Source organism: Nonomuraea sp. 3N208 (assembly GCF_052245935.1).
Taxonomy (GTDB): Bacteria; Actinomycetota; Actinomycetes; order Streptosporangiales; family Streptosporangiaceae; genus Nonomuraea.
The window spans coordinates 223,973-270,350 of the sequence record NZ_JBQQBR010000011.1; the positions used below are offsets into that span (position 1 = coordinate 223,973).

40 protein-coding genes (1 of these 40 only partly in view) are annotated in these 46,378 nt (G+C 70.9%); 22 read left to right on the forward strand and 18 right to left on the reverse strand.

The features are described from left to right. A protein-coding gene (locus ACTWPT_RS19065; RefSeq protein WP_443178753.1) for an LCP family protein crosses the window boundary here: on the forward strand, positions 1 to 1,409 show its 3' portion. The gene continues 145 nt to the left of window position 1, outside the view; 1,409 of the gene's 1,554 nt are visible here — the last part of the coding sequence; its start codon lies beyond the left edge, outside the window; the stop codon is at positions 1,407 to 1,409. Positions 1,410 to 1,421: 12 nt separating this feature from the next. Here the strand turns inward: ACTWPT_RS19065 and ACTWPT_RS19070 are convergent, their stop codons facing one another. Then, a complete protein-coding gene (locus tag ACTWPT_RS19070) occupies positions 1,422 to 2,615 on the reverse strand; it encodes a cytochrome P450 family protein (protein ID WP_443178754.1) in 1,194 nt (397 codons plus the stop codon). A 14-nt stretch (positions 2,616 to 2,629) separates the two neighbouring features. After that, positions 2,630 to 4,666, reverse strand: coding sequence for a spermidine synthase (locus ACTWPT_RS19075; RefSeq protein ID WP_443178755.1), 2,037 nt, complete (start codon positions 4,664 to 4,666; stop codon positions 2,630 to 2,632). Between the two features lie 184 nt (positions 4,667 to 4,850). Here ACTWPT_RS19075 and ACTWPT_RS19080 point away from each other — a divergent pair, with 184 nt between their 5' ends. Next, positions 4,851 to 6,209 (forward strand): S8 family peptidase, encoded by a 1,359-nt coding sequence (locus ACTWPT_RS19080; RefSeq protein WP_443178756.1) that lies wholly within the window; start codon positions 4,851 to 4,853, stop codon positions 6,207 to 6,209. Positions 6,210 to 6,459: 250 nt separating this feature from the next. Here the strand turns inward: ACTWPT_RS19080 and ACTWPT_RS19085 are convergent, their stop codons facing one another. After that, positions 6,460 to 7,185: an ABC transporter permease gene (locus ACTWPT_RS19085; protein WP_443178757.1), complete on the reverse strand. Its 726-nt coding sequence runs from the start codon at positions 7,183 to 7,185 to the stop codon at positions 6,460 to 6,462. Then, positions 7,185 to 7,925, reverse strand: a complete 741-nt coding sequence (locus ACTWPT_RS19090) for an ABC transporter ATP-binding protein (protein WP_443178758.1) — start codon at positions 7,923 to 7,925, stop codon at positions 7,185 to 7,187. Before ACTWPT_RS19090 ends, ACTWPT_RS19085 begins: the two co-directional genes overlap by 1 nt. Before the next feature lie 66 nt (positions 7,926 to 7,991). Here ACTWPT_RS19090 and ACTWPT_RS19095 point away from each other — a divergent pair, with 66 nt between their 5' ends. Further along, entirely contained in the window at positions 7,992 to 8,708 is a 717-nt protein-coding gene (locus ACTWPT_RS19095) for a TetR/AcrR family transcriptional regulator (protein ID WP_443178759.1), read from the forward strand. On the opposite strand, the gene ACTWPT_RS19100 is transcribed toward ACTWPT_RS19095, so the two are convergent. Next, the gene (locus ACTWPT_RS19100; RefSeq protein WP_443178760.1) at positions 8,625 to 8,942 is read right to left on the reverse strand and encodes a DUF4190 domain-containing protein; all 318 of its coding nucleotides are present in this window, start codon (positions 8,940 to 8,942) and stop codon (positions 8,625 to 8,627) included. The genes ACTWPT_RS19095 and ACTWPT_RS19100 overlap by 84 nt on opposite strands. Before the next feature lie 121 nt (positions 8,943 to 9,063). Between ACTWPT_RS19100 and ACTWPT_RS19105 the strand changes: the two genes are divergently transcribed. Further along, positions 9,064 to 9,852 carry an ion transporter gene (locus ACTWPT_RS19105; RefSeq protein ID WP_443178761.1) on the forward strand — a complete coding sequence of 263 codons (789 nt, stop codon included), beginning with the start codon at positions 9,064 to 9,066 and terminating at the stop codon, positions 9,850 to 9,852. 63 nt (positions 9,853 to 9,915) lie between these two features. Here ACTWPT_RS19105 and rpsD read toward each other — a convergent pair whose 3' ends face one another. Next, positions 9,916 to 10,530, reverse strand: coding sequence for a 30S ribosomal protein S4 (rpsD, locus tag ACTWPT_RS19110; RefSeq protein ID WP_443178793.1), 615 nt, complete (start codon positions 10,528 to 10,530; stop codon positions 9,916 to 9,918). 68 nt (positions 10,531 to 10,598) lie between these two features. On the opposite strand from rpsD, the gene ACTWPT_RS19115 reads away from it, so the two are divergent. The 4 genes from ACTWPT_RS19115 (at position 10,599) to ACTWPT_RS19130 (ending at position 15,658) form a co-directional block, all read left to right on the forward strand. Then, complete coding sequence (locus ACTWPT_RS19115) at positions 10,599 to 11,300, forward strand: DUF2470 domain-containing protein (protein ID WP_443178762.1); 702 nt, start codon at positions 10,599 to 10,601, stop codon at positions 11,298 to 11,300. A 78-nt stretch (positions 11,301 to 11,378) separates the two neighbouring features. After that, the gene (locus tag ACTWPT_RS19120; RefSeq protein ID WP_443178763.1) at positions 11,379 to 11,879 is read left to right on the forward strand and encodes a hypothetical protein; all 501 of its coding nucleotides are present in this window, start codon (positions 11,379 to 11,381) and stop codon (positions 11,877 to 11,879) included. Further along, entirely contained in the window at positions 11,876 to 14,032 is a 2,157-nt protein-coding gene (locus tag ACTWPT_RS19125) for a bifunctional polysaccharide deacetylase/glycosyltransferase family 2 protein (RefSeq protein WP_443178764.1), read from the forward strand. Before ACTWPT_RS19120 ends, ACTWPT_RS19125 begins: the two co-directional genes overlap by 4 nt. Positions 14,033 to 14,254: 222 nt before the next feature. Beyond that, on the forward strand, positions 14,255 to 15,658 hold the full coding sequence (locus ACTWPT_RS19130) for an MFS transporter (RefSeq protein ID WP_443178765.1): 1,404 nt from the start codon (positions 14,255 to 14,257) through the stop codon (positions 15,656 to 15,658). Between the two features lie 29 nt (positions 15,659 to 15,687). On the opposite strand, the gene ACTWPT_RS19135 is transcribed toward ACTWPT_RS19130, so the two are convergent. Further along, positions 15,688 to 16,341 carry a TetR/AcrR family transcriptional regulator gene (locus ACTWPT_RS19135; RefSeq protein WP_443178766.1) on the reverse strand — a complete coding sequence of 218 codons (654 nt, stop codon included), beginning with the start codon at positions 16,339 to 16,341 and terminating at the stop codon, positions 15,688 to 15,690. A gap of 77 nt (positions 16,342 to 16,418) precedes the next feature. On the opposite strand from ACTWPT_RS19135, the gene ACTWPT_RS19140 reads away from it, so the two are divergent. After that, entirely contained in the window at positions 16,419 to 17,993 is a 1,575-nt protein-coding gene (locus tag ACTWPT_RS19140) for an ABC-F family ATP-binding cassette domain-containing protein (RefSeq protein WP_443178767.1), read from the forward strand. On the opposite strand, the gene ACTWPT_RS19145 is transcribed toward ACTWPT_RS19140, so the two are convergent. Then, positions 17,990 to 19,186 (reverse strand): ROK family protein, encoded by a 1,197-nt coding sequence (locus tag ACTWPT_RS19145; RefSeq protein ID WP_443178768.1) that lies wholly within the window; start codon positions 19,184 to 19,186, stop codon positions 17,990 to 17,992. The genes ACTWPT_RS19140 and ACTWPT_RS19145 overlap by 4 nt on opposite strands. 127 nt (positions 19,187 to 19,313) lie before the next feature. On the opposite strand from ACTWPT_RS19145, the gene zwf reads away from it, so the two are divergent. The 4 genes from zwf to eda all read left to right on the forward strand — a co-directional run bounded on the left by zwf (position 19,314) and on the right by eda (position 24,590). After that, entirely contained in the window at positions 19,314 to 20,843 is a 1,530-nt protein-coding gene (gene zwf / locus ACTWPT_RS19150; RefSeq protein ID WP_443178769.1) for a glucose-6-phosphate dehydrogenase, read from the forward strand. Then, entirely contained in the window at positions 20,840 to 22,783 is a 1,944-nt protein-coding gene (edd, locus tag ACTWPT_RS19155; protein ID WP_443178770.1) for a phosphogluconate dehydratase, read from the forward strand. Before zwf ends, edd begins: the two co-directional genes overlap by 4 nt. Positions 22,784 to 22,939: 156 nt before the next feature. Then, the gene (glk, locus tag ACTWPT_RS19160; RefSeq protein WP_443178771.1) at positions 22,940 to 23,905 is read left to right on the forward strand and encodes a glucokinase; all 966 of its coding nucleotides are present in this window, start codon (positions 22,940 to 22,942) and stop codon (positions 23,903 to 23,905) included. 73 nt (positions 23,906 to 23,978) lie between these two features. Beyond that, positions 23,979 to 24,590, forward strand: coding sequence for a bifunctional 4-hydroxy-2-oxoglutarate aldolase/2-dehydro-3-deoxy-phosphogluconate aldolase (gene eda, locus ACTWPT_RS19165; RefSeq protein WP_443178772.1), 612 nt, complete (start codon positions 23,979 to 23,981; stop codon positions 24,588 to 24,590). Positions 24,591 to 24,642: 52 nt separating this feature from the next. Here eda and ACTWPT_RS19170 read toward each other — a convergent pair whose 3' ends face one another. Next, positions 24,643 to 25,014, reverse strand: coding sequence for a LysR substrate-binding domain-containing protein (locus ACTWPT_RS19170; protein WP_443178773.1), 372 nt, complete (start codon positions 25,012 to 25,014; stop codon positions 24,643 to 24,645). Here ACTWPT_RS19170 and ACTWPT_RS19175 point away from each other — a divergent pair. From ACTWPT_RS19175 to ACTWPT_RS19195, 5 genes are all read left to right on the forward strand, one after another. Continuing rightward, complete coding sequence (locus ACTWPT_RS19175; protein ID WP_443178774.1) at positions 24,998 to 26,176, forward strand: molybdopterin cofactor-binding domain-containing protein; 1,179 nt, start codon at positions 24,998 to 25,000, stop codon at positions 26,174 to 26,176. The genes ACTWPT_RS19170 and ACTWPT_RS19175 overlap by 17 nt on opposite strands. Continuing rightward, positions 26,173 to 26,913 (forward strand): XdhC family protein, encoded by a 741-nt coding sequence (locus ACTWPT_RS19180; RefSeq protein ID WP_443178775.1) that lies wholly within the window; start codon positions 26,173 to 26,175, stop codon positions 26,911 to 26,913. Before ACTWPT_RS19175 ends, ACTWPT_RS19180 begins: the two co-directional genes overlap by 4 nt. Positions 26,914 to 27,010: 97 nt before the next feature. Then, positions 27,011 to 27,802, forward strand: a complete 792-nt coding sequence (locus ACTWPT_RS19185) for an IclR family transcriptional regulator (protein ID WP_443178776.1) — start codon at positions 27,011 to 27,013, stop codon at positions 27,800 to 27,802. A 195-nt stretch (positions 27,803 to 27,997) separates the two neighbouring features. Further along, positions 27,998 to 29,134 (forward strand): cytochrome P450, encoded by a 1,137-nt coding sequence (locus tag ACTWPT_RS19190; protein WP_443178777.1) that lies wholly within the window; start codon positions 27,998 to 28,000, stop codon positions 29,132 to 29,134. Positions 29,135 to 29,266: 132 nt separating this feature from the next. Continuing rightward, a complete protein-coding gene (locus tag ACTWPT_RS19195) occupies positions 29,267 to 31,306 on the forward strand; it encodes a protein kinase domain-containing protein (RefSeq protein WP_443178778.1) in 2,040 nt (679 codons plus the stop codon). Here ACTWPT_RS19195 and ACTWPT_RS19200 read toward each other — a convergent pair. From ACTWPT_RS19200 to ACTWPT_RS19215, 4 genes are all read right to left on the reverse strand, one after another. Then, positions 31,303 to 32,580 (reverse strand): amidohydrolase, encoded by a 1,278-nt coding sequence (locus ACTWPT_RS19200; RefSeq protein WP_443178779.1) that lies wholly within the window; start codon positions 32,578 to 32,580, stop codon positions 31,303 to 31,305. The genes ACTWPT_RS19195 and ACTWPT_RS19200 overlap by 4 nt on opposite strands. A gap of 73 nt (positions 32,581 to 32,653) precedes the next feature. Next, entirely contained in the window at positions 32,654 to 33,559 is a 906-nt protein-coding gene (locus ACTWPT_RS19205) for a D-isomer specific 2-hydroxyacid dehydrogenase family protein (RefSeq protein WP_443178780.1), read from the reverse strand. Then, a complete protein-coding gene (locus ACTWPT_RS19210; protein ID WP_443178781.1) occupies positions 33,556 to 34,182 on the reverse strand; it encodes a bifunctional 4-hydroxy-2-oxoglutarate aldolase/2-dehydro-3-deoxy-phosphogluconate aldolase in 627 nt (208 codons plus the stop codon). The genes ACTWPT_RS19205 and ACTWPT_RS19210 overlap by 4 nt, the downstream gene beginning before the upstream one ends. A gap of 67 nt (positions 34,183 to 34,249) precedes the next feature. Beyond that, entirely contained in the window at positions 34,250 to 35,164 is a 915-nt protein-coding gene (locus ACTWPT_RS19215; RefSeq protein ID WP_443178782.1) for a sugar kinase, read from the reverse strand. A gap of 154 nt (positions 35,165 to 35,318) precedes the next feature. Here ACTWPT_RS19215 and ACTWPT_RS19220 point away from each other — a divergent pair, with 154 nt between their 5' ends. After that, a complete protein-coding gene (locus ACTWPT_RS19220) occupies positions 35,319 to 36,569 on the forward strand; it encodes an MFS transporter (protein ID WP_443178783.1) in 1,251 nt (416 codons plus the stop codon). Here the strand turns inward: ACTWPT_RS19220 and ACTWPT_RS19225 are convergent. The 3 genes from ACTWPT_RS19225 to ACTWPT_RS19235 form a co-directional block, all read right to left on the reverse strand. Continuing rightward, complete coding sequence (locus ACTWPT_RS19225) at positions 36,529 to 37,401, reverse strand: carbohydrate kinase family protein (protein ID WP_443178784.1); 873 nt, start codon at positions 37,399 to 37,401, stop codon at positions 36,529 to 36,531. The genes ACTWPT_RS19220 and ACTWPT_RS19225 overlap by 41 nt on opposite strands. 108 nt (positions 37,402 to 37,509) lie before the next feature. After that, positions 37,510 to 38,535 carry a LacI family DNA-binding transcriptional regulator gene (locus tag ACTWPT_RS19230; protein ID WP_443178785.1) on the reverse strand — a complete coding sequence of 342 codons (1,026 nt, stop codon included), beginning with the start codon at positions 38,533 to 38,535 and terminating at the stop codon, positions 37,510 to 37,512. A gap of 5 nt (positions 38,536 to 38,540) precedes the next feature. Beyond that, the gene (locus ACTWPT_RS19235; RefSeq protein WP_443178794.1) at positions 38,541 to 40,010 is read right to left on the reverse strand and encodes a glycoside hydrolase family 13 protein; all 1,470 of its coding nucleotides are present in this window, start codon (positions 40,008 to 40,010) and stop codon (positions 38,541 to 38,543) included. Between the two features lie 228 nt (positions 40,011 to 40,238). Between ACTWPT_RS19235 and ACTWPT_RS19240 the strand changes: the two genes are divergently transcribed. Continuing rightward, entirely contained in the window at positions 40,239 to 41,522 is a 1,284-nt protein-coding gene (locus ACTWPT_RS19240; RefSeq protein WP_443178786.1) for an ABC transporter ATP-binding protein, read from the forward strand. Between the two features lie 500 nt (positions 41,523 to 42,022). Then, positions 42,023 to 42,895, forward strand: a complete 873-nt coding sequence (locus tag ACTWPT_RS19245) for an aldo/keto reductase family oxidoreductase (RefSeq protein ID WP_443178787.1) — start codon at positions 42,023 to 42,025, stop codon at positions 42,893 to 42,895. A gap of 352 nt (positions 42,896 to 43,247) precedes the next feature. Here ACTWPT_RS19245 and ACTWPT_RS19250 read toward each other — a convergent pair whose 3' ends face one another. Next, on the reverse strand, positions 43,248 to 43,631 hold the full coding sequence (locus ACTWPT_RS19250; protein WP_443178788.1) for a winged helix-turn-helix transcriptional regulator: 384 nt from the start codon (positions 43,629 to 43,631) through the stop codon (positions 43,248 to 43,250). A 93-nt stretch (positions 43,632 to 43,724) separates the two neighbouring features. On the opposite strand from ACTWPT_RS19250, the gene ACTWPT_RS19255 reads away from it, so the two are divergent. Next, positions 43,725 to 44,585, forward strand: a complete 861-nt coding sequence (locus ACTWPT_RS19255; RefSeq protein WP_443178789.1) for an enoyl-CoA hydratase/isomerase family protein — start codon at positions 43,725 to 43,727, stop codon at positions 44,583 to 44,585. A 337-nt stretch (positions 44,586 to 44,922) separates the two neighbouring features. Here the strand turns inward: ACTWPT_RS19255 and ACTWPT_RS19260 are convergent, their stop codons facing one another. Next, positions 44,923 to 45,645: an HAAS signaling domain-containing protein gene (locus tag ACTWPT_RS19260; protein WP_443178790.1), complete on the reverse strand. Its 723-nt coding sequence runs from the start codon at positions 45,643 to 45,645 to the stop codon at positions 44,923 to 44,925. Positions 45,646 to 46,378 lie beyond the last annotated feature (733 nt).

Consider the following 46,378-nt stretch of genomic DNA (forward strand, 5'->3'; position numbering starts at 1 on the left):
CCGCCCTCGTGCCCGGCGCCGCACATCTGCGCGCCGGGCATCGCCGTACCGGGATGATCCTCGTCAGTGTGTACGCGGTGATTGTGCTCGGGGTCCTGGCCTACGCCCTGACCCGGGAGAACCTCCTGGAGAGCCTCACCACCTTCGCCGACTCCGGGACGATGGTCACGGTGATCGTCGTCGCCTCGGCGCTCGGGCTCGCCTGGTTCGCGCTCATGATCGTCTCCTACGTGGTGCTCGGCCCGAACCGGCTGAACCAGCAGGGCCAGGTGGTGACCGGAATCGTGGTGGGCCTGTTGTGCGTGACGGTCATGTCGCCCTTCGCCCTGGTCGCCCAGACCGTGGGGACCGCCCGGGGCGCGATCAAGGCGGTCTTCCCCTCCGGGCCTGACTCCGACGGTTCGCCGATCGCCCAGAATCCCGAGGACCCGTGGGGCGGCCGGACCCGGGTGAACTTCCTGCTCGTCGGCGGCGACGCGGCCGGCAACCGCACCGGCGTACGGACCGACAGCATGACCGTGGCCAGCGTGGACGTCAAGACCGGCAACACGGTCCTGTTCAGCCTGCCGCGCAACCTCCAGCACGTGCGCTTCCCGTCGACCTCGCCGCTGGCCCGGCAGTTCCCCAACGGCTTCATGGCCGAGCTGCCGAACGGCGGCCTGCTCAACGAGGTCTGGCAGTACGCCAACGACCACCCGGACATCATGGGCGGCAAGAACAAGGGCCCGCGGGCGCTGATGGACGCCGTCGGCCACACCCTGGGCCTGAAGATCGACTACTACGCCCTGATCAACATGTACGGCTTCGCGGCGCTGGTCGACGCCATCGGCGGCCTGAAGATCCGCGTCGAGCAGGACGTCAAGTGGGGCGGCCTGTACGGCACCGCGGGCACGATCAAGGCAGGCTACCGGAAGCTGACCGGCGAGCAGGCCCTCTGGTACGGCCGCTCCCGCGTGAACAGCGATGACTTCTCCCGCATGGGCCGCCAGCGCTGCGTCATCGGCGCCTTCGCCCAGCAGGCCACACCCACCGTCATTCTGACGAACTTCGGCAAGATCGCCGGTGCGGCCAAGCGCATGGCCCAGACGAACATCCCCGAGCCGCTCGTACAGCCGCTGGTGCAGGTGGCCGTCAAGGTCAAGGACGCCAAGATCACGAGCCTGCAGTTCGTGCCGCCGGAGTTCTGGCCGGGCAGCGCGGACTGGGCGAAGATCCGCCTGGCCGCGAAGAAGGCGATCAATGACTCGATGCGCCCGCGCAAGCAGGCTCAGACGGCCGGCGTCAGCGCTTCGCCCAGCGTCACGGGAGCGTCCCCGACGAGGACCAGCGCGGCCTCGCCCACGCAGACCCCGACCCGCAACAGCCAGAAGGCCGGCGCCAAGTCCCTCGACGAGCTCTGCGGCCTCTGACGACGGCAGTCGTCACACCACGACGGGAAGGCTCTGCGGCCCCCTGACGGTGAGGCTGGACCGCCAGGGCACCCGCTCGGGCGGCACGGCCAGGGCCAGCCCGGGCAGGCGGCGCACGATCCCGTTCAGGGCGGCCCGGCCCGTGAGCCGGGCGAGCATGGCGCCGAGGCAGTAGTGCGGCCCATGGCCGAAGCTCAGGTGTCCGGCGGCGTCCTCCCGGGTGATGTCGAGCCGGTCCGGCTCGGGGAAGCGCCCGGGATCCCGGTTGGCCGCCGCCGACGCCACGAGGATCGGCCGGCCCGCGGGCACGCGTACGCCGCCCAGTTCCATCGGCTCACGGGCGAACCGCCAGGTGGCCACCTCGACCGCGCTGTCGTACCGCAGGAGCTCCTCCACGGCCGCGTCGACCAGCTCCGGCCGCTCGCGCAGCAGCCGTAGCTGAGCCGGGTGCCGCAGCAGCGTCCAGACGCCCAAGCCGATGAGCCCGACCGTGGTCTCGAAGCCGGCCACCAGCAGCAGGAAGATCATCGCCAGCAGCTCGGTCTCGCTCAGCCGCTCCCCGTCATCCGCGGCGGCCGTGATCGCGCTGATGACGTCGTTCCCCGGGTCCCGGCGCTTGGCGTCGGCCAGCTCCCCCACGTACGCCCCGAGCCGCCTCAGCGCCTCCGGTCTGGCCTCGCTGTCGCCCTCGCCGGAGGAGACGACGGCCGTGGTCCACTGCTGGAAGTCCGTACGGTCGGCCGCCGGCACGCCGAGCACGTCGCAGATGGTGGCGAGCTGCAGCGGCGCGGCGAAGTCACCGATCAGGTCACCGCCGGACGTGCGGGCGAGACCGTCGATGAGCGTGTCCACCCGCCGCTCGATCCGCGGCCGCAGGACCTCCAGCCGCCCCGGCGTGAAGTACCGGGAGACCAGGCGCCGCAGCCGGGTGTGCTCGGGCGGGTCCGTGGTGAGCAGGTGGGTGCCGAGTCCCGACCGGTCCTCAAGTGGCCGCCCGCGCCCCGCCTCCTGCCAGTCGGGCGGCGCGAGGCGCGGATCCTTGCTGAGCCGCGGGTCGGCGAGTGCGGCGCGAGCGTCCTCGTAGCGGGTCACGAGCCACCCGTACAGGCCGCTGCGCAGGTTCACGCGGTGCGGCACGCCCCGCTCGCGCAGCCGGGCGTAGGCGGGATAGGGGTCGGCGAGCAGCCCTCGGTCCCCGGGCAGCATTTCCTCCAGCATGCTTAGGCCAGCGCGCGTTTGCGGGGCAGCAGGGCCAGCGCGCCGATGTAGAGAATCGCGGCGACGATGAGCAGCCCCTTGTAGCCGATCACCAGGGCCGCGTACTCGAGGCAGCCGCCCACCATCGCCCCCAGCAGGTTCGCGCCGAAGGAGGTGGTCGCGTCGGCCGTGTCGGCGAAGCGTTTGGCGAAGACGACGTTCGCGGCGAAGATCGGCAGGAACGCCACCGTCACGGCCGCCACCGCGCGCAGGGGCAACGGCAGGGACAGCAGCCACGCGTTCGGGACCAGCCAGGCCAGCAGGAGCCCGGCGAGCAGGATCCCGTACATGACCGGGAGCGGCGGGGTGCGGAAGCGTCGGGTCACCTCGACGGCGGCGAGCACGGCGACCAGCACGCCGGCGAAGACGATGGCGTTGACCACCCACGTGGTGCCGAACAGCAGCGCGAAGCCGGTCACGCTCTTGGTCTCCAGCAGCATGAAGGCCACGCCGAGCAGGAACAGGTCGGCGTACGGCCGCATCCGCTGGTACGGACCCGCCACGACGCGGACGGCGAGGAGGCTGACGATGAGGATCAGGGTGAGCGTGATGACGTAGATCGGCGGGATCGTGGCGTCGTGCAGGTAGAGGAAGGGCCGGTCGTCGTCGGCCGGCTGCGGGGTGCCCGGCGCGGCGCCGGGCCACGCGGAGGCGCAGCGCTGGTCGGCCGCGGTCAGACCGGCGGTGATCACGGCCTGCTGGCCCGCGGTGCTGACGACGTCGACGCAGGGCTTGTGGCTGAAGGCCTGCTGCATGGTCGAGGCCAGGCGGTCGACGAGCCAGCTCTCGCGGTAGTAGTTGTACATCGAGAACGTGCCGCCGGGATTGAGGTGCTCGCGGGCGGCCCGCATGGCCTCCTCGGTGAACAGGTAGCTCTCCAGCCGCAGCGCGCTCGCTCCGGAGACGAGGGTGAGCGAGTCGGGAAGGGCGAAGAGGATCAGGTCGTACTTGTGGGCGGTCTGCTCCAGGAAGGCACGGCCGTCGGTGATGTGGGTGGTGACGCGAGGGTCGTCGTAGGGGCGGTCGGGGTGCAGCGAGCCGCCGAGCTCGCGCAGCTTGGGGTCGATCTCCACGGCGTCGACGTGGCTCGCGCCCTTGGACAGCGCGATCGCCACGTCGGTGCCGCTGCCCGCGCCGACGATGAGGACGTCCTTCGGAGGCTTGGTCGTCCGCTCGTACGGCAGCCCGTACTGGCGCTCCAAGCGCAGGCGAGCGGCGGCGGTCACGGCCCGCTGGTGCGGGATGCCGTTGACGGCGATGTCGATGACGCCGACTCCGGCCTCCTCGAACTTCCTATGCGTGACCTTGTAGTACGGCGACCAGATCGCCCCGGCCGTCAGGGTCTCGGCGAGCAGCACGCCCACCACGACCAGGGAGGGCACGGTCACCAGCCCCACGTAGAGCGCGCGCGGCCGCGGGACCAGCAGCAGGCCGTAGCAGATCGCGGCGATCAGCCCCCAGAAGACCGGCGGCGCGCTCAGGAACGACAGCGCCGTGAACGCCGCGATGCCGGTCAGGCTGCCGATCAGGTCGTAGCGGTAGGCCTCCAGGCGCGGCAGCTCCGGAAAGCAGCGGCCGACGAGCTCGGCCGGCCCCATGAGGATCAGGGCGGCGGCGCAGAAGATGACCGGCAGGATCAGCCACGCGGGCGGTCCGCTGGTGGACAGGCTCGTCCAGTACAGGACGCCCTCGGTGTCCCTGTCGACGGTCACCGGGAAGGTCAGCACGACGACGGCCAGGACGGCGAGCACGATCGGCGAATAGTACGGCTGCCGCTGCGAACGCCCCACGCGCAGGAACCCGAGCCCGATGCCGAGGAACGAGCCGAGCAGCACGAAGTTGGTGAAGTAGCTGAGGTGGACGATGTTGGACCCGGTCCACCGGATCAGCGCCAGCTCGAGGAAGAGCATGAAGGCGCTGGCGAGGACGAGCCTCGGCCGCACCGCCAGCCAGTGAGCCTTCTCGTGGTCATCGACGGGCTTCTGCGCCTGGAGCGTCATGTCGCCCCACCGTAGTGAACGGACCGAAAACAAGGAAGTCTGACGGCCGAGAACAAATGTCGTCCAATTCGCGCCGTTTGAGATGTTCTCGCAGGTCAAACCCCTCGAATGCGCTGGACGCGCACCCCCTGATGGAGGAATGTTGGGAGGTTCCTTCCCTCCAGAACATGTTCGGTGGTGACACATGCGTGTCCTGATCCAGCTCCGTCCCTCCCCCGATCTGGTCGCGGCCGTGGCCGACCCCGGTCAGACGGCCACCACGGCCGACGTGGCCGACGGCCTGCCCGGGGTCGAGCTCGACACGGCCTTCGTCCCCGTGGCCGTGCCGCGGCCCGTTCCCGCGGCCGGCGGCGATCCACTCTCGCTCAACCAGCCGCTCGACTTCTCGCTGGCCGCCGAGGACGCGTCCGTGCTGGTACGCGGCACGATCTCGGACGACGAGCTGGCCTCCAGGGTCACGCTGCTGCCCACGCTCAGACCCGATGTGGTGGGGATCTTCTCCGACCCGGTCATCGAGTCCTCCCCCACCTGCGGGGGCAACCCGCCGGTCGGCGGCTGGCACGACGTCGAGCGGCTGCTGAACGTGGCCGGGCTGCAGGCCGAAGGGCTCGACGGCTCGGGAGTGGCACTGGCCGTGCTCGACACCGGCGTCAACGCCGCCCACACGGCCAGGCAGCTCGGCAGGGCCGTCACCCTCGACGCGCCCCGGTGCTGGAGCCCATCGGGCGTGACCGGTAAACCGGGCGAATTCGAGGTGGATCACGGGACGATGTGCGCGTTCGACGCCCTCATCGCCGCCCCGCAAGCCTCGCTGATCGATATCCCCTTGCTGCTGTCCACCCGGCCGGGCGGCTCGGCCCTCGATGGGCTGCTGTCCGACGCGGTGTCGGCGTTCGCGCACCTGCGTACGGTGCTGGACGCCCAGCCGGCCGCGTCGCGGGCGCTGGTCGTGAGCAACTCGTGGGGGTCGTTCTCGCCCGAGTGGGACTTCCCCGTCGGTCATCCCGGCAACTACTCCGACAGTGCCGCCCATCCGTTCAACCTCATGGTGGCCGCCCTGGACCGGGCGGGGGCCGACGTGCTGTTCGCGGCGGGCAACTGCGGGCAGGAGTGCCCGGACGGCCGGTGCGCCTACCCCAACCGGCCCATCGTGGGCGCCAACTCCCACCCGAAGGCCCTGTCGATCGGCGGCATCGACGTCAACGGCGACCGGGTGGGCTACTCCTCGCAAGGGCCAGGGCGGTTGACCGCCCGCAAGCCCGACGTGTGCGGGTACACGCATTTCCTCGGGTCGGCGGCCTTCGGGAAGGGCGAGCCGGACTCGGGGACGTCGGCGGCGACGCCGGTGGTCGCGGGGCTCGTGGCTGCGGTGCGTACCCGGTGGCCGGCGGCCAAGTTGTCGCCGGCCCAGCTGCGGGCGTTGCTGCGGCGCAGCGCTGAGGACCGGAGCGCGGTGGGGTTCGACTACGACTACGGGTACGGGACCGTGGATCCGGGCGGGATCATGGCGGCGCTCCGGCGACGGGCCAAGAGCACGGCCTGAGCCCCCCACCGCACCTCCCCCGGCACCCCGCCGTACTTCGGCTCGGGTCCCTTTAGGGGATAGGGGACTCCGGCCGGGGTCCCTTCCGGGGATGCGCTCCGGGGAGGTGGCCGAGGAACGCCGGTCGCCGGCGGGCCGCCGAGCCCTAGCAGTGGAGAGCCCTAGGGGTGGAGAGCGGGTTGCCCGGGTCGCGCGTGTGCGCCGGCCCGGGCACACGCCTGCGCGGCCCGGGCACGCCGCTACGACCGGATCAGGCGTTCTCGCGGTTGAACACGCGGGTGCCGATCGTGAGGCTGATCACCGCGAGGACCGCGGTCACCGCGACGCCGACGCCCACAGTGCCGGTCAGGTAGTGCCCGTGGAACAGGTCGCGCAGCGCGTCCAGCACGTACCGGAAGGGGCTGATGTGGGAGATGGCGTCGAGCCAGCCCGGCGCCATCGACATCGGCAGGAACGAGCCGGACAGCAGGATCAGCGGGATCACCGCCGTGGACATCACCGGCGCGAACAACATCTCGTTCATGGTCAGCGCCAGCGCGTACGACAGCGCGGCCAGGCTGATCCCGAGCACGACAATCAGGACGAACCCGGCCACCAGCCCCAGCGCCGGGACACGCAGTCCGAAGGCGAAGGCGACCGCCAGGAGCAGCAGCGTCTGGATGATCAGCGTGACGGCGTTGTTGAGCACCCGCCCGAGCAGCAGCGCCAGGTGGCTGGCAGGGGTGACGCGCATGCGCTCCAGCGCGCCCGTGCGCTTCTCCATGACCACGCCTATGCCGGCCAGCGCCATGCTCATCAGCCCGAGCTGGATGATCAGGCCGGGCACCAGCGTCTCCCACGTGCCGAACGTGGTGAAGATGGGCCCGAACAACACGAGGAACACCATCGGCTGGATCACCCCGAAGATGATCCCGACCTTCTGCTGGAGCGTGACCCGCATGCCGTGGCGGAACAACACCCAGGTGTCGCGGAGCATCAGGCGCCCACCTCCTCGCGCAGCGACCGGCCGGTGATGTCGAGGAACACCTCGTCGAGCGTGCGACCGCCGGCCTTCAGCTCTGCCGGGGTGCCCTCGGCCACGATCCGGCCGTGGTCGATGATCAGCAGCCGGTCGCAGAGCGCGTCGGCCTCGTCGAGGTAGTGGGTGGTGAGGAAGACCGTCATGCCGTGCTCCGCACGCAGCGAGCGGATGTGGTCCCACAGGTTGGCCCGGCTCTGCGGGTCGAGCCCGGTCGTGGGCTCGTCGAGGAAGAGCAGGACGGGATCGTGCAGCAGGGCGAACGCGATGTCGAAGCGGCGTCGCTGACCGCCCGACAGCGTGGCGGCGGCCCTGGACTCCAGGCCTGTGAGCTCCAGCCTGGCCAGGACCTCCCGTGTCCTGGCGGTGGCCTCCTCGCGGCTCAGGCCGTACAGCATGCCCTGGAGTTCGAGCTCGCCCTTCAGCGGCGACATGGGCAGGATGCCGCTGCCCTGGGCCACGTACCCGATGCGCTTGCGCACCTGCCTCTGGTCGTCGAGCAGGTCGTGGCCGGCCACCGTGGCGCTGCCCGAGGTGGGCTTGAGCAGGGTGGTCAGCATGCGCATGGTCGTGGTCTTGCCCGCGCCGTTGGGACCGAGGAAGCCGACGATCTCGCCGGGCTCCACTGTGATGTCCACGCCTTTGACGGCCTCCACGCCGCCGTCGAAGGTCTTCGTCAGATCCGAAGTCACAATCATTTCATCGCCTCCAAAATTTAGGTAACCATAATTTTGGTGTGACTGCAAAACAGGTAGCATGGAGGCATGCAAGAGGGGCTGCGGGAGCGGAAGAAGCGCGAGACCAGGCAGCGCATCGCGGACATCGCGATGGGGCTGTTCATGGCGCGGGGGTTCGACAACGTGACCGTGGCCGAGGTGGCGCAGGCCGCCGACGTGTCGGTCAACACGGTCTTCAACTACTTCAGCACCAAGGAGGACCTGTTCGCCGACCGGCAGCAGATGGCCGTCGACCTACCGCTCCAGGTGATGCGGGAGCGCGAGCCAGGAGAGAGCGTGGTGCGGGCGTTCCGGCGGGACTACCTCGACGCGATCGACAATCGCCACTGGCGCCATGGGCTCAACCTGGGCAGCGACGTGTTCGCCAGGATCGTGGGCGCGAGTCCGGCCCTCGTCGCCCGGATGCGCCAGATCCATGAGGAGCGCGAGGAGGGCCTGGCGCGGCTGCTGGCCGACGAGCTGGACGCCGCGCCGGACGACCTCACACCGCGGCTGGTGGCGGCGCACGTCCTCAACACCGCGCGGATCCTGACCGGCTCCACGGTCGCCAGGATGCTCGCCGGCGAGGAGTGGGAGAGCATCGAGCCCGATCTCAGGGCGCAGGCGGAGGAGGCGTTCGACCTGCTGGAGTCAGGACTCGAGGGCTACGGCCATGGGCCGCTAGTAGCTGCTGCTGGAGAAGCCGCCGGAGATCAGCGCGATGCCGAAGGCGAAGATCAGGAACCCGAAGGTGACGATCATTAGGATGCTGCTGATGATGCCGCAGATGCGTCCTGCCTGGATGTGGCCGCGGTTTTCGTAGGGGTAGCCGCTCTCGTCGATCTCCCGCAGCGCCTTGGTGCCCATCGACCAAGCGAACGGCCCGAGGAAGCTGCACACCACCAGGCTCAGGATGCCGAGCACCAGGATGGTGGTCCCGTTGGGATGCGTGTGAGGCTGCGGGCCGTAGTAGGAGGGTCCTTGGTTCGGATAGGACATGATCGCTCGGGGCCCCCTTGTTTTGCGGCAGTCAGGTGGGTTTTATACCACAGACCCCACCTTGATCATGTTGCGTCATCATGGTACGGCACCTGACCAATCCCCCTAGGAGCCTGCCCCCGTGCGTGAACGCACCCAAGCCATCCTCACCCACCAGCGTTTCCAGCGGTTCATCGTCAGTGTCATCCTGATCAACGCGGCGACGCTGGGTCTGGAGACCTTCCCGGCCGTCGTGGAGCGGCACGGCGCCCTGCTCACCGTGGTCGATCATGTCGCGCTCTACATCTTCGCCGCCGAGCTGCTGGCCAAGCTCTACGTCGAGCGCCTGTCGTTCGTCCGCGATCCGTGGAACATCTTCGACTTCGTGATCGTGGCCAGCGCTTTCGCGCCCTCGTCGGGCGGCCTGTCGGTGCTGCGGGCCCTGCGCATCCTGCGCGCCCTGCGACTGCTGTCGGTGGTGCCGAGCCTGCGCCGGGTGGTGTCGGCGCTGCTGCGGGCCATGCCAGGAATGAGCTCGATCGTCGTGCTGCTGGCTTTGGTGCTGTACGTGGCCGCGGTCATGGCCACCAAGCTCTACGGGCAGACCGATCCCGAGCGTTTCGGCAGCCTGCCGACGTCGCTGTTCACGCTCTTCCAGACGATGACGGGCGACGACTGGGGCAACATCGCCAGGGAAGTGATGGTCCAGCACCCGTCGGCGTGGATCTTCTTCACCGTCTTCATCCTGGTCTGCACGTTCGTGGTGCTGAACCTGTTCATGGCGGTCGTGGTCAACGCCATGGACGAGGAGAACACCGAGGAACTGGCCGCGATCGAGGACACCACGGCGCACACCGAGCGGATCCTGGAGGAGCTGGCCGAGCTGCGCAAGGAGGTCGCCGAGCTACGCCGGCAGGGGTCACTCGGCTGAGCCACCACACCATGCTCGGCGCGGGTCGCCACGCCGAGCATGGTGGAGGCGGCGAAGTCATGGCTAACGGGAATAGAACTCCACCACGAGCTGCTCGTCGACGGGGACCACGATCTGCTCGCGCTCAGGCCGGTGCGTCAGCGTGAAGCGCAGGTCGGCGTGGTCGACGGAGAGGTAGGCGGCGGTGCGCTCGTCGGCGTAGATGCCCTCGGCGGCGGCCACGAACGGCTGCATCTTGCGGGAGCGCTCCCTGACCGTGACGACCTGGCCGGGCTTGACCAGGTAGCTGGGGATGTCCACCTTGCGACCGTCCACGGCGATGTGCCCGTGGTTGATGTACTGCCTGGCGGCGTAGATGGACGGCGCCAGGCCGGCGCGCAGCACGAGCGAGGCGAGGCGACTCTCCAGGATGGTCACCAGTTCGGCGCCCGACGCGCCCGACTTGCGCACGGCGAGGTCCCAGTAGCGGCGCAGCTGCCGCTCCGACACGTCGTAGTACCAGCGCAGCTTCTGCTTCTCCATCAGCCGCAGCCCGTAGTCGCCGGTGCTGCGGCGGTTGGTCTTGCGGCCGTGCTCGCCCGGCGGGTAGGGGCGCTGCTCGAAGTAGCGGACGGCTTTCCTGGTCAGCGGGACGCCCGCGCGACGCGACAGTCGCACCTTGGGACCGGTGTAGCGCACGTTCACCTCAATGTGATTAGGTATTCCTTACTTAGGTAAGGCTAACCTACCAGTTATTTGGAGTCGTCATGCTGCCGATCCCCGAGCGGGTCCGGACCCTCGCCGCGACCGCGAGCGTCGCCAAGCTCTCCGTCGACGGCGCCCCCTCCCCCACTCGCGGCGGCGTGGACGAGCGCGGCCGTCCCGTGCTGCTGGTACTGCCCGGCGAGGCGCTGCACGGCGTCCGCGAGGACGCGGTGGCGGCGGTGAACCTCACGGCGATGCGGCAGCTGGGCGATGCCACCCACCCGCGCGGGCTGCTCGAGGTACAGGGCTGGGCGGAGGCCGTGCCGGAGCGCGAGGCTCGGGCCGCGGCGGTGGCGGTGGCCGCGCACAGTGCGGACGAGAGCCTGTTCGAGGCGCTGGAGCGGTTCGGGGAGCGGGACGCGCCCCGGCTGCTGCGCCTGGACGTGGGCCAGGTGGTCTATCTGACCGGGCAGGAGTCGGGGCTGCTGGACGCCGACGACTACCTGGGCGCGGCGCCCGACCCGCTGACCGACACGGCCGAGCGGGTGCTCGCCCACGTCAACGCCTCGCACCGGCCCCAGCTGACCACCGGTGTCTCGCGGCAACTCGGGGAGCAGCCCGGCGAGGTGTGGCTGTGGGAGCTGGACCGGTTCGGCGCGACGGTACGGGTGGACGAGGCGCTGGTGCGCTTCCAGTGGCCGACACCGGCGAACACCACCCTCTGCCTGGAAACGGCCCTGCGCGGCCTCCTGTGCTCCTGTTAATCACGGTTCGATGTGGATTAAACGGACATCTCTTTACATAGGCCATAGGAGTGCTTGCGCGTCTCTAGCATTTCCTGCGTGAGTGAAGCGCATGGACCATCCGGCACGGCCGTCTTCGTCGATCAGAGCGGCCGGCGCAGGCGGGTGCTGGTGATCGCCGGAGTGCTGCTCGGCACGCTGATGCTGGCCATGGCCGCCGTGCTGATCGGTGGCGCGTTCAGCACGACCAGGCTGGACGCCGTCGACTGGCCGGAGGGCGGGAACGGCGCGCCAGAGAAGTCCGTGCCAGCCGCGACCACGTCGAGCCCGACACCCTCGCAGACGCCCCGGCTCATCAGGTCGGTCACGCCCACGGCACAGGCCTCGCCGACGCCCCAGCGCACGTCGACGCCGACGCCCACGCGGACCAGGACCGGGATCGTGCGGCCGAGCGCGAGCTCGTCCGCCACGCCGACCTCCGAGGCGACGACGTCCGCCCCGGCCACCGCCGACCCGACGGCGACCGAGACCGAGCGCACCCCACCCGGCCAGACGCGGCAGCCCCCGGGCCTGGACAAGACGCAGGGCCCCAAGAGGTGAGCCAGCCGGACACCCACGTGTGGCCGGTCGAGCCCGTCTCGCCGGTCACGCACCGCGCCAGGCAGGCCGACCCGCGCGGTCACTGGTTCCTCGTGGTGGTCGCCATGCTGCTGATGACCTTCGCGCTCGTCCTGCACGGGTACGCCACAAACGACGTGGGCGAGACGCACGCCGCGCCCGCCGGCCCCGCTTCCTCGCCCGACCTCGACCGAGTACATCGCGGCGGCCCTGTGGTGAACACGACCGGCCAGGGCCCGAGCAGTCTGCGCATGCCCGCGCGGACGGTCGCGCTCACGTTCGACGACGGGCCGGATCCCTTGTGGACTCCCCGGCTGCTCGACGTGCTCAAACGGCACGGCGCGAAGGCGACGTTCTTCGCGGTGGGCGCCCGCGTCGCCGAGAACCCCGACCTGGCAAGGCGCATCATCGACGAGGGCCACGAGCTGGGCAACCACACCTACGCGCACGCGGACCTGACCGGCGTCCCGGCGTGGCGGCTGAGCATGGAGGTGTCGCTCACGCAGAAGGTCATCGCGGGCGCGACCGGGGTGCACACGAGGCTGGTGCGGCCGCCGTACTCCTCCACGCCGGACTCCGTCACCTCCGCCCAGTGGCACGCGCTGCGCGCGCTCGGCGCCGACGGCTACGTCGTGGCGCTCACCGACCTGGACACCAAGGACTGGAGCCGGCCGGGCACGGGACAGATCGTCCGGGCCGGCACGCCCACGCGGGGACGCGGCGCGATCGTCATGCTGCACGACTCCGGCGGCGACCGGAGCCAGACGGTGGAGGCCGTGGATCAGCTGCTCAGCCGGCTGAGGTGGCAGGGCTACCGGGCTGTCACATTGACCGAAGGGCTGGGGCTGGGCTCGGCGTACGTGCCGGCGGGCACCCTGGACCAGGTCATCGGCACAGGGCTGAGCGTGGCCCAGCGGGCGTCCACGGCGTTCGCCGGGTCCCTGACGTGGATCCTGACCGCCGCGGGCGTGCTCACGCTGGCCAGGCTGCTGTTCTTCCTGGTCCTGGCCTGGGCGCACGTGCGGCGGGTACGCGGAGGCAGGCGGCGGGTAGGGCGGGCCCCTCCGTGGCCGTCGCCGCCGCCGGTCAGCGTGATCGTCCCGGCCTACAACGAGGCGGCCGGGATCGAGGCGGCGGTGTTGTCGCTGGTCACTACCGGTTACCGGGGCGAGGTCGAGGTCATCGTGGTGGACGACGGCTCCACCGACGACACTGCGGCCAGGGCCGCCGCGCTCGGCCTGCCGGGCGTGCGCGTGATCAGGCAGCAGAACGGCGGCAAGCCCTCGGCGCTGAACACCGGCATCGCGTACGCCGCCCACGACCTTGTGATCATGGTGGACGGCGACACCGTGTTCCAGCCGGACACGATCGGCCACCTGATTGCGCCGCTGAGTGACCCGAACGTGGGCGCGGTCAGCGGCAACACCAAGGTCGGCAACCGGCGCGGCCTGCTCGGGCGCTGGCAGCACATCGAGTACGTGATCGGCTTCAACCTGGACCGGCGGGCGTTCGACCTGCTGGGCTGCATGCCGACCGTGCCGGGCGCGATCGGCGCCTTCCGGCGGGCCGCGCTGCAGTCCGTCGGCGGGCTCAGCGTGGACACGCTGGCCGAGGACACCGACCTGACGATGGCCATCTGCCGCAGGGGATGGCGCGTGGTCTACGAGGAGAAGGCGCTGGCCTGGACGGAGGCGCCGACCTCACTCCGGCAGCTGTGGCGGCAGCGGTACCGCTGGTGCTACGGAACGCTCCAGGCCATGTGGAAGCACCGGCGGGCGATGGCCGAGCGGGGGACGTTCGGTCGGCGTGGACTGGGTTACCTGGCGCTGTTCCAGGTGGTGCTGCCGCTGCTCGCGCCGGTGGTGGATGTGATGGCCCTCTACAGCGTGCTCATGGGCGATCCGCTGCCGGTGGTGGCGGTCTGGGCCGGGTTCGTGGTGGTCCAGGCGCTCACGGGGTGGTACGCGCTGCGGCTCGACAAGGAGCGGGCGCGGGTGTTGTGGGCGTTGCCCCTGCAGCAGTTCGTGTATCGGCAGCTGATGTACCTGGTGGTCATCCAGTCCCTCGCCACCGCCCTACTGGGCACCCGCCTCCCCTGGCAGACCATCCGCCGCGAGGGGATTTTCTCCTCCTAAATCCCAAGATCCTCCTCTTTTACGGTCGCCCAGCGGCACCGCACGCGCCGTCGTCCCTTCCGTCTGTCATGGCCGGTCGTGAAGGCTCACGGGTTGCTCGCCGTGACGGAGCGGCAACTTGGCCTGGTTCCGTGGGGAAGAGCTTGCCGATTTCTATGGAATGAAGCATTCCGTTCTGTTAGTATTGGAACAGAACAAGCCGTTCCGATCCAGGAGGCAGAGATGACCGCCCTCGACATCCGACCGGTGCAGGCGCCCGTCGAGCCGACGCCCTACCGGTGGCGTTGGCCCGCGCTCGCGGTGATCCTCGCCGGCTCGGTGATGGAGCTGCTCGACGCCACCGTCACCAACATCGCGGGCCCCACGATGCGCGCCGAGCTCGGCGGCGGCGCCTCGCTCATCCAGTGGCTCGGGGCGGCCTACACGCTGGCCATGACGGCGGGGCTGCTGACCGGCGGGCGGCTGGGCGACATCGTCGGCCGCAAGCGCATGTTCCTCATCGGGGTCGCCGGGTTCACGATCGGTTCGCTGCTGTGCGCGCTCGCCTTCTCGCCCGAGACCATCATCGCGGCCAGGATCGTGCAGGGGTTGTTCGGGGCGGCGATGATCCCTCAGGGCATGGGGCTGATGAAGGAGATGTTCCCGCCCAAGGAGCTGGCGGCGGCGATGGGGCTGTTCGGGCCGGTCATGGGGTTGTCCGCGGTGGGCGGGCCGATCCTGGCGGGCGTGCTGACGAGCGTCGACTGGCGGCTCATCTTCGTGATCAACCTGCCGATCGGCTTGGTCGCCGCGCTGGCCGCCCTGCGGTTCCTGCCCGGCTCGCGACCCGCCGGGGGCGTGCGGCTGGACCTGGTGGGGGCGCTGCTGGCCTCGGCGGGCACCGTGCTGATCGTGTTCCCCCTGGTGCAGGGTGGCGAGCACGGGTGGCCGGCGTGGTCGTTCGCCATGATGGCCGCCTCGGGCGCGGTGTTCGGGCTCTTCGCCGCCTACGAGCGGCGCAAGGCCGCACGCGGCGGCGACCCGCTGGTGGCGCCGAGCCTGTTCCGCAAGCGGGCGTTCGTGTCCGGCATGGCGACCGGCACCATCTACTTCGCCGCGTTCGCCGGGGTCTTCCTCGTGATCGGGCTCTACACGCAGCTCGGCTTGGGGTACTCCCCGCTCAAGGCGGCAATGACCGGTGTCCCCTCGTCGCTAGGCATGATCGCGGGCATGGGCGTGGCGCAGGCGACCGCGCGGCACGGCCGCAAGGTGCTGCTGGCCGGCGCGCTGGTCATGGCGCTCGGCGTGGCCGGCGTGATCGCCATCGCCTCGCCAGGCGTCTCCCCCTGGCAACTGGCCCCGATGCTCGCGGTGACCGGCCTGGGGAGCGGGCTCATCATGACGCCGTACTTCGGCATCGTGATGGCCGCGGTGGAGCCCGGCGAGACCGGCTCGGCGTCCGGCACGCTGACGGCGTTGCAGCAGGTCGGCGGCGCGCTGGGGCTGGCCCTGCTGGGCACGGTGTACTTCGGCACGGGCAGCGTGCAGGTCACGATGGGGGTGGCGGCCGGGATGATCGCCGCGACCTTCGCCGTCGGGCTGCTGCTGCCGAAGAAGGGCAGTGAGGACGCGGCCCTCACCCACTGAGGACCCCATCCCGGCGCGGCCCCCGTCTCTTAGGGGGCCGCGCCGTCCTTGTGTGCCGCCCTTGCCTGTTCCATGCCGGCGAGGAGGTAGCCGAGGCCCTCGTCGAAGGTGGCGTCCCATTCGTGGTCGAGGCCGTGCTCGGCGAGTGCCGGGTAGCGGTCGGCGCGCTCGCGCAGGAACGCGCCGGTGTCCTCGTCGTCCCGGTCCTGCCAGGTGACCTGCATGACGACCGAGCCCATGACGTAGTTGGAGAGGCTGTAGGCGGCGGCCTTGGGCGCGGCGAAACCCGCGGCGGTCAGGGTCCGGTAGAGGAACTCGGTGCGTTCGAGCGCGTTCGGGCCCATGAGCGGGCGGTCCAGGATGGTGGCCGACCACGGGTGGCGTAGCAGGGCCGCGCGCCAGCCGCCGATCAGCTCACGCGCGGCCTCCTGCCAGCCGGCGGCCGGCTCCGGCAGCCGTACCTCGCCGAAGACGGCGTCCAGGGCCAGGTCCAGGACGTCGTCCTTGGTCTTGACGTGCCAGTAGAGGGTGGTCGAGCCGGTGTCCAGCCGGTCGGCCAGGCGGCGCATGGTGAGCCGGTCCGCGCCCTCCTCGTCGAGCAGCGCGACCGCCTCGGCCACAATCCGCTCCAGCGTCAGCGTCTGCCTCGGCGCCTTACGGGGGCGCGACCACACGTTCTCCACGGGCCTGATAATACGTTGTACGAGTAACCGGATCGATGGTCTAGTAGTAGAACGGTGATCTAGCGGAGGGACCCACGATGGGGCACATCGAGGTGAGCGGGTTGACGTACCTGCTGCCCGACGGGCGGCCGCTGCTGCTGGAGGCGTCGTTCAAGGTGGGCGACGGGGCCAAGGCGGCGCTCGTCGGGCCGAACGGCGCGGGCAAGACCACGCTGCTGCGGCTGATCGCCGGCGAGCTCGAGCCCGCCGACGGCCGGATCGCGAGCAGCGGCGGCATCGGCGTCATGCGGCAGTTCCTCGGCGAGGGCACCGTGCACGACCTGCTGCTGCACGTGGCCCCGGAGTCGATCAGGCAAGCGGCGGCGGCGCTGGAGGCGGCCGAGGCGGCCATCTCCAGGACGGACGACGAGCCGGCCCAGCTGGCCTACGCCCAGGCCATCGCGGATTACGCCGACGCGGGCGGCTACGAGCTGGAGGTCGTGTGGGACGTGTGCGCGACCGAGGCGCTGGCGCTGCCGTACGAAGAGATCCGGGACAGGAGCCTGACCACGCTGTCGGGCGGGGAGCAGAAGCGGCTCATGCTGGAGGCGCTGCTGCGCGGCCCCGACGAGGTGCTGCTGCTCGACGAGCCGGACAACTACCTGGACGTGCGGGCCAAGCAGTGGCTGGAGCGGGCGATCAGGGCCTCGGCCAAGACGGTGCTGCTGGTCTCGCACGACCGGCAGCTCCTGGCCGAGGCGGCCGACCGGATCATCACGGTGGAGGGGCGCACGGTGTGGGTGCACGGCGGTGGCTTCGCGGGCTACGCCGAGGCGCGCAGGAAGCGCAGGGAGCGGCTTGAGGAGCGGCGGCAGCGCTGGGAGGACGAACGGGGCCGGCTGCGGCGGCTCGTTCACACGCTGCGCCAGCGCTCGGCCAACAACGACGCGCTGGCGGGGGCTTACCAGTCGGTGGTGACGCGGCTGGAGCGGTTCGAGCGGGAGGGGCCGCCGCAGCGGGCGCCGAAAGAGCAGAACGTCCGCATGCGGCTGCGCGGCGGGCGTACCGGCAAACGGGCGGTGCTCTGCGAGGAGCTGGAGCTGACGGGGCTGCTGCGGCCGTTCTCCACCGAGATCTGGTACGGCGAGCGGGTCGGCGTGCTCGGCATGAACGGCACCGGCAAGTCGCACTTCCTGCGGCTGCTGGCCGGCGAGCCGATCAGGCACACAGGCTCGGCCCGCCTGGGCGCCAGGGTCTCGCCCGGCCACTTCGCGCAGACCCACCTGCGGCCCGACCTCAAGGGCCGGGCGGCCGTCGATGTGGTGATGACCGAGCACGCCATGACCCGCAACGAGGCCATGGCGGCGCTGGCCCGCTACGAGCTGGCGCCGGCCGGCGGGCAACCGTTCGAGACGTTGTCGGGCGGGCAGCAGGCCCGGCTGCAGATCCTGCTGCTGGAGTTGTCGGGGGCCACGTTGCTGCTGCTCGACGAGCCGACGGACAACCTGGACCTGGCCAGTGCCGAGGCGTTGCAGCGCGGGCTCGAGGGATTCGAGGGGACGGTGCTGGCGGTCACGCACGACCGGTGGTTCGCCGCCGACCTCGACCGGTATCTGATCTTCGGCGCCGACGGGCTCGTACGGGATTGCGACGAACCCCGGTGGGACCTTTAGCTGGAGACCCGGCGCAGGGCCGAGACCGTCATGATCTCGTCGACCGCCTCCGGCGACAACACGTGGTCGAGCACCATGACCGCGCACCCGCTGATGCCCGCGGCCGCGCCCATCCTGCTCGGCTCGATGCGCAGCCGCCGGGTGGCCAGGGCCGTGGAGCGGCGGTAGACGACCTCGCGGATGCTCGACACCAGCGGCCCGAACGCCTCCGCCACATCGCCGCCCAGCACCACCACCGACGGATTGAGGATGTTGACCGCCCCGGCCAGCACCTCGCCGATCCTGCGCCCAGCGGTGCGCACCATGGCCATCGTCTCGGCGTCACCGGCTCGGACTAACGCCGTCACGTCCGCGATCGTCTTGACGTCCTTGCCGGCCGCGCGCAGGTCGCGTAGCAGGGCGGTGCCGCTGGCCACGGAGTCGACGCAGTCGGTGTTGCCGCAGCGGCACAACACGCCGCCACCGTCCAGCACGGGAATGTGCCCGATCTCGCCGGCCGCGCCCAGCGCGCCGCGCAGGATGCCGCCGGCGGCGATCACGCCGGCGCCGATGCGCGTGGAGACCTTCACGAACATCAGGTCGTCCAGGTCGGGGTAGGCGCCGCGGTGCTCGCCGATGGCCAGCACGTTCACATCGTTGTCCACGAGCACGGGGACGGGGAACCGCTCGCGGATGATCGGCGGGATCACCACGCCGGTCCAGGAGGCCATCACGCGGGCGCTCTCCGTACGGCCCTGCGCGAACTCGACGGTGGCCGGCACGCCCATCCCGACGCCCCTGATCATCGAGCGCGGCCGGTCGCCGAGCAGCTCGTCCCAGGTGTCCATGATCAGCGGCAGGACGACGTCGGGCCCCTGCTCCACGTCCATCGCGAACTCGCGCCCGGCCAGCTCGCTCCCGGCGAGGTCGCAGATCGCGACCCGGGTGCGGCTCGCGCCGAGCGCGGCCACCAGCACCACGCCGCCTTCGGCGTTGAACTCCAGCCGGACCGGCGGCCGCCCGCCCGTGGACGGGGCGTCGGTGCGCTCCACGACGAGACCGCGTTCCAGCAGCTCACCGACGCGCAGCTGCACCGCGGGGCGCGACAGGCCGGTCACCCGGCCCAGGTCGGCCCGCGTCACGGCCTCGCCGGAGCGGATGAGGGCAAGCACCTCGCCACTCGTGGCGAGGGTCGCGGCGGTACGTCGTGGCATCGGCTAAGTGAACCACACGGGGTTAGGTCATGAAAAGTCAGAACTTTTTTATCTCAAATGCCAAAACTCCGCTTGTCTACGACCCAAACTCTCGTTAGTGTCCGTTCTGTCCTTGCTTTGGTAGATCATGGAGTCCCTCACCGTGTCCACCCACCCGGCGACCACCTCCGCCACCCTCCCCGCCCACACCGCCGACCTCGTCGTCTTCGGCGGGACCGGCGACCTGTCCATGCGCAAACTGCTTCCGGCGCTGTATCACAGCGACAGGGAGGGCCGGCTCTCCCCGGAGACCCGGATCATCGCCATGTCCAGGGGCGGCCTGACCGACGCCGACTTCCGCGGCAAGGTGGACGCCGAGGTACGCGACAGCATTGAATCTCGCCGAATCCGCGACCAGGTCCCGGTCGACGAGCCCGCCATATGGGAGCGTTTCGTCGGCCGCCTGCACCACGTGTCGGTCGATGTCGGAGGCGAGAACAAGTCCGGTTGGGACGAGTTGTCCGGCATGTTGTCCGGTTTCGAGTCGCGTGACCGGGTGTTCTACCTGGCCAGCCCGCCGCGCACGTTCGGGCCCTTCTGCCGGGAACTGGCCGAGGCCGGCCTGGTGACGCCGCGCTCGCGCGTGGTGCTGGAGAAGCCCCTGGGTCACGACCTGCCGAGCGCGCAGGCGATCAACGACGAGGTCGGCGCCATCTTCGAGGAGCGCCAGATCTTCCGGATCGACCACTACCTTGGCAAGGAGACCGTGCAGAACCTGCTGGTCCTGCGCTTCGCCAACGCCTTCCTCGAGCCGATCTGGAACTCCCTGTGGATCGACCACGTCCAGATCACCGCCGCCGAGACCGTCGGCACGCCGGGCCGGCGCGGCTACTACGACCACGCGGGCGCGCTGCGCGACATGGTGCAGAACCACCTGCTCCAGCTCCTCACGCTCACCGCGATGGAGCCGCCGGCCCGCAACGACCGCGAGGCCATCCGCGACGAGAAGGTCAAGGTCCTGCAGGCGCTGCGGCCGATCGCGGGCACGGAGGTGGGCCGCTTCACCGTGCGCGGCCAGTACGTCGGCGCCGGTGACATGCCGGGCTACCTGGACGAGCCCGGCTCCACGCCGCCGACCGAGGCCTCCGCGCGGGTGGAGACGTTCACCGCGATCCGGGCCGAGATCAAGAACTGGCGATGGGCCGGGGTGCCGTTCTACCTGCGGACCGGCAAGCGGATGCCGAACCGGCGCTCGGAGATCGTGGTGCAGTTCAAGGACGTGCCGCACTCCATCTACCCCGGCGGTACGCCGAACCGCCTGGTGCTGCGGCTGCAGCCGGAGGAGGGCATCGAGCTGCACATCATGGCCAAGGAGCCGGGGGCGGGCGAGGTGACGCTGAAGCCGGTGCCGCTGTCGCTCAGCTTCGGCAAGACGTTCACGACGCGGGTGCCCGAGGCGTACGAGCGGCTGCTGAGCGATGTGCTGGCCGGGAACCCGACGTTGTTCATGCGCCGCGACGAAGTGGAGGCGGCCTGGCGGTGGATCGACCCCATCCTGGACGCCTGGAAGGCCGACCCCGCCCTGCCCGAGCCCTACCCGGCCGGAACCCCCGGCCCCGCCGGAGCCCACGAACTGCTCGGCCGCAGCGGTCGCGGGTGGCACGAGGAGGAAATGTGAACCCGAACATTCAGGAGATCACCGACCGGATCGTCGAGCGGAGCGCCGCCAGCCGTGCTACCTATCTGGCGCGGATCCGGCGCGAGGGCGAGGCCGCCAAGGCCAAGGGCCCGGCCCGCGCCCACCTCGGCTGTGCGAACCTGGCGCACGGCTTCGCGGCCGCGAACGCCGAGGACAAGCCGGTTCTGCGGGGCACGGCCAAGCCGGGCGTGGCGATCGTGACGAGCTACAACGACATGCTGTCCGCCCACGCGCCGTACGAGACGTACCCGCCGGAGCTGAAGGCGGCCGTGCGCCGGGCCGGGGGCGTGGCGCAGGTGGCGGGCGGCGTGCCGGCGATGTGCGACGGCATCACCCAGGGGCGGGCCGGCATGGAGCTGTCGCTCTACAGCCGTGACGTGATCGCCATGGCCACCGCCATCGCGTTGTCGCACGACATGTTCGACGCGTCGCTGCTGCTGGGCGTGTGCGACAAGATCGTGCCGGGGCTGTTCATCGGGGCGCTGCACTTCGGGCACCTGCCGGCGATCTTCGTGCCCGCCGGGCCGATGGCCTCCGGGCTGCCGAACAAGGTCAAGGCCCGCGCCCGCCAGCTGTTCGCCGAGGGCAAGGTCGGACGGGAAGAGCTGCTCGACGCCGAGGCCAAGTCGTACCACTCCCCCGGCACCTGCACCTTCTACGGCACCGCGAACTCCAACCAGGCGCTCATGGAGGTCATGGGCCTGCACCTGCCTGGCTCGACGTTCGTCAACCCGCACACCGAGCTGCGTCACGCGCTGACCGAGGCGGCCGGGCGCCGGGCGGTGGAGATCACCGCGCACGGGGCGGAGTACACGCCGATCGGCGAGCTCGTGGACGAGAAGGCGATCGTGAACGCCTGCGTCGCGCTGCTGGCCACCGGCGGCTCCACGAACCACACGCTGCACCTGGTCGCCATGGCGGCGGCCGCCGGCATCGTGCTGACCTGGGATGACTTCGCCTGCTTGTCGGAGGTCGTGCCGTCGCTCACCAAGATCTACCCGAACGGCCAGGCGGACGTGAACCACTTCCGCGAGGCCGGCGGCATGCAGGTGCTCATCGGCGACCTGCTCGACGAAGGGCTGCTGCACGGCGACGTCATGACCGTGGCGGGCCCCGGCCTCGACCGCTACCGCGAGGCCCCGTCGTTGGTGGACGGTTCGCTGGTGTGGGCACCCGTCACGGGCGGGAGCGCCGATCTGGACGTGCTGCGGCCGGTCGCTCAGCCGTTCTCGCCGGATGGCGGGATCCACATGGTCGAGGGCAACCTGGGCTGCGCGGTCAGCAAGGTGTCGGCGGTCAAGCCCGAGCACCTGGTGATCGAGGCGCCGGCCAAGGTCTTCGACGACCAGCTCGACCTGCTGAAGGCGTTCGAGATGGGCGAGCTGGACGGGCAGGATTTCGTGGCGGTCATCCGCTACCAGGGGCCGAGTGCGAACGGCATGCCCGAGCTGCACAAGCTCACGCCGCCGCTGGCCGTGCTGCTCGACCGGGGGCAGCGGGTGGCCATCGTCACCGACGGGCGCATGTCCGGCGCCTCGGGCAAGGTGCCTGCGGCCATCCACCTGTCGCCTGAAGCGGCCGACGGCGGGCCGATCGCGCTGGTCCGCGAGGGTGACGTGATCAGGCTCGACTCGGCGGCGGGCACGCTGGAGCTGCTGGTGCCGGCCGAGGAGCTGGCCCTGAGGGCGCCGGAGGGCCGGCCGCTGAGCGACGCGCAGTGGGTCGGCACGGGGCGCGAGCTGTTCGCGGCGTTCCGCCGGATGGCGGGGCACGCGGAGCAGGGCGCAGGAATCTTCGGAGTGAGCGGCGCCGAGTCGCCCCACCACGGCCCCGGGCTCGGCTTCCCCGCCGAGGCCGGCGCCTCCCACCTGGAGACGGGCACCCCGGTCGGGGCCCGCCCCGCCGGACTCGCCCGGTGAGCCTCACCTCTCACCGGCCCGCCGCAGGCACCACGCACGCTCCCCAAGCGCGTCCCACCGCCCACACCCCCTGCTGGGATGGCGTGAGCGTTCATGGCATCCTTCCGGTGATGGCGAGCGATCTTGACGCTGCCCTGAGTGCCGGAGGTGTGTGTGATGAGTGCCTTTGACCTTCCGTGGCTCGTCGCCGACATCGGGGGGACCAACGCCAGGTTCGGCCTGGTCACCTCGCTTGGCGCGCGGCCTTCGAACGTCGCGGTCCTGGCGGTGGCCGACTATGCCACCCTCCCCGAAGCCGTAGCCGCCTACCTCGCGGAACACGCGGGCGGAGTGCGGCCGGGGGCGGCCTGCCTGGCCGTGGCCGGACCGATCGACGGCGACAGTTACCGGCTCACGAACTCCTCGTGGGCGGGGTCCGTACGCGATCTCGACGTGCCGTACGCGCGGCTGCTCAACGACTTCGAGGCGCTGGCCGTGTCCCTGCCGCACCTGGACGGCGATGACCTGGTGTCCCTGGGCGGCCCCGAGCTCGGCTACGGGGTCAAGGCCGTGCTGGGTCCCGGCACCGGGCTCGGCGTGGGCGGGCTGGTGCCGACCGAGCACGGCTGGACGCCGATCCCCGGCGAGGGCGGTCACGTCACGGTCCCGGTGGTGGACCGGCGGGAGCTGGAGGTCGTCCGCGTGCTGCAGGCGCAGGGCCGGCCGCACGTGGTGGCCGAGCACGTGTTGTCCGGTCCCGGCCTGGTCCGGCTGCACCGGGCGCTGGCTCAGGTGAACGGCGTCAGCGCGCCCGAGCTGACCGCCTCGGACGTCGTGGCCAGGCTCGACGACTCGCTGTGCGCGGAGACGATCGAGGTGTTCTGCGGGATGCTGGGCAGCTTCGCCGGCAACGTGGCACTGACCCTCGGCGCGCGGGGTGGGGTGTACCTGGGCGGCGGAGTGCTGCCACGTATCGTGGAACGCGTGCGCACCAGCAGCTTCCGCACGCGGTTCGCCGCGAATCCCGACATGGCCGCATACCTGGCCGCGATCGGGACCGCTCTGATCGTCGCGCCCCAACCGGCGCTGACGGGCGCGGCCGCCTGGCTGAGCCAGCGTGCCCGCAGGGAGCTGGTGGGCTGACAACGGCACCGGCCCCGCGCGGCCGGTGTTCGGTACTAGACGGCCTGCGAAGGGCCGATGAGGAGAAAATCCCATGAGCTTGCTCGATCTCGCCCCAGTGATCCCCGTCGTGGTGATCGAGGACGTCGAGACCGCCGTGCCGATGGCCAGGGCGCTGGTCACCGGGGGGCTGCCGGTCATCGAGGTGACGTTGCGCACGCCGGTGGCGCGCGAGGCGATCGCCAGGATCGCCGACGAGGTGCCCGAGGCGATGGTGGGTGCGGGGACGATCCGCACCCACGATGACATCGCGGCGTCGGTGTCCGCGGGGGCGAGATTCCTGGTCTCGCCGGGCACGACCCTGTCGCTGGTCGAGGCGATGGACTCGAGCGGGGTTCCCTACCTGCCGGGAGCCGGGACTGTGTCGGAGGTTATGGCGCTGGTGGAGCGGGGGATCAAGGAGCTGAAGTTCTTCCCCGCCGAGGCCGCGGGCGGTGTGCCGTACCTGAAGGCGCTGGCAGGACCGCTGCCGGACGTGCGGTTCTGCCCGACGGGCGGCATCCGGGTGGACACCGCGCCCGACTACCTGGCGCTGCCGAACGTGGGCTGCGTCGGCGGCACCTGGCTGACCCCGCAGGACGCGCTGGCCGGCAGGGACTGGGCCCGCGTGGAGAAGCTCGCCGCCGACGCCGCGGCCCTGCGCTGACCCGCACCTCCGGTGGCGCTGCCCCGGCACCCGCCGTGTGCGGGCCGCGGCGTCAGCTCCAAATGGAGACGTGGATCGGGGGACGGAAGCGGTTGCGTGGGACGCCGTCCTCCGGGGTGCGCATCACCTGGGTGGCCACCGGGGTCGTGAGGAAGTCCAGGAACGTGCCGGCCGCCAGTGAGCGGTTGGCGGGTTCCAGCGTCGTCGCGTACCAGTAGGCGGCGAACGGGGTGGCCGGGGTCTCGATGGCGACCAGCTCGCCCCGGCGCACCTGAGAGGACACCAGGTGGGCGGTGGCGGGCGCGACCCCGGCGCCCCCGGCGGCCGCCTTCCAGGCCGCCGTCTGGTTCGCAAAGACCCGCACCTGCGACTCCGGCACCCGCAGCACCCGCAGCAGCCGGCTGCGGATGCGCAACCTGCTCAAGCCCGAGCAGTTCCCGTACCACTCCCCCACCGGCTGGGAGTACGACTCCGGCGACTACCCCAAGGCGCTGCGCCTGGCCATGGACATGATCGGCTACGACAAGCTCCGCGCCGAGCAGGCCGACAAGCGGGCCAGGGGCGAGCTGATGGGCATCGGCGTCAGCTTCTTCACCGAGGCCGTGGGCGCGGGCCCGCGCAAGCACATGGACATCCTGGGCCTGGGCATGGCCGACTGCGCCGAGCTGCGTGTGCACCCGACCGGTAAGGCGGTGCTGCGGGTGTCGTGCCAGTCGCAGGGCCAGGGGCACGAGACCACGTTCGCGCAGATCGTCGGGCAGGAGCTGGGCATCCCGGCCGACGACGTGGAGGTCGTGCACGGCGACACCGACCAGACGCCGTTCGGCCTGGGCACGTACGGCTCCCGCTCCACCCCGGTCTCCGGCGCGGCCACCGCGATCGTGGCCAGGAAGGTACGCGACTGGGCCAAGATCGTGGCGGCGGCCATGCTGGAGGCCGCGCCGGAGGACCTGGAGTGGGCCGACGGCAAGTGGTCGGTCGCGGGCGACCCGGCCACCGGCAAGTCGATGGCCGAGATCGCGCTGGCCGCGCACTCGAACCTGGAGCTGCCCGAGGGTGTGGAGGGTCACCTGGACGCGGTGACCGTCTACAACCCGCCGAACCTGACGTATCCGTTCGGCGCGTACATCTGCGTCGTGGACGTCGATCCGGGGACGGGCCAGGTGAAGGTACGCAGGTTCGTGGCGGTGGACGACTGCGGGGTGCGGATCAATCCCATGATCGTCGAGGGGCAGATCCACGGCGGGCTGGCCGACGGGGTCGGGATGGCGCTCATGCAGGTGATGGCGTTCGACGAGGACGGCAACCACCTGGGGGCATCGTTCATGGACTACCTCCTGCCGACCTCGATGGAGTGCCCGTCGTGGGAGCTGGGCGAGACCGTGACCCCGTCGCCGACGCACCCGATCGGGGCCAAGGGCGTGGGCGAGTCGGCCACGGTGGGCTCCCCCGCGGCCGTGGTCAACGCCGTGGTGGACGCGCTGGGGCCGTACGAGGTGCGGCACGCGGACATGCCGCTCACCCCGGCGAACGTGTGGCGCGTCATCAACGGCGACCCGTTCCGCACGGACCTGGCGATCCCATGAGCGAATTCCTTGGCATGCCGGCGCCTCGGAAGCGGGCGCCGGCCGCCCTGGACCTCCAGGCCAGGGTGGCGGAGCTGCGGTCGGGGCGGGAGCCGTACGTGCTGGCCACCGTCGTGCGGGCGCAGCGGCCGACCAGCGCGAAGGCCGGCGACCGCGCGCTGGTGCTGCCCGACGGGACGATCGAGGGCTTCGTGGGCGGTGTGTGCGCCACCGACACCGTGCGGGCGCAGGGGCTGCGGCTGCTGCGCTCCGGGCAGACCACGCTGTTGCGGATCACCCCGGAAGCCGATGAGCCGCACGAGGAGGAGGGCCTGGTGGCGGTGGGCCAGCCGTGTCTGTCCGGCGGCACGCTGGAGATCTTCCTGGAGGCGGTGCTGCCGCCAGTCCTGGTCCACGTGTACGGCGACAGCCCCATCGCCCGGGCCTTCGCCGCCGTGGGCAAGGCGATGGGCTACCAGGTGGAGGCCGCCGCGGACCCGCTGGCCGCGATCGCCGACGACACCTCGGCCGTCCTCGTCGCCTCCCACGGCGTCGCCGAGGAGCCGGTGCTGCGGGCCGCGCTGGCCAAGGGCGTCCCGTACGTCGCGCTGATCGCCAGCCGCAAGCGCGGCGCGGCGGTGCTGGCGGGTGTGGAGGGAGGTGACCGGGTGCGCGTTCCGGCAGGTCTGGACATAGGGGCCAGAACGCCGGGTGAGGTGGCGGTGTCGGTGTATGCGGAGCTGATCAGCATGCGTTGAGCGGGTATTCGGAGGAGCTGCGGCCGGGTAGGGCAAGACATGTAAAAGCCGCAGCCTCGGAGCCCCCCTCCTGCTCCCGGAGAGCGAAGGGACATTGATGCTCACGCAAACGGTCAGCCAACCACCACAGCTCATCGACGATCGCCCGGTGTCGCAGCCGGGGAGCCTGGAGAGGGGGATCGACATCCTCCTCGCGCTCAGTGCAGCCTCCAGACCGGTCAGCCTGGCGCAGCTGTGCCGCAGCACGGGTCTGCCCAAGTCGACCGCGCACCGGATCCTGGGCGTGCTGTGCTCGCGCGAGCTGGCCACGCGGGTGGGCAACGGCTACCTGCCCGGCGAGCTGCTGGAGACGATGGCGGGCATCGCCCGCGCCCGGGTGCCCGGCACCCGCCGGGTGGTGCTGCCGTACCTGCAGTACCTGTACGAGACCACCAGGCAGACGGTGAACCTGGCCGTGCCCTCCGGCCTCGAGGTCCGTTACGTCGAACGGCTGTACGGCCACAACCGGGTCCGCTCCCCCTCCGACGGCCTGGACCGGGCGCCGCTGCACTGCACGGCGACCGGCAAGGCGCTGCTCGCGTTCGACCCGAGGCTGCGTGAGGAGCTGCTGGCGCGCGGCTCGTTCGAGCGCATGACGCGCCGCACGATCATCGGCCTGGCGGGGCTCGAACGCGAGCTGGCCCAGGTGCGCCGGCACGGCGTGGCGTACGCGCAGGAGGAGTTCGCCGAGGGCGTGGCCTGCGTGGCGGCCCCGGTGTTCGGTCCTGGCGGCCGGATCTGCATGTCCTTGGGGGTGGCCGCGCGCGCCCACACGGTGCCGCTGGGCATGCTGGGCATCGCCGTGCGCGGGGCCGCCCAGGCCATCTCCGCCGCCCTCCTCGGCGTGTAGACGTTCCGGTCACTGGAACGCTCCATCGCTCCGCGACGTCAGCGTTCCAGTGACCGGAACCCGTGATTGCGGGCGCCTCCCCGCAGCGATCACATCGTGGCATGGATCTCCTTCCCGCTCCGGCCCTCCAGGAGGCGCCCCCGGTCCGCCGCGTCCCTGGCTCCCAGACACAGGCAGAGCGGCGGGAGGCCCTGCGTGCCTAGGGGCCTGCCCAGGGCGAGCGCGCTGGAGAGCCTGCGTCTCGCGACCGTCCTCGTGCCCCCGGGCGCGCCACACGTGCCACCCGGCCGTGACCTGCTCCACGCCAGGTCCCTGCTGGCCGACCTCGAATCCCGGTACGGCGGCCGCCCCGTGCTGGTCCGCGGCCCGAGAGGCCCGGCGCTGCTGGTGCTGTCCAAACGCGACGCGCTGCGCGTGCTGGAGGGGGAACGGGACGCCTACGCGCCCGCCCGTGACGAGCGCCGGCTGAGCCTGCCGACGGACGTCCTGCGCCCGGCGTTCATCGAGATCGCCCGCGAGGAGGCCGCGGAGCTGACCGACGGCGTGGTGGACTACGAGCGGCTCGACGCCCGCTGGCAGCGCGTGGCCAGGCGCTGCGTGTACGGCGACGGGGCGGCCGGCGACGAGGAGCTCACCAGCCTGCTGACGCGGCTGGGCAGGCAACGGGCCGGGCGCCGCCAGGAGATCCTCTCCGGCCGCTACGACGCGCGAATCCTCGACCACCTGCGCCGCGCCGAGCCGCGCAGCCTGGCCGGCCTGATCGCCGAGACTTCCGGCGAGACCGAGTCGCGCGGGCTCATGCAGGCCGCGTTCTGGCTGATGGGGCTCGGCGTCACCGCGACGGGCCTCCTGCAGACGCTGGCGTTGCTCGCCACCCACCCAGGTCATCGCAAGGCGGCCCGCGCAGACCCCCAGCATCTGCGGGCCTGCCTGCGCGAGGCGCTGCGCCTGTGGCCGCCGGTCCCCGCGCTGTCCCGGGTCACCGCCGCGAGTACCGAGTGGTACGGCACCACCCTGCCCGCGGGCACCACCGTGCTGATGCCGCTCGCGGCGCATCAGCGCAGCGCGCGCCTGCCTTACGCGAACACGTTCGCGCCCGAGATCTGGCTCGACGGCACCGCGGCGGACGAATGGTGGGCCCGGCCGGGCTGCGACGGCGTGAACCTGATGCTCGCGGTCGGCACGGCCTTCCTTGGCGGCATGCTGCGGGCCGCCCGGCCCAAGCCGATCGGGCGGCTGCTCTTGCCGCACCGGCCGCTCCCGTACACGCTCAACGTCTCGCGGCTGCGGGTGAGGATGCGCCCGGCCCGCCGCAAAATCGTTCAGCCCTGAGCCATGCCTGGTCAAGGCCAGTGGCCGACGTGGACGCCTGTCCTCCGTTAGAGTCTGGGGTACTGAAGGGCATGCCGGGCGGAGGAACGGTTCGGGTTGAGACGGGATGACGACGGCGAGAGGACGGCGACATTGGGGCGCTCCGCAGGCACTCCGCTGAAGCCGGAAGACCCGCCGGCGATCGGCCCCTACGAGCTGATCAGCCGTCTCGGCTCCGGCGGCATGGGCGTGGTCTACCTCGCCAAGGCCGCGGACGGGCCGCGGGTGGCGCTCAAGGCGATCCGCAGGGACTTCACCGCTGACCCGGTCTACCGTGCGCGTTTCCATGAAGAGGTGTCCAACGCGCGCAAGGTGGCCTCGTTCTGCACGGCGCGGGTGCTCGACCACGGCGAGGACCGGGGCGTGCTCTACCTCGTCACCGAATACATCGACGGCATCTCGCTGGAAGATCACCTGATTGAGCACGGGCCGCTGTCGCCGTCCGTGCTGCACGCGGCCGCCGTCGGCGTGGCGGCCGCGCTGACCGCGATCCACGCGGCGGGGCTGGTGCACCGCGACCTCAAGCCGGCGAACGTCATGCTGACGCTGGCCGGGCCGCGGGTGATCGACTTCGGGCTGGCGCGGTCGACGCATGTCGACTCCCGGCACACGAACGCCAACATGGTCATGGGCACACCTGGATGGATCGCTCCCGAGCAGGTCTTCGAGGGGCGGACCAGCCCGGCGGGTGACGTGTTCGCGTGGGGGTCGCTGATCGCGTACGCGGGGCTGGGCGGGCATCCCTTCGGCGAGGGGGACGCGTACGTGATGGCGGCTCGGGCCCGTACGGCGCCGCCGGACCTGCGGGGCTTGCCCACACCGCTGGACCGGTTGGTGGCGGCGGCCATCCACCCCGACCCGGTGCGCCGGCCTACGGCCAGGCAGCTGCTGCTGGAGCTGGTGGAGGCGGCCGACGAGCCGGCGGCGCAGCTGGCCGCGACCAAGCACCTCACGAACGCGTGGAATCCGTCGGAGTTCGGACCGCTCGCCCATGGGCCGCACGCGGTCCCGCCGCCGGAGCGCACCGGCGCCGTCCCGGGAACCGGCCGCCCGCCGCACCCGGACGCTCGCGCGCCACGCCCGGACGGTCCCGGCCCGCGCCCGGACAGCCCACGCCCGGACGGTCCTGGCCGCGGCCCGCAGCCGCCGCATCATCCGGACGCCCGCGCCGGCCAGGCACCGCCGCATCACGAGAGCCGCGGCCCGCAAGCCACACAGCACCCTGAGGCGCGCAACTCCCAGGGGCCGCCGCCGCACGCCGAGACACGCAGCCCGCAGGGGCCGCCGGCCGAGCGCACCGGGCCCACGCCGGTGACCTCGCGAGCGCCGCAACCCTCGCCGGCCGAGCGCACGGGCCCGACGCCCGGGACCGGGCGGGGACCGCAGCCGCCGCACGCCGAGCGCACCGGACCTGTGCCGGGCGTGGCGCCGCAGCCGCCCCATGCCGAGCGCACCGGACCCGTTCCGGGCGTAGGGCCCCAGATGCCGCACGCCGAGCGCACCGGGCCGCTCCCCGGAACCGGGCGGGGGCCGCAGGCGCATGGGCGGGGTGGGCAGGTGCCGCATCCCGAGCGGACCGGGCCGCTGCCGAGCCGGCGGGGGCCGCTTCCCCACCACGTCACGACCGGCCAGGGGCCGTTGCCGGGCTACCGGCCCGCGAGGCCGAAGCGGGGCGTGTTCGCGGGCTGCCTGACCGCCCTGGTGATCGCGGCCGTCCTGCTGGTGCTGCTGCTGGCCGCGCTGGCCTGGTTAATCCGCTCCCCCGCGGCGGGCGCGGACGGTCCGGTGCAGGACGGCAAGCTGAGGTTCGCCGTGACGAGCACGAAGTGCCCCAAGCCCGCCAAGGCCGCGACGACGCGCACCTGCCAGATCGGGGTGAAGGTCAACAACATCGGCCCCGAGGCCAGGGTGCTCTACCCGGGCCAGCAGAAGCTGATCGACGAGGACGACGAGCTGCACGGCGGCACCAAGCTGCTCGACAAGAGCGGCAAAGAGATCACGCCGATCCGCATCGAGGCGGGCGGCGCGTTCACCGGCACGCTGGTGTTCGAACTGCCGAAGAACCTCGACGCGATCAGCCTGGAGGTCCACGACTCCGGCCTGAGCGCGGGAGCCAGGATCAACCTCGACTAGCCGGTCGACGCGGCCCCGCCGGTCCCCAGCCAGGCCAGCGCGGCCGTGATCAGGGCCTCGACCCCCGTCGGCAGCGTGGGGAGGATCTGGGGCGCGAAGAAGGGCGAGTGGTTGCCCGGCACGTCCTCCAGCAGGCGGCCCTCCCGCTCGGCGCGGGCGTACCTGGCGGGGTCGGCGCCGCCGAGTCCCCAGAAGACGGATGGCGCGCCCGCCGCCGCGCCGAAGAGACCGAAGTCCTCGCTGCCCATCAACGGCGCCATCTCCGGCACGCGCTCGGCCCCGAACCGGCCGGTGAACGCCGCACGCACCCTGGCGGTGGCGGCGTCGTCGTTGACGGTCAGCGGGAAGGAGTTGAGCGTGCGGATTTTCGGCCCACGGGGTGCGCCGGACGCTGCCGCCTCGGCGTGGACCACGCGCTCGACCGCCGTCAGGAGGGTGCGGCGCACTTCGGGGGAGAACGAGCGCAGGTTGATCGTGATGGATGCCTCGTCGGGGATGACGTTCTCCTTGTGTCCTGCGTGGATCTGGGCCACTGTCAGCACCGCCCGCTCGAACGGCGACACCTCCCGTGACACCACCGTCTGCAGCCGCATCACGGTGGAGGCGGCGAGGACTACCGGGTCGACGGTCCGCTCCGGCTGCGAGCCGTGCCCGCCCCGGCCGTACAGGCGGATCTCCAGGCTGTCGGCGGCGGCCAGGATCTCGCCGGGGCTGACGAGCACCGTGCCCGCCGGGTTGGGGAAGACGTGCTGGCCGAGCACCACGTCAGGCGTGCCGATCCGGTCGAACAGCCTGTCGTCCAGCATCGCCCGCGCCCCGGCCGCGATCTCCTCCGCCGGCTGGAACAGCGCCACCAGGGTGCCCCGCCACTGGTCCCTTCCGGCCGCCAGCAGTTGCGCCGCGCCGCTCAGGCACGTCACGTGCATGTCGTGGCCGCAGGCGTGCATGAGCGGCACCCCGTCGGGTGAGGTGGCGGTGCTCGCGTACGGCAGCCTGGTCGCCTCCAGCACCGGCAGCGCGTCCATGTCGGCCCGCAACGCCACCGTCGGGCCCTCGCCGTTGCGCAGGACGCCTGCCACGCCCGTGCCGCCGAGGCCCGTGCTCACCTCGAACCCTGCCGCGCGCAGCCGCTCGGCCGCGATGCCCGCGGTGCGCTCCTCCTGGAACGCGGGCTCGGGGTGGCGGTGCAGGTCCCGGTACAGCTCCACGAGATCGTCGAGCGCCGGGCCCGCCAGCCCGGCCGTGATCGCGTCGATGGCGTCCTGATCGCTCATGGGGGCATCCATTCCAGTGCGGTGATCTTTCCGACGAGGGTACGGCGGGCGGCGTCGCGCTGCTCGGCCGCGCCTAGAAGCCCTGGGAAGGGGAGACGACACCCTCCAGCGGAGCCCCTGCGCAGAAGCGCCGCACGTTGGCGGTGACGCGCTCGGCCAGCCCGCGCCAGTAGGCGGGGCGCGGGTTCGCGCAGTGCGGGGTGATCAGCACGTTCTCCACGCCCCACAGCGGATGACCGTCGGGCAGCGGCTCGGGGTCGGTGACGTCGAGCGCCGCGCCGCCGATGCGGCCGGCGCGCAGCGCCTCCACCAGGTCGCCGGTCACGACGAGTCCGCCGCGAGCGACGTTCACCAGCCACGCGCTCTCGCGCATGAGCGCGAACTCGCGCGCGCCGATCATGCCCCTCGTGTCCGGCGTGGCAGGCGCCGCGACCACCACGTAGTCGGCCTCCGGCAGCGCCTCGCGGTAGCGGGCGCGCGGCACGACCCTGGCCGCCCCGGGCACATCGCTGCGATCGGTGACCGCGACGACTGGGCAGCCGAACGGCTCCAGCATGCGGATCAGCGCCCGCCCGATGCCGCCGCAGCCGACGATCGCGACCGTCGAGCCGGCGAGCTCCCGTGACGTGTTGGGCCCCCACCGGGTGGCTCTGGCGTGCCGGTGCAGCCCGCGTGCGGCCGTCAGCATCAGGGCGAGCGCGTGCTCGGCGACGGCCGTGCCGTACGAGCCGGCGGCGGCGGTGAAGACCGGGTGATCGGTGATGACGCCGGCGTCGGCCCAGCGCTCGACGCCGGCGTGCGGCAGCTGCACCCACCGGATGCCCTCGTGGATCATGGAGCGCACCTCGCCGGGATCGTCGTTGCCGTAGTAGACGATCGCCTCGGCGCGCTCCAGCGGCACGATCTGGCCGCCGGCGCGGCGTACCGCGTCGATGAGGGCCGACACGGGCTCGGGGCCGACGTGCACGGCGACGGTCATCGCCGCACTTCCTGAGCGAGCCTGGCCAGCAGGGCGGTGACGCGCCGGCCGGCGACCTCGGCGCCGCCGGAGGTGAGCGCGGAGCCCATGCCGCAGGCCACGGCGCCGGCCGCGATCCACTCCGGCGCGTTGTCGAGGGTGACTCCCCCGGTGGGGATGGCAGGGACCTGGGGCAGCGCGGCCCGCACGTCACGCAGCCAGGACGGCGACACCGCGGACGCCGGGAAGATCTTCACCGCGTCCGCGCCCTCCTCCAGGGCACGGACGATCTCGGTCGGGGTGGCCACGCCGGGGAAGACCGGTACGCCGTAGCGGTGGCCGGTGCGGATCACCTCGGGATGCAGGTTGGGCGAGACCAGGAAGCGCGCGCCGGATTCCACGGCGGCGCGGGCCGCGGCGGCGTCGAGCACGGTGCCCGCGCCGACGAGCGCCTCGGGCCGCTGCTCGGTGAGCCGGGCGACGGCGGTGAGGGCGCGTGGCGTGGTGAGCGCCACCTCCACGGCCCGCAGCCCGGCGTCCAGCACGGCCTCGGCGGCGGCCACCGCCTCGCCGGGCCCCGCGGCCCTGACGATCCCGAACACCCGCTGCTCGGTGACGGCGTGGACGATCTCCCAGCGGTACATGCTTTCCCTTCTCACGGTGTACGGTCCGCGCCGGCGGTGCACGATCCCCCGCCTCGGTGAACCCGCTCTAACGGTGCACGCTCTCCCCCGCCGCGGTGAACGCGGCCAGCGCGCGGTCCAGGCCCGCCCGGTCGGGCAGCCCGTCGGTGTCGTTGGCGCACTGCACCACGAGCGCCGCCACGGCTGCCCCCTCGCGCAGGCACGTCTCGTACGGCATCCCGCGCAACATCCCCGACAGGAACCCGGCGGCGAACGCGTCCCCGGCCCCCACGGGATCGGTCACGGGCACCGGGAACGCCTCCTGCCGCAGGCCGGCGCAGCCGGCAGACTTGTCGCGGTGCTTGACCACGGCGAGCCCGGGCAGCCCGGCCGGGTCCACCTGGAGCAGCTCCAGCTCGTCCTCGCCGGCGAACACCACGTCCGCGCGGCTCATGAGCGGCGCGACCCGCTCCCGCCACCGATCGGGCGGGCCGAGCTTGAGCCGGACGTTCGGGTCGAAGGAGATCGTGGCGCCCGCGTCCCCGGCCAGGTCGAGCAGCCGGAGTGTGGCGAGGTGCGCCGAGTCCGACAACATCGGCGTGATGCCGGTGACGTGGACGAGCCGCGCCCCGTCCACCATCTCGGGCGTCAGCTCGCCGGGCGCCAGCCGGGAGGCGGCCGAGCCCGCGCGGTAGTACTGGACGTCGATCGCCCTGGACGGGTGGCTGTCGCGCAGCAGCAGCCCGGTGGGGGCGTGCGGGTCCACGACGGCGTGGCGGGTGTCGATGCCGTCGGCGCGGAGCATGGCCAGCACCGATGTGCCCGCCGGGTCCGCGCCGACGCGCCCGAGCCAGCGCACCTGGTGGCCGAGCCTGGCCAGGCCGGCGGCCACGTTCGACTCGGCGCCCGCGATCGAGCGGCGGAAGGCGGTGGCCCGCTCGAGGGGGATGCCTGGCTCGGCCAGCATCAGCAGCATCGCCTCACCGCACACCACGACGCTCACGAACGGGGCTCCTCGGGAAATCAATGGATCATGCGTCCCAATAGTTGTATCAAATCACGTTTGTCCTGTGGCGAGAGACTCCCTTGACCACATGGCGGCCGTGGGGAACGCTGAAGCGGGAACCGTGGCCGGGGGGGCGCCGGGGGTATCGCGCGTGAGGCGTCTATTCATCACCTTGCTGGCCGCCAACGCGCTCTCCGTCACCGGGACCATGCTGTCCATGCTGGCCGTGCCGTGGTTCGTGCTGGAAAGCACGGGGAGCGCCGCGCTCACGGGGCTGGCGGCGTTCTCGACCACGTTCCCCATCGTCGTCTCGGCCGCGTTCGGCGGGACACTGGTGGACCGGCTGGGACTGCGCGGGACGAGCCTGTTGTCCGACCTGGCGAGCGGGCTCGTCGTGCTGGCCATGCCGGTGTTGTCGTGGACGACCGGGCTGTCGTATCCGGCGCTGCTGGGGCTGCTCTTCGTGCGCTGGCTGCTGGCCACGCCCGGGGAGACGGCACGCAAGGCCATGGTTCCCGAGCTGGCGGGGCTCGGGCGGGTACGCATCGAGCGAGCGGTGGCGGCGTACGACGGCGTCTACCGTGGGGCGGCGATGGTGGGGGCGCCGCTCGCCGGCGTGCTGATCGTCTGGCTCGGGGCCAGTGCGCTGCTGGTCGTCGACGGGGTCACGTTCCTGCTGTCCGCGCTCCTGATCGGCGGCGGGGTCCCGCGATCGGAAGGCGCCGCGGGACGGGGGCAGGGCGGCTATCTGAGCGATCTGCGCGACGGGCTGACGTTCCTGTGGCGGGACCGGCTGCAGATGAGCGCGACCACGATGATCGTGGTCGTCAACATGCTCGACACAGGCGTGACGCAGGTCCTGCTGGCGTTGTACGCCCGAGACGTGGCACACGATCCCCGCGCGTTCGGCCTGCTCGCCGGCGCGGTCGGAGCGGGCGCGCTGGCCGGGACCGTCGTCTACGGCGCCGCCGGCGACCGATTACCCCGGAGGCTGACCTTCGGGGCGTGCTTCCTGGTCGCAGGAGTGCCGCGGGTGCTGATCCTGGCCCTCGGCGCCCCGTTTCCCATCGCCCTCGGCGTCACCGTGCTCTCCGGCGTCGCCGCCGGCGCGATCAATCCCATTCTCGGCGTACTGCAGTACGACCGGATCCCGGCCCGCCTGCGGGCGCGGGTGATCGGCACCATGACGGCCGCCGCGTACGCGGGCATGCCGTTCGGCGGCCTTCTGGCGGGCCCGCTCACGGAGGTGGCCGGTCTCACGGCCACCCTGTACGCGTTCACCGCCGTCTACCTGCTGGCGTCCATCCCGCCGTTCGCCGACCGGGCCTGGCGGGAGCTGGACCGCGACGGGCCGGCCCGTGTCAAGCGGCGGTGGACCGGCTCAGCAGGAGGGACTCCTTGATCGGGGATTCGTGGGTGCCGGCGACCGTGCAGGCGTGCGCCCCGGCGATCGATCCCAGCTGAACGCACTCCTCCAGCGGCCTGCCACGCAGCGTGCCGTACAGGAAGCCGGAGACGAACGCGTCGCCCGCGCCGTTGCTGTCCGCCACCGGCCCGGGCAGCGGCGCGGCTGGGAAGGCGCGCACGCCGGAGTCGTGGGTCAGCACGAGGCACCCCTCGGCGCCGCGCGTGCAGATGACCGTGCGCGCCCGGCCGCGGGCGAGGATGTCGCGCATCGTGGCGGCCGGGTCCCGCAGCGCGACGGCCGACAGGAACACCAGGTCGGATCGGTAGGCGAAATCCTTCTGGTAGTCGTTGACGCCGTCCCAGTCGTGCAGGTCCGTGGAGATCGGCACGCCGTCGAGGTCGGGGTAGAGGTGGCGGCAGAAGTCCATGATCGACACGTGGACGTGCCTGGCCCGGACGTCCGCGTACAGCTCCCTGGGCAGGCGCTCGCCAGGCGTGACCTTGGCGTCGTAGAAGGAGGTGCGGCGGCCGTCGGGACCGACGAGCAGCACGCTCCTGCGCGTGCCCGCCTCGGCCGGTCCCCAGGAGCAATCGAGGTCGCGCAGCGCGTCGCGGATCAGCGCGCCCTGCGGGTCGTCGCCGATCAGGTCGGCGAACGCGACGTCCAGCCCGAGCGCGTGGCAACCGAGCGCCACGCCCGCGCCGGTGTTGCCGATCCTGTCGACGACCGGCGGCACGTGGTAGGTGTCTTTGTACGGCAGCGGCAGCTCCGGCACGTACACCGTCGTGTCGACCCCCGCGCCGCCGAGGACCAGGATGTCACGCACGTGTTCATGGCCTCCACTCCGTGGAGGCGGGCTCGGTCGCCACATGCCGCCGCCTTCCCCCGCTCTGGTCGCTTCGCTCCCGCCGCTCCTCCAGGCGACGGCACTCCCTCACCGATTGACCAGCGGGCCCGAACCGGTGGAGCCGCGGACCACCAGCTCCGGCTGGAAGATCAGCTCGACGTGCTTGGCGGGCGCGCCGTTGACCTCCTCCAGCAGCGTCTGCACGGCCGCCGAGGCCATGGCGCCGATCGGCTTGCGCACGGTCGTCAGCGGCGGGTCGGTGAACGCGATCAGCGGCGAGTCGTCGAACCCGACCACGGACACATCTCCCGGCACCGACAACCCCTTCTCCCTGCAGGCGCGGATCGCGCCGAGCGCCATCAGGTCGCTGGCGCACACGATGCCGGTGCAGCCGCGGGTCAGCAGCTGGGCGGCGGCCGCCTGCCCGCCCTCGACCGAGAACAGCGAGTGCGCGATCAGATCGTCCACGTCGGCCGCGCCGAGCAGGTGCGCCATGGCCTGCTTATAGCCCTCGATCTTCCTGATCACCGGCACGAACCTGCGCGGCCCCAGCGCCAGCCCGATGCGGTCGTGCCCGAGGTCGACGAGGTGCTGCACGGACAGCCGCACGGCCATGCGGTCGTCGGGCGAGATGAAGGGCGCGTCGATGTGCTCGCTGTAACCGTCGACCAGCACGATCGGCAGCCCGCGGTCGATCAGGCGGGTGTAGCGGTCCATTCGCGCGGTCGTGTCGGCGTGCAGCCCGGACACGAACACGATGCCGCTCACCCCGCGATCCACGAGCAGCTCGGTGAATTCGTCCTCGGGCGCGCCACCGGGCAGCTGTGTGCACAACACGGGCGTGTAGCCGTGCTGGGTCAGCGCCTTCTCGATGGCCTGCGCGAACGCCGGGAAGATCGGGTTGTCCAGCTCGGGCGTCACCAGGCCGACCAGTCCGTTGCTGCGCTGCCGCAGCCGCGGCGGGCGCTCGTAACCCATGAGGTCGAGCGCGGTCATCACCGCCTGGCGGGTGCTCGCGGAGACCCCGGGTTTGCCGTTGAGCACCCGGCTGACCGTGGCCTCACTCACCCCGGCCTGGGCAGCGATGTCGGCAAGGCGAGCGTGACCATTCATGCTCCTCACTTTACTTTCAACCAGGCCGCCGAATCCCCTGCTCCAAGCTCATTCGAGGCCAGCAGCGCCTCGCCGTCGAGGGCGAAGTCCACGGGTGTTTCCGTGAGATTGACGGCGCACACCACATCACCCCGGGAGAAGACCAGCGTGCCCGCGGGAGAGTCGTGCCAGATCAGGTCCCCGTCGAAGGAACGCCGCAGGCGCAGCGCCGCCCGGTACAGCTCGAGCGTCGAGCCGGAGGCGCCGTCCTGGGCCTCCACGCTCAGCTCGGCCCAGTCCGCCGGGATCGGCAGCCAAGGGTTCGCCCAGCCGGACCCCGAGCTCCGGCGCGTCCAGGGCAGCGGCACCCGGCAGCCGTCGCGGCCGCTCTCGGGGTCGCGCAGCCGCTGCGGGTCAAGGCACACCTCGGGCGGTAGGTCGAGCACCTCGGGCAGGCCCAGCTCGTCTCCCTGGTAGACATACGCCGAGCCGGGCAGCGCGAGCGTCAGCAACGCGGCCGCGCGGGCCCTGGCCAGGCTGCCGTAGCGGGTGACGTGCCGCTTGACGTCGTGGTTCGACAACACCCAGGTGGTCGGCGCGCCCACGGAGGCGGCGGTGGCCAGCGAGGAGTCGATCACCTCGCGCAGCTCGGCGGCGTCCCACGGCGCGAACAGGTAGTGGAAGTTGAACGCCTGGTGCAGCTCGTCCGGGCGGACGTACATGGCCAGCCGCTCCGGCGTGGGCGCCCACGCCTCGGCCACGCCGATCCGCTCGCCGGGATAGGAGTCGAGCACGCGGCGCCAGGCCCGGTGGATCTCGTGCACGCCGTCGTTGTCGAAGAACGGCACCGGCTCCCTGCCGACCATCCTGGCCTGGTTGCCCTTGCCGATGTCGGGTAGCCCGGCCGGCTTGACCATGCCGTGCGCCACGTCCACCCGGAAGCCGTCCACGCCCAGGTCGAGCCAGAAACGCAGGATCGACTCGAACTCGCCGCGCACCTCGTCGTTGTCCCAGTTGAGATCCGGCTGGGTGGGGTCGAACAGGTGGAGATACCACTGCCCGTCCGCAACCTGCGTCCAGGCCGGGCCGCCGAAGATCGACTCCCAGTCGTTCGGCCGGTCGCGGAAGATGTAGCGATCACGCTGCTCACCGCGCAACGCCTGCTGGAACCAGGGGTGGGCGGAGGAGGTGTGGTTCGGGACGATGTCCACGATGACCCGCAGCCCGTGCTGGTGCGCCTCGTCGATGAGCGCCTTGGCGTCGGCCAGGGTGCCGAACAGCGGGTCGACGTCGCGGTAGTCGGCCACGTCGTAGCCGAAGTCGGCCATCGGCGAGCGGTAGAAGGGCGTCAGCCAGACGGCGTCCACGCCCAGCCCGGCCAGGTACGGCAGGTGATCGCGAATGCCTATCAGGTCGCCGACCCCGTCGCCGTCGCCATCGGCGAAGCTACGCACGTACACCTGGTAGATCACGGCGTTCCGCCACCACGCGGTCATGGTCACCCCCGAATGTTTCAACTATGAAAGCGGTTTCCGCAACTTTACGCAACTCCTTCCATCCATCCCCAATACGGAAATTTCGGTCTATGGACGCCCAAAACCCCTGTCCGATAAGGCCTAGAAGGAGATTCTTTATGTCAAGGGTGGACATGCGGCGTTAAGGCGCGATGTACTACCTCTTCAATCAGCCCCGTCACAGGTGACACGCACGCAAGGTGTGGGCCCATGAGCTCGGTCGTTCTCGACAAAGTGACCAAGGTGTATCCGGGCGACTACCTCGCAGTCGATCGGCTCAGCTTGCGTGCCGAGGACGGCGAGTTCCTCGTCCTCCTCGGCCCGTCCGGATGCGGCAAGTCAACGTTGCTCCGTATGATCGCGGGCTTGGAGGAGATCACCGAAGGCGAGCTCTGGCTGGACGGGCAGATGGCCAACCACCTGGCGCCACGCGACCGCGACGTCGCCATGGTGTTCCAGAACGGCGCCCTGTATCCGCACCGGACCGTGCGCGGGAACATCGCGTTCCCGTTGGAGATCGCCAAGTCGGACCCGGCGATGGTGCGCGAGCGCGTCAAGGAGCTGTCGAAGGCGTTGCACATCGACGAAACGCTCGACCGCCGCCCGGGCACGCTCTCCGGCGGCCAGCGCCAGCGGGTCGCGATGGGCCGGGCGATCGTGCGCCAGCCCAAGCTGTTTCTCATGGACGAGCCGCTGTCGAACCTCGACGCCGGCATGCGCACCGAGCTGCGCATGGAGATCTCCGCGCTGGTCAGATCGCTCGGCGTCACCACCATCTACGTCACGCACGACCAGGTGGAGGCGCTCACGCTGGCCGACAGGATCGCCATTTTGAATCGCGGCGTCCTGCAGGACGTGGGCACTCCGGCCCAGATTTACAACGATCCAGCCACGGCCTTCGTGGCGGCGTTCCTCAACTCCCAGCAGTTGAACCTGTTAGCGGCCGCGGTCAGGACGCCGCAGAACCAGTACGTGCTGCTCGACTTCGGCCCGCACCGGCTGACGATCCCTTGGAGCGATCCGCGGGCGTACGCCATCTCACAGCACACCGGCGGCCACGTGCTGGTGGGGATGCGGCCCGACGGGCTGGCGCCGGTGCCGGAGACGTACGAGGGGCCGGCGTTCTTCGGGCGGGTGCGGGCGCTGGAGTACCACGGGCACGAGTGGCTGGCGTACCTGGAGTGCGGCATGCCGGCCGTCCCGGCGCCAGAGCCGCCGGACCGGAGCGGGCGGGTCAACGGCGTCAAGAACGGCTCGGGCAAGCTGTCGGGGCTGATGCGGCGGATGTTCTCGCCTCCGAAGGAGGAGCATCAGGAGCAGGAGCGGGTGGGCCACAACCCGAACAGCGGCATCCATCGCCGCTCCGATCTGATCATCCGCCTGGGCAACCGGCCGGTCTGGCGGGCCGGCGACGCCGCCAAGGTCGCCGTCGACCTGTCCCGCCTCATGATCTTCACCCCCGACGGCGCCCGCATCGACCCACCGCGCCGCTAGCGCCGTTTACTCCACGCCGGCGAGCATGGCGGGGTCGCAGGAGACGGGGAAAGGCTGGATGATCATCAGTATGTCGCCCGCCTTGCTTCTTCCACCAGCTCATAGCCCGTGCTCCCAGGTTGAAGACCTCCACACACGGCGCATCGTCGCCGTGGAGCGTATTTGGGCGGCTGGATCTCATAGTCGCGCCGACGGTTTCGGGCTCTTCGCAGTTGAGGGTGTAGAGCTGTTGGACGGTTGGATGTGAGTCGTCAGGAGGTGCGAGCGTTGTAGTTCTCGCGGTTTGCGAGGACCTCAGCCATGTGCGTCTGCGCCCAGTTTCTGAGCCTTGGCCTGAGCCCTCTTCTGGGCGCTTTCATCGTCGTCACTGATTCGCACCTCTCGCCAATGGGTGGGTTACGCACTTCAAGGTGTCTACTTCCTGACAGGAAGTTTCTCTCCCATGCTGATGCAGGGAGCAGAAGGCGCCACCCCCAAAGTGCACGACGAAAGGCAACAAGATGAGCACACCCTCCCTCTCTCTTCCCGGCGGCACCTGGACTCTGGGCGACCTGACCGTCACCCGGTTCGGCTACGGCGCCATGCAACTGGCCGGGCCGTGGGTCATGGGGCCGCCCGCCGATCGCAACGGTGCTCTAGCCGTTCTGCGTGAAGCGGTCGACGTCGGTATCACCCACATCGACACCAGCGACGCCTACGGGCCGCGCGTCACCAACGAGTTGATCCGCGAGGCACTGCACCCCTATCCCGAGTCGCTGCACATCGTGACCAAGGTGGGCGCGAACCGCGACGAACAGGGTGGCTGGCCCACGGCCCGGCGACCCGAAGATCTGCGCCGCCAGGTCCACGACAACCTCAAGTCCCTCCGGCTCGACGTACTCGACCTGGTCAACCTCCGGCTCGGCAACGCCGAAGGTCCCCAGCCCGGCTCGCTCGCCGAGGCGTTCGAGACGCTCGTCGAACTCCAGCAGCAGGGCCTGATCCGCCACCTCGGGGTCAGCAATGCCACCGAGGAGCAGGTCACCGAGGCACAGAGCATCGCGCCGATCGTGTGCGTGCAGAACATGTACAACCTCGCCCACCGCCACGACGACAAGCTCATCGACCGGCTCGCCACCGACGGCGTCGCGTACGTGCCCTTCTTCCCCCTCGGGGGCTTTACCCCGCTTCAGTCCTCGGCGCTCTCGGCGGTCGCCGCACGATTGGAGGCGACACCGATGTCCGTCGCACTGGCCTGGCTGCTGCAGCGATCACCGAACATCCTGCTCATCCCCGGCACGTCATCGACGGCACACCTGCGCGAGAACATCGCCGGCGCGGGGCTCTCCCTCTCTCATGAGGACTTGACCGAGCTCGACGACATCAACCGCTGAAGCCACCGTTCAAGTTCCGGCCCCGGTCACCTTCGCGCGACCAGGGCCGAAGCAGAACGATTCGCCCTCACCTGGATGCCTTCAGATCATCAACGTCAGGAACTTGTGTCCACCGGCGGTGGCACCTCTGTCCGGGGTCGGTGAGGGCGGCTGATGGTGGTCCTGGGCCTGCATATCGGCCGCGTGCACCCGCGAGATCATCGCGCCGGACTCGCACCGGCTGCGAAACCGCCTCACCCCCTACCGGCGGCCGAGCTGAACCGGCGGACCGGTCGCCGAACATGTCCCGCAGCCGCGCTCGCCGTCCGCGATGCGCCAGAACTCGCGCGTGTAGCGCATGCGCGTCAAGTTCTCAGCTGTGGATGTGCGGGTCGTACTCCCTTTGATGCCTTTGGATCTCGTCTGCGTTGGCGACCGTCCAGTCGTACAACCGGCCGAACGGCTCCCGCAGCGATTCGCCGAGCGGCGTGAGTGAGTACTCGACTCCGACCGGCGAGGTGGGGAGCACGCGGCGCGCGATCATCCCGTTGCGCTCCAGGCGGCGCAGGGTCTGGGTGAGGACGCGCTGGGTGACACCCTCAAGGCGGCGCTTGATCTCATTGAACCGCCTGGGCTCGTTGAGGACCGCCATCACCATCATTGACCACTTGTCGGCGATCTGGTCCAGGATCGGGCGGCTGGGGCAGTCGGCCCGGTAGACGACGTCCGCTGCGGGGCCGGCTTCGGGAGTGGCCATATCGGTATCCTTCGCGATCCTTGAGATGCCGAAAGTGCGTTATTGACGGACGGTCGCCCGCCACCGCATCGTAAGTATGCATCAAGAACCTAGATGCACACCAGATACCGCTCGGAGACCTCCATGAACGACGCCTACCCGACCCTGCGGGTGAATCGCGAAGCCGGCATCGTCCGCGTCACCCTCGACAACCCACCCGTCAACGTCTTGGACGTCGCCCTGATGGGCGACCTGCGGCACCTGCTGACCGCGCTGCGGGACGACGATTCGGTGCGCGTCATCGTGTTCGACAGCGCCAATCCTGAGTTCTTCATCGCCCACGTCGACATGTCGCTGGGTGACACGCCAGAGGCGTTGGACAAGTTGGCGCAGAACCTTCCTGATGGTGTCAACGTTTTCCAGGCTCTGGGGGAACTACTCCGGCACCAGCCCCAGGTGACCATCGTCAAGCTCGCCGGGATGGCGCGCGGGGGCGGGGCGGAGTTCGTCACCTGCGCGGACATGACGTTCGCAGCGATCGGCCGCGCTGGGATCGGCCAGATCGAAGCCCTCATGGGCATCGTGCCCGGCGGAGGGGGCACGCAGTATCTCGCCAGCAGAGTCGGCCGCAACCGCGCGCTGGAGGCGGTGCTGAGTGCCGACCTGTACGACGCCGAGACCGCGGAGCGTTACGGCTGGGTCAACCGGGCCGTCCCCGCCGACGAACTCGACGAGGTCGTTGACCGACTGGCCCACAACATCGCCGCCTTGCCCGAGGGCGTGATCGCAGCGGCCAAGCACGCCATCCTGCCGGAGGATCTGGCCAAGGGGCTCCTGCGGGAGAACGACGCCTGGACGGGGCAGATCATGCGCCCTACCGCCGCAGGGCTGATCCGCGACGGACTGGCCCACGGCGCCCAGACCCCCGACGGCGAGCGCGATCTCGAGGGCCTCCTCCGGAGACTGGCCAGTTAGGACCCGGACGAGGGTCAGCACAGAAGACGCTTGCGCGCTCGTCAGTTCGGCGATCGCGCCTCGGGGACGGCTTGACCGAGCGGCGGACGTTCTCCGGCTTCTCCGGCCGGGACCTCGTCTTGAGCACGAGCGGGCCGGGTCGTCGCGACCAGATGCCGGCCACCGCTGTCCTCGACTGGCTTCTCCACCAATTGTGATGTGATCTCCATCAACGGCCCTGGCTGGCCGGCCGTCGCTGCACGGGGCGCTGCTGGCGGCCAAGGCGGCCGGGCACTCGCATGTGATCGTGGACGCGCGCTGGGCGCAGTTGCCGGCCACAGCCGCGATGAGACGCTGATCAGAACCAGCGCCGCCACCACTTGTTCGGCTTGCCTGCCGCCACCGTCGCGGCGTACTGGTCGGCGGTCCCGAACTCCTCGAGCGGCGATCCGCCGCTGGCGTCGAGGTGGGAGCGAACCTCCGCCACGATGTCCTTCACCTGTGCGCCCGGCATCCGGTAACGCCCGATCAGCAGCGAATGCAGCTGGCTCAGCCACTCGTCGCCGTCGGCAGGCACCCTCAGTGCCTTGGGCGTGCCTTTGCGGGTGAAGGCCCATCCCAAGATCACGGCTCCCAGAACAACGATCAGCAGTGTCGGAACGACGGGCAGCCGCACGACGGGCAGCCGCACGACGGGCAGCAACAGGAACGCCGCCGCCGCGCCTGCTCCCATTGCCGGCGCGAGGAACCACGACCTCGCGATGACATGCCACCGGTGTCCTTCGGCCCTCATCGCGTGTACGGCGTGCAAAGCGACGATCACGCTGGCGGCCAGGACGAGCGTTCCGATCGCCCCCGCCACTGTCACCGGCAACATGAGCCCGGTGCCGGCCCAGACGGACACACCTGCGACGAGCACCAGCAATCCGAACGGAGCGATGACCTCGGATCGGCGCTCGGCGCCGGACATGCCGAACTGGTCGAGGTCGGCCCGGACTTCCAGAGGCACTCGTTCCCGCAGGACCGCCCTTGCGTACTCGTCCGGCTCGCCGAACGCCGCCTCGGGACGTTCGCCGCTCATCGCACAATGCTCACGTACCTCGGCCGCGACCGCGTACCGGCGCCGCCTCGCCCGAAAGCGGCAGCCGGGGCGCTCACGGGTCCGCCAGGCGCTCAACGTCCTCACGACGGGCAACAGCGTTGTCCCCCGTGCGAGCTACCCGCAGATGTCCACTGTGTGGTGACGATTCCAAGCCGCCGGCCTCATAGCGTTCAGGACACCCGCGGCTTTCACATGCACCTCCGGCCCGGCGCGCCCCAAGATCACACAGCGTCGCGAACCGTTACCCGGAAAGCCTCAGTGCGTCGCAATTCAGAAGGGGCTCCACACTCATTTCCGGTCGGATGGGGTGCGCGCCGGAATGCCGAATTCATTAGACGAACGATCCGTGCATTGAACCGGTTGATTTGGCGTTTTGCGGTGCGGGCGAATGTGTGGAAGTCCACCTGCTGCGCCCGTGATGGACAGCGGGCCGCCCTTAGGTTCTTGGCTGACCAGCCGAAACCTGTGGATGGTTCACCGAGAATCCGACCAGCGCGTCCGAGATCTCGGAATGACGCTCAACAGCAGTGTCGACCGAGTGCTGGGAGAGGAGTTAGGAAAATGTCATCGGGGAGTACCAATAAATCCGGATTGCTGGGATGGCGGCTGCAAGCAGCGCGTGAGATGGCGTTTGTGGGGCGGGAGGAAGAGCTCGCGGTTTTCAATGCGGCGTTGTACGGCGGCGGCTGCAGCGTTCTGTACGTGCACGGTC

Excerpts from the sequence above, each read along its gene's own strand:
- ACTWPT_RS19200 (WP_443178779.1), bottom strand. The coding sequence starts at position 32,580 with ATGAGCGATCAGGACGCCATCGACGCGATCACGGCCGGGCTGGCGGGC.
- ACTWPT_RS19140 (WP_443178767.1), top strand. The coding sequence starts at position 16,419 with ATGGGGCACATCGAGGTGAGCGGGTTGACGTACCTGCTGCCCGACGGG.
- ACTWPT_RS19230 (WP_443178785.1), bottom strand. The coding sequence starts at position 38,535 with ATGAATGGTCACGCTCGCCTTGCCGACATCGCTGCCCAGGCCGGGGTG.
- ACTWPT_RS19085 (WP_443178757.1), bottom strand. The coding sequence starts at position 7,185 with ATGCTCCGCGACACCTGGGTGTTGTTCCGCCACGGCATGCGGGTCACG.
- ACTWPT_RS19210 (WP_443178781.1), bottom strand. The coding sequence starts at position 34,182 with ATGTACCGCTGGGAGATCGTCCACGCCGTCACCGAGCAGCGGGTGTTC.
- ACTWPT_RS19245 (WP_443178787.1), top strand. The coding sequence starts at position 42,023 with ATGAGCACACCCTCCCTCTCTCTTCCCGGCGGCACCTGGACTCTGGGC.
- ACTWPT_RS19205 (WP_443178780.1), bottom strand. The coding sequence starts at position 33,559 with ATGACCGTCGCCGTGCACGTCGGCCCCGAGCCCGTGTCGGCCCTCATC.
- ACTWPT_RS19070 (WP_443178754.1), bottom strand. The coding sequence starts at position 2,615 with ATGCTGCCCGGGGACCGAGGGCTGCTCGCCGACCCCTATCCCGCCTAC.
- ACTWPT_RS19090 (WP_443178758.1), bottom strand. The coding sequence starts at position 7,925 with ATGATTGTGACTTCGGATCTGACGAAGACCTTCGACGGCGGCGTGGAG.
- ACTWPT_RS19075 (WP_443178755.1), bottom strand. The coding sequence starts at position 4,666 with ATGACGCTCCAGGCGCAGAAGCCCGTCGATGACCACGAGAAGGCTCAC.
- ACTWPT_RS19130 (WP_443178765.1), top strand. The coding sequence starts at position 14,255 with ATGACCGCCCTCGACATCCGACCGGTGCAGGCGCCCGTCGAGCCGACG.
- glk (WP_443178771.1), top strand. The coding sequence starts at position 22,940 with ATGAGTGCCTTTGACCTTCCGTGGCTCGTCGCCGACATCGGGGGGACC.
- eda (WP_443178772.1), top strand. The coding sequence starts at position 23,979 with ATGAGCTTGCTCGATCTCGCCCCAGTGATCCCCGTCGTGGTGATCGAG.
- ACTWPT_RS19100 (WP_443178760.1), bottom strand. The coding sequence starts at position 8,942 with ATGTCCTATCCGAACCAAGGACCCTCCTACTACGGCCCGCAGCCTCAC.
- ACTWPT_RS19250 (WP_443178788.1), bottom strand. The coding sequence starts at position 43,631 with ATGGCCACTCCCGAAGCCGGCCCCGCAGCGGACGTCGTCTACCGGGCC.
- ACTWPT_RS19145 (WP_443178768.1), bottom strand. The coding sequence starts at position 19,186 with ATGCCACGACGTACCGCCGCGACCCTCGCCACGAGTGGCGAGGTGCTT.
- ACTWPT_RS19080 (WP_443178756.1), top strand. The coding sequence starts at position 4,851 with ATGCGTGTCCTGATCCAGCTCCGTCCCTCCCCCGATCTGGTCGCGGCC.
- ACTWPT_RS19175 (WP_443178774.1), top strand. The coding sequence starts at position 24,998 with ATGCGCAACCTGCTCAAGCCCGAGCAGTTCCCGTACCACTCCCCCACC.
- ACTWPT_RS19180 (WP_443178775.1), top strand. The coding sequence starts at position 26,173 with ATGAGCGAATTCCTTGGCATGCCGGCGCCTCGGAAGCGGGCGCCGGCC.
- ACTWPT_RS19235 (WP_443178794.1), bottom strand. The coding sequence starts at position 40,010 with ATGACCGCGTGGTGGCGGAACGCCGTGATCTACCAGGTGTACGTGCGT.
- zwf (WP_443178769.1), top strand. The coding sequence starts at position 19,314 with ATGGAGTCCCTCACCGTGTCCACCCACCCGGCGACCACCTCCGCCACC.
- ACTWPT_RS19260 (WP_443178790.1), bottom strand. The coding sequence starts at position 45,645 with ATGAGCGGCGAACGTCCCGAGGCGGCGTTCGGCGAGCCGGACGAGTAC.
- ACTWPT_RS19240 (WP_443178786.1), top strand. The coding sequence starts at position 40,239 with ATGAGCTCGGTCGTTCTCGACAAAGTGACCAAGGTGTATCCGGGCGAC.
- ACTWPT_RS19185 (WP_443178776.1), top strand. The coding sequence starts at position 27,011 with ATGCTCACGCAAACGGTCAGCCAACCACCACAGCTCATCGACGATCGC.
- ACTWPT_RS19095 (WP_443178759.1), top strand. The coding sequence starts at position 7,992 with ATGCAAGAGGGGCTGCGGGAGCGGAAGAAGCGCGAGACCAGGCAGCGC.
- ACTWPT_RS19255 (WP_443178789.1), top strand. The coding sequence starts at position 43,725 with ATGCACACCAGATACCGCTCGGAGACCTCCATGAACGACGCCTACCCG.
- ACTWPT_RS19115 (WP_443178762.1), top strand. The coding sequence starts at position 10,599 with ATGCTGCCGATCCCCGAGCGGGTCCGGACCCTCGCCGCGACCGCGAGC.